General features: G+C 60.9%; 49 protein-coding genes and 1 tRNA gene. 30 read left to right on the plus strand and 20 right to left on the minus strand.

Annotation, left to right across the window (positions count from 1 at the left end; all coding sequences use genetic code 11):
* The first annotated feature begins 809 nt into the window (after positions 1-809).
* On the plus strand, positions 810-1,142 hold the full coding sequence (locus PMI11_RS38165) for a hypothetical protein (RefSeq protein WP_007821637.1): 333 nt from the start codon (positions 810-812) through the stop codon (positions 1,140-1,142).
* A 151-nt stretch (positions 1,143-1,293) separates the two neighbouring features.
* Here PMI11_RS38165 and PMI11_RS22525 read toward each other — a convergent pair.
* The 3 genes from PMI11_RS22525 to PMI11_RS22535 form a co-directional block, all read right to left on the minus strand.
* Positions 1,294-1,383: transfer RNA gene (locus tag PMI11_RS22525), tRNA-Ser, on the minus strand.
* A 140-nt stretch (positions 1,384-1,523) separates the two neighbouring features.
* Complete coding sequence (locus PMI11_RS22530; RefSeq protein WP_007821641.1) at positions 1,524-2,741, minus strand: NAD(P)/FAD-dependent oxidoreductase; 1,218 nt, start codon at positions 2,739-2,741, stop codon at positions 1,524-1,526.
* Between the two features lie 86 nt (positions 2,742-2,827).
* Positions 2,828-3,943, minus strand: a complete 1,116-nt coding sequence (locus PMI11_RS22535) for a Gfo/Idh/MocA family protein (protein ID WP_007821643.1) — start codon at positions 3,941-3,943, stop codon at positions 2,828-2,830.
* A 208-nt stretch (positions 3,944-4,151) separates the two neighbouring features.
* On the opposite strand from PMI11_RS22535, the gene PMI11_RS22540 reads away from it, so the two are divergent.
* From PMI11_RS22540 to PMI11_RS37745, 8 genes are all read left to right on the plus strand, one after another.
* Positions 4,152-5,024: a MurR/RpiR family transcriptional regulator gene (locus PMI11_RS22540; RefSeq protein ID WP_007821645.1), complete on the plus strand. Its 873-nt coding sequence runs from the start codon at positions 4,152-4,154 to the stop codon at positions 5,022-5,024.
* A gap of 93 nt (positions 5,025-5,117) precedes the next feature.
* Positions 5,118-7,052 carry a bifunctional 5-dehydro-2-deoxygluconokinase/5-dehydro-2-deoxyphosphogluconate aldolase gene (gene iolC / locus PMI11_RS22545; protein WP_007821647.1) on the plus strand — a complete coding sequence of 645 codons (1,935 nt, stop codon included), beginning with the start codon at positions 5,118-5,120 and terminating at the stop codon, positions 7,050-7,052.
* A gap of 24 nt (positions 7,053-7,076) precedes the next feature.
* Entirely contained in the window at positions 7,077-8,927 is a 1,851-nt protein-coding gene (iolD, locus tag PMI11_RS22550; RefSeq protein WP_007821649.1) for a 3D-(3,5/4)-trihydroxycyclohexane-1,2-dione acylhydrolase (decyclizing), read from the plus strand.
* 66 nt (positions 8,928-8,993) lie between these two features.
* Positions 8,994-9,911 (plus strand): myo-inosose-2 dehydratase, encoded by a 918-nt coding sequence (gene iolE / locus PMI11_RS22555; protein ID WP_007821652.1) that lies wholly within the window; start codon positions 8,994-8,996, stop codon positions 9,909-9,911.
* Positions 9,912-9,927: 16 nt separating this feature from the next.
* Positions 9,928-10,725, plus strand: a complete 798-nt coding sequence (gene iolB, locus PMI11_RS22560; RefSeq protein ID WP_007821653.1) for a 5-deoxy-glucuronate isomerase — start codon at positions 9,928-9,930, stop codon at positions 10,723-10,725.
* Between the two features lie 91 nt (positions 10,726-10,816).
* The gene (locus PMI11_RS22565) at positions 10,817-11,062 is read left to right on the plus strand and encodes a DUF1127 domain-containing protein (protein WP_007821658.1); all 246 of its coding nucleotides are present in this window, start codon (positions 10,817-10,819) and stop codon (positions 11,060-11,062) included.
* Positions 11,063-11,108: 46 nt separating this feature from the next.
* Entirely contained in the window at positions 11,109-11,942 is an 834-nt protein-coding gene (locus PMI11_RS22570) for a helix-turn-helix transcriptional regulator (protein ID WP_007821660.1), read from the plus strand.
* Between the two features lie 87 nt (positions 11,943-12,029).
* Positions 12,030-12,194 carry a hypothetical protein gene (locus PMI11_RS37745; protein WP_007821662.1) on the plus strand — a complete coding sequence of 55 codons (165 nt, stop codon included), beginning with the start codon at positions 12,030-12,032 and terminating at the stop codon, positions 12,192-12,194.
* Between the two features lie 93 nt (positions 12,195-12,287).
* On the opposite strand, the gene PMI11_RS22575 is transcribed toward PMI11_RS37745, so the two are convergent.
* Positions 12,288-13,655, minus strand: coding sequence for an MATE family efflux transporter (locus PMI11_RS22575; RefSeq protein WP_007821664.1), 1,368 nt, complete (start codon positions 13,653-13,655; stop codon positions 12,288-12,290).
* Between the two features lie 35 nt (positions 13,656-13,690).
* Positions 13,691-14,131, minus strand: a complete 441-nt coding sequence (locus PMI11_RS22580) for a glyoxalase superfamily protein (RefSeq protein WP_037071909.1) — start codon at positions 14,129-14,131, stop codon at positions 13,691-13,693.
* Between the two features lie 369 nt (positions 14,132-14,500).
* Here PMI11_RS22580 and PMI11_RS22585 point away from each other — a divergent pair, with 369 nt between their 5' ends.
* Positions 14,501-14,839, plus strand: coding sequence for a hypothetical protein (locus PMI11_RS22585; RefSeq protein ID WP_037071913.1), 339 nt, complete (start codon positions 14,501-14,503; stop codon positions 14,837-14,839).
* A gap of 71 nt (positions 14,840-14,910) precedes the next feature.
* Here PMI11_RS22585 and PMI11_RS22590 read toward each other — a convergent pair whose 3' ends face one another.
* A complete protein-coding gene (locus tag PMI11_RS22590; RefSeq protein ID WP_007821673.1) occupies positions 14,911-15,357 on the minus strand; it encodes a baeRF12 domain-containing protein in 447 nt (148 codons plus the stop codon).
* A 155-nt stretch (positions 15,358-15,512) separates the two neighbouring features.
* On the opposite strand from PMI11_RS22590, the gene PMI11_RS22595 reads away from it, so the two are divergent.
* The 3 genes from PMI11_RS22595 (at position 15,513) to PMI11_RS22605 (ending at position 17,701) form a co-directional block, all read left to right on the plus strand.
* On the plus strand, positions 15,513-15,914 hold the full coding sequence (locus PMI11_RS22595) for a DUF2177 family protein (protein WP_007821675.1): 402 nt from the start codon (positions 15,513-15,515) through the stop codon (positions 15,912-15,914).
* 181 nt (positions 15,915-16,095) lie between these two features.
* Positions 16,096-16,494 (plus strand): hypothetical protein, encoded by a 399-nt coding sequence (locus PMI11_RS22600; protein ID WP_007821677.1) that lies wholly within the window; start codon positions 16,096-16,098, stop codon positions 16,492-16,494.
* Between the two features lie 94 nt (positions 16,495-16,588).
* Complete coding sequence (locus PMI11_RS22605) at positions 16,589-17,701, plus strand: pyridoxal phosphate-dependent aminotransferase (protein ID WP_007821679.1); 1,113 nt, start codon at positions 16,589-16,591, stop codon at positions 17,699-17,701.
* A gap of 156 nt (positions 17,702-17,857) precedes the next feature.
* Here the strand turns inward: PMI11_RS22605 and PMI11_RS22610 are convergent, their stop codons facing one another.
* Positions 17,858-18,127 carry an SEL1-like repeat protein gene (locus PMI11_RS22610; protein WP_007821684.1) on the minus strand — a complete coding sequence of 90 codons (270 nt, stop codon included), beginning with the start codon at positions 18,125-18,127 and terminating at the stop codon, positions 17,858-17,860.
* Between the two features lie 429 nt (positions 18,128-18,556).
* Between PMI11_RS22610 and PMI11_RS22615 the strand changes: the two genes are divergently transcribed.
* From PMI11_RS22615 to amn, 3 genes are all read left to right on the plus strand, one after another.
* A complete protein-coding gene (locus tag PMI11_RS22615) occupies positions 18,557-18,895 on the plus strand; it encodes a DUF2147 domain-containing protein (protein WP_007821685.1) in 339 nt (112 codons plus the stop codon).
* Between the two features lie 144 nt (positions 18,896-19,039).
* Positions 19,040-19,219 (plus strand): hypothetical protein, encoded by a 180-nt coding sequence (locus PMI11_RS22620; RefSeq protein ID WP_037071915.1) that lies wholly within the window; start codon positions 19,040-19,042, stop codon positions 19,217-19,219.
* An 83-nt stretch (positions 19,220-19,302) separates the two neighbouring features.
* Positions 19,303-20,805: an AMP nucleosidase gene (amn, locus tag PMI11_RS22625; protein WP_007821690.1), complete on the plus strand. Its 1,503-nt coding sequence runs from the start codon at positions 19,303-19,305 to the stop codon at positions 20,803-20,805.
* Between the two features lie 46 nt (positions 20,806-20,851).
* Here the strand turns inward: amn and PMI11_RS37750 are convergent, their stop codons facing one another.
* A complete protein-coding gene (locus PMI11_RS37750; protein WP_007821691.1) occupies positions 20,852-21,019 on the minus strand; it encodes a hypothetical protein in 168 nt (55 codons plus the stop codon).
* A gap of 155 nt (positions 21,020-21,174) precedes the next feature.
* Here PMI11_RS37750 and PMI11_RS22630 point away from each other — a divergent pair, with 155 nt between their 5' ends.
* The 4 genes from PMI11_RS22630 to PMI11_RS22645 are packed head-to-tail and all read left to right on the plus strand — an operon-like array spanning position 21,175 to position 23,499.
* Positions 21,175-21,525, plus strand: a complete 351-nt coding sequence (locus tag PMI11_RS22630) for a YciI family protein (RefSeq protein WP_007821693.1) — start codon at positions 21,175-21,177, stop codon at positions 21,523-21,525.
* Between the two features lie 12 nt (positions 21,526-21,537).
* Positions 21,538-21,897: a YciI family protein gene (locus tag PMI11_RS22635; protein ID WP_007821695.1), complete on the plus strand. Its 360-nt coding sequence runs from the start codon at positions 21,538-21,540 to the stop codon at positions 21,895-21,897.
* A gap of 2 nt (positions 21,898-21,899) precedes the next feature.
* Positions 21,900-22,259: a YciI family protein gene (locus PMI11_RS22640; RefSeq protein ID WP_007821697.1), complete on the plus strand. Its 360-nt coding sequence runs from the start codon at positions 21,900-21,902 to the stop codon at positions 22,257-22,259.
* Between the two features lie 10 nt (positions 22,260-22,269).
* Entirely contained in the window at positions 22,270-23,499 is a 1,230-nt protein-coding gene (locus tag PMI11_RS22645) for an RNA polymerase sigma factor (RefSeq protein ID WP_007821700.1), read from the plus strand.
* Between the two features lie 4 nt (positions 23,500-23,503).
* Here PMI11_RS22645 and PMI11_RS22650 read toward each other — a convergent pair whose 3' ends face one another.
* Positions 23,504-24,472: a lysylphosphatidylglycerol synthase domain-containing protein gene (locus PMI11_RS22650; protein ID WP_007821701.1), complete on the minus strand. Its 969-nt coding sequence runs from the start codon at positions 24,470-24,472 to the stop codon at positions 23,504-23,506.
* A gap of 80 nt (positions 24,473-24,552) precedes the next feature.
* Between PMI11_RS22650 and PMI11_RS22655 the strand changes: the two genes are divergently transcribed.
* Both PMI11_RS22655 and PMI11_RS22660 read left to right on the plus strand, forming a co-directional pair.
* The gene (locus tag PMI11_RS22655; RefSeq protein WP_007821703.1) at positions 24,553-25,563 is read left to right on the plus strand and encodes a glycosyltransferase family 2 protein; all 1,011 of its coding nucleotides are present in this window, start codon (positions 24,553-24,555) and stop codon (positions 25,561-25,563) included.
* Between the two features lies 1 nt (position 25,564).
* Positions 25,565-27,055 (plus strand): ArnT family glycosyltransferase, encoded by a 1,491-nt coding sequence (locus PMI11_RS22660; RefSeq protein ID WP_007821705.1) that lies wholly within the window; start codon positions 25,565-25,567, stop codon positions 27,053-27,055.
* A 99-nt stretch (positions 27,056-27,154) separates the two neighbouring features.
* On the opposite strand, the gene PMI11_RS22665 is transcribed toward PMI11_RS22660, so the two are convergent.
* Positions 27,155-28,522, minus strand: a complete 1,368-nt coding sequence (locus PMI11_RS22665; protein WP_007821707.1) for an aspartate aminotransferase family protein — start codon at positions 28,520-28,522, stop codon at positions 27,155-27,157.
* 75 nt (positions 28,523-28,597) lie between these two features.
* Between PMI11_RS22665 and PMI11_RS22670 the strand changes: the two genes are divergently transcribed.
* Together PMI11_RS22670 and PMI11_RS22675 are read left to right on the plus strand one after the other, a co-directional pair.
* Positions 28,598-29,944, plus strand: a complete 1,347-nt coding sequence (locus PMI11_RS22670; RefSeq protein WP_007821709.1) for a glutamine synthetase family protein — start codon at positions 28,598-28,600, stop codon at positions 29,942-29,944.
* A 164-nt stretch (positions 29,945-30,108) separates the two neighbouring features.
* Positions 30,109-31,884, plus strand: coding sequence for a GGDEF domain-containing protein (locus tag PMI11_RS22675; protein WP_007821712.1), 1,776 nt, complete (start codon positions 30,109-30,111; stop codon positions 31,882-31,884).
* A gap of 3 nt (positions 31,885-31,887) precedes the next feature.
* Here PMI11_RS22675 and PMI11_RS22680 read toward each other — a convergent pair whose 3' ends face one another.
* Positions 31,888-32,832, minus strand: coding sequence for a diacylglycerol/lipid kinase family protein (locus tag PMI11_RS22680; protein ID WP_007821713.1), 945 nt, complete (start codon positions 32,830-32,832; stop codon positions 31,888-31,890).
* 35 nt (positions 32,833-32,867) lie between these two features.
* Positions 32,868-33,116, minus strand: coding sequence for a hypothetical protein (locus PMI11_RS37420; protein ID WP_157179669.1), 249 nt, complete (start codon positions 33,114-33,116; stop codon positions 32,868-32,870).
* A 20-nt stretch (positions 33,117-33,136) separates the two neighbouring features.
* On the opposite strand from PMI11_RS37420, the gene PMI11_RS22685 reads away from it, so the two are divergent.
* Positions 33,137-34,357: an MFS transporter gene (locus tag PMI11_RS22685; protein ID WP_007821715.1), complete on the plus strand. Its 1,221-nt coding sequence runs from the start codon at positions 33,137-33,139 to the stop codon at positions 34,355-34,357.
* Here the strand turns inward: PMI11_RS22685 and PMI11_RS22690 are convergent.
* Positions 34,325-34,726, minus strand: a complete 402-nt coding sequence (locus PMI11_RS22690; protein WP_007821717.1) for a winged helix-turn-helix transcriptional regulator — start codon at positions 34,724-34,726, stop codon at positions 34,325-34,327. The two genes, PMI11_RS22685 and PMI11_RS22690, sit on opposite strands and share 33 nt — an antisense overlap.
* A gap of 105 nt (positions 34,727-34,831) precedes the next feature.
* Between PMI11_RS22690 and PMI11_RS22695 the strand changes: the two genes are divergently transcribed.
* Both PMI11_RS22695 and mgtE read left to right on the plus strand, forming a co-directional pair.
* Complete coding sequence (locus PMI11_RS22695; RefSeq protein WP_007821719.1) at positions 34,832-35,845, plus strand: zinc-binding alcohol dehydrogenase family protein; 1,014 nt, start codon at positions 34,832-34,834, stop codon at positions 35,843-35,845.
* 316 nt (positions 35,846-36,161) lie between these two features.
* Entirely contained in the window at positions 36,162-37,535 is a 1,374-nt protein-coding gene (gene mgtE, locus PMI11_RS22700) for a magnesium transporter (RefSeq protein ID WP_007821721.1), read from the plus strand.
* Between the two features lie 307 nt (positions 37,536-37,842).
* Here the strand turns inward: mgtE and PMI11_RS22705 are convergent, their stop codons facing one another.
* From PMI11_RS22705 to PMI11_RS22725, 5 genes are all read right to left on the minus strand, one after another.
* Complete coding sequence (locus tag PMI11_RS22705) at positions 37,843-38,655, minus strand: ABC transporter ATP-binding protein (RefSeq protein WP_007821723.1); 813 nt, start codon at positions 38,653-38,655, stop codon at positions 37,843-37,845.
* Complete coding sequence (locus PMI11_RS22710) at positions 38,652-39,656, minus strand: FecCD family ABC transporter permease (protein WP_007821728.1); 1,005 nt, start codon at positions 39,654-39,656, stop codon at positions 38,652-38,654. Before PMI11_RS22710 ends, PMI11_RS22705 begins: the two co-directional genes overlap by 4 nt.
* The gene (locus PMI11_RS22715) at positions 39,653-40,666 is read right to left on the minus strand and encodes a FecCD family ABC transporter permease (protein WP_007821729.1); all 1,014 of its coding nucleotides are present in this window, start codon (positions 40,664-40,666) and stop codon (positions 39,653-39,655) included. Before PMI11_RS22715 ends, PMI11_RS22710 begins: the two co-directional genes overlap by 4 nt.
* Before the next feature lie 6 nt (positions 40,667-40,672).
* Positions 40,673-41,605 (minus strand): ABC transporter substrate-binding protein, encoded by a 933-nt coding sequence (locus PMI11_RS22720; RefSeq protein ID WP_007821730.1) that lies wholly within the window; start codon positions 41,603-41,605, stop codon positions 40,673-40,675.
* A gap of 134 nt (positions 41,606-41,739) precedes the next feature.
* The gene (locus PMI11_RS22725; protein WP_037071926.1) at positions 41,740-42,213 is read right to left on the minus strand and encodes an Lrp/AsnC family transcriptional regulator; all 474 of its coding nucleotides are present in this window, start codon (positions 42,211-42,213) and stop codon (positions 41,740-41,742) included.
* A 143-nt stretch (positions 42,214-42,356) separates the two neighbouring features.
* On the opposite strand from PMI11_RS22725, the gene PMI11_RS22730 reads away from it, so the two are divergent.
* On the plus strand, positions 42,357-43,262 hold the full coding sequence (locus PMI11_RS22730) for a DMT family transporter (RefSeq protein ID WP_007821732.1): 906 nt from the start codon (positions 42,357-42,359) through the stop codon (positions 43,260-43,262).
* A 77-nt stretch (positions 43,263-43,339) separates the two neighbouring features.
* On the opposite strand, the gene PMI11_RS22735 is transcribed toward PMI11_RS22730, so the two are convergent.
* Entirely contained in the window at positions 43,340-43,960 is a 621-nt protein-coding gene (locus PMI11_RS22735) for a L,D-transpeptidase (RefSeq protein ID WP_007821733.1), read from the minus strand.
* 163 nt (positions 43,961-44,123) lie between these two features.
* Here PMI11_RS22735 and PMI11_RS22740 point away from each other — a divergent pair, with 163 nt between their 5' ends.
* The gene (locus tag PMI11_RS22740) at positions 44,124-44,357 is read left to right on the plus strand and encodes a type II toxin-antitoxin system VapB family antitoxin (protein ID WP_007821734.1); all 234 of its coding nucleotides are present in this window, start codon (positions 44,124-44,126) and stop codon (positions 44,355-44,357) included.
* Entirely contained in the window at positions 44,354-44,710 is a 357-nt protein-coding gene (locus PMI11_RS22745; RefSeq protein ID WP_007821736.1) for a type II toxin-antitoxin system VapC family toxin, read from the plus strand. Before PMI11_RS22740 ends, PMI11_RS22745 begins: the two co-directional genes overlap by 4 nt.
* A 6-nt stretch (positions 44,711-44,716) precedes the next feature.
* Here the strand turns inward: PMI11_RS22745 and PMI11_RS22750 are convergent.
* A partial coding sequence (locus tag PMI11_RS22750; protein ID WP_007821738.1) for an electron transfer flavoprotein-ubiquinone oxidoreductase occupies positions 44,717-45,442 on the minus strand: 726 nt, incomplete at its 5' end.

The following is a 45,442-nucleotide window of genomic DNA, read 5'->3' on the forward strand; positions in this document are numbered from 1 at the left end:
GCTCGGCAGCAACGATTGCGTCAGCTGCCTGAGCGCCGGATACTACTGCCATAGCAGCAGCGGAGCCGAGAAGAAGGCTCTTGATGTTCATAATGACCTCCAATTCAAGTTTCGATCGGAGATAGGATCACGCCTGGACAGCGTTTCCCTGCCCCATCTCCGGTGTTTGAAGAAGTCGGGCGGTCAAGCCCTTGCTTCCGAGGCTGAAAATACAAGACGGCGGCTGTCACGCAATCACCAACTTGTGTTCAGGAGGGGTTTACGAAAGCCTTACCGAAACCCTGTTGCTGAAAGGCCACAAGTTAGGCAAAGGGGCCGCCGCTTGTTTAGGCTTTATTAAGAAATCGCTTATTTTCCCGATGTTTATTGGGGTTTCATAAGGCGCGGAGGCGCCCATTCGTGCCAAATTGGCACCATTTTCCCGCCAGATTCGGCTTTTTGAGATGACCGGCTGGCGACTTGTGCGCAGCTCGCCAATGCGAGAATCGAAACCGATTTCAGCTTTAGCCGACGAGAAGCGATTGATTCCCGTGTGCGATTCGCCCGGCGACCATCGCGATTCTGGAACGAGGCATGTGACAGGGAGAATTTCGAACGGCGAAAATTGACGACAGACATGAGAAGGCGCGCGCAAAAGAAGGTGACACTATCAACGAAGGAAGATGGTGGAGAAGATGATGGCCAGCCGGATCACCACCCGCTTCAACACTATGGCTGGCTGACGGCGATTCCAGGCCGCTCGATCGATGAAGCCGTTCATCGGAGGTTCACGCCTGGGGCTCAAGCTGAAAACCTGAGAGGATACGTCGATGAGAAAGCTATTATCAGCACTCGCAGCCGTCGTCCTGGCTGCATCTTTCGCCCCACCGCTAAACGCGGCTCCGATCTTCGTGCCGAGAGCAGAGCAAGTGCAGATCGGCAATGTCGAGCAGGTCAGACATCGGAGCCATCGGCATTGGCGTGCGGATCGCTACCGGAACCACCGGTACGCCTACCGTTCCTGCGGATATTATGGCAGATGCTACGGATATCCGCGCTACGGTTATAGATACCCGCGGTATTACGATCGCGATTATTACGGCTACCGCGATTATTACGGCTACCGTCCGCGGTCAGGAGTGACTTTGTATTTTCGTTTCTAGCCGGCGACACTTGTCCGCCATATCGCTGGGCGCGGCATTCAACGGCCGTTGCTTTGCCCGATTGAGGCAAACAAAAATCGTGTCGTGGTAAATGTTATGGCTGGATTGATACCGGCGGCCATCCATCTGACTTCATTAATAAAAAGATAGATGGCGGAGAAGATGGGATTCGAACCCACGATACCCTCTCGGGTATACTCCCTTAGCAGGGGAGCGCCTTCGACCACTCGGCCACCTCTCCGGTGGGAGCCCTGATATGGGTATTCACCGGTGCGATCAAGCTTTTTTTGAAGTTTTCACACGTCCTTTATTTAGGCGGCACACGCGATGGCGACAGTTCAAAACTGAAACTGCCTGCAGAGCCGGGTGCGCAGCTTCACCTCAGCCTAGCAATTGCTTCAGGTCGGCCGCAGGATCAGCCAGGATTGCGCGGTCAGGGTTGATGCCTGATTCCAGCATCTTCTTGCCCGTCACATAGGCCTTTGCATCGTTGATGGCGTCGACGGCAATCAGCCTGCCCTCGCGGAAATACCAGACGGAGCTCGCTCCCTCGCGGGCGCCGGGGCGCAGCAGCGTGTCGTCATAGCCCATATTGAAGCCGGCAATCTGCAGCTTCACATCATACTGATCCGACCAGAACCAGGGCTTCGGGTCATAGGGTTCGTTGCCGCCGGCGATGACGGCGCCGGCGGCGTCCGCCTGATCGACGGCGTTCTGCACGGATTCGAGCCGGATGCGGCCGCCCTGCCAGGGCAGGCTCGCGCAATCGCCGGCCGCAAAGATCGACGGATCGGATGTGCGGGCGAATTCGTCGACAATGATTCCATTGCCGACTTCGAGCCCGGCGTCCTTCGCCAGGAGATCGTTCGGCACCACGCCGATGCCGACGATGACGAAATCCACCTCGATGGTGCTGCCGTCGGAAAGCTCGGCGCCGGTCACGCGGCCATCCTTGCCGATCAGATGCTTCAGGCCGGTCTTTTCGCGAATCGTCACATCATGGCTCATATGGATCGCGCGAATGATGTCGGCGGTTTCCCTGGCGGCGACGCGCTGCAGGATCCGGTCGGCCATTTCAATGACGGTCACTTCGAGGCCGAGATGGCGAGCGACGGCCGCAGCCTCGAGGCCGATATAACCGCCGCCGATGATGAGCACACGGCGGCCGGGCCGCATTTCCCCGGCCAGCAGATCGGCGTCACGCTTGTCGCGGGCGACATAGACGCCTTCCAGATCGCCGCCGATCGCCGCCGGCAGGCGGCGGGGCGTGGAGCCCGTCACAAGCGCCAACGTGCCATAGTCGAGGACGGAACCATCCTGCAGCAGAACCTGTTTGGTGTCGCGCTTGATCTGCTCGGCCCAGGTCGAGAGACGGATCTCGACATTATTATCGGGATACCAATGCTCGGGACGGAACAGCAGGCGGTCGAATGCCATCTCTCCGAGCAGGTACTTCTTCGACAGCGGCGGGCGCTGGTAGGGAAGCACGTCTTCGGCGCCAATCAGCGTGATCGGACGCGCATCCTTCAGCGCACGCAGCTTGGCTGCCAATGCGAAGCCTGCCTGGCCCGCGCCGATGATCACCAGTCTATCCGTCACGATGTCACTCCCGAATATCAGCTCTTCCACAGGGACAAGGCCTATCCCCTGCCCCAAACGCCGTCAACGGAAGCGAGGCCATTGCCTCAGCCGATCTCGATCCAGCGGCGCTCATGGAAGGACTGTGCCATGGCATGAACCGACTTCTCTATCCTGAGACCGTCTTCGAATGTCACGATAGACGCCGGCTCTCCGGAAATCGCCCGGATCAGCTCGCGGCATTCGATGATCTTGAGATCGTTGAAGCCGAGACCGTGGCCGGGGGCCGGAATGAAGCGATCATAGGGCTGGTGGGCGGGAGCCGCCAGTATCTTGCGGAAGCCCTGTTCGGAGCCTCGTCCTTCGGCCTGATAGAGCTCGAATTCGTTCATGCGCTCCTGATCATAGAGAATAGAGCCTTTCGAGCCGTAGATCTGCAGCGCGATGCGGCCCTTGCGGCCCCAGGCGGCGCGGTTGGCCATCAGCACGGCCGAGATGCCGCCGCCGAGGCGCATCAAGACATTGGCCGCATCGTGATTCTCGACCGCGCGTCTGCCGCCTTCCTTCAGAGGACGGTCGGCATAGGGTTTGACCATATCCGTGGTGACGGCCTCGACATGGCCGAAGAGATACCAGAGCAGCGACAGCGGATGGACGGCGAAATCGTCGAGTGCGCCGTAGCCGGCCGAGAGCTCACTCTTCCAATAGAAGAGGACATCGGGATCGGCCATGAAATCCTCGTCCATTTCGACGCGGATGTGATTCACTGAGCCGATTGCACCTTCCCCGATCAGCGTCTTGATATGCCGCATGATCGGGTTCTGGATATAATTGTAGCCGAGCACGGCGATCTTGCTGGATTGCCGTGCGACCTGAAGCATGCGCTCGGCATCGGCATAAGCGGGCGCCATCGGCTTTTCACACCAGACGTGCTTGCCGGCCTGCAGCGCAGCGATCGCCATTTCGGCATGGAACTGGTTGGGTGTGGTGACGGAGACGACATCGACATCGGGATCGGCAATCAACGCCCGCCAGTCGGCCGTTGCCTTCTCGAAGCCGAATTCGCCGGCGCGGGCGCCTGCGAGTTCCGCATTTGCCTCGGCAAGATGCACGAGGCGCGGGCGCTCGACATCACCAAAGACCGTTTTCACCGCATTCCATGCCAACGCGTGGCACTTGCCCATATAACCGGTGCCGATCAAACCGATGCCGAGTGGCTTCATGTCAGGGTCTCCTCCTTAAATCCGAGGGGATTTTTGGAATATTTGGACCGTTTTGACAAGCAGGTCGTGATGCATCATTTCGTCCCGACTCTCTCGAAATTGTCCAAAACCCTTGATTTTCAGACTATTAAAAACAATTAGGCGGCTTCGCGGAAATCGTTTATGCTCCGAAATATGGAATATTTGTTTCATCTTCTGAGCTGTCAGCATGGATAGTGACCCCCAAAGAGCGCGTGTGCCGCGCGATTTCGAAAGCCTTCGCAGTACGATCATCGAGCGCAAGGCGAGCATGCCGAAGCGGCTGGCGCAGGTCGCCGCCTTTGCTCTCGGCAACCCTGATGAAATCGCCTTCGGCACGACAGCGAGCATTGCCGCGGCCTCCGATGTGCAGCCGTCCACGCTGGTGCGCCTCGCCCATCACCTCGGCTATGAGGGCTTCTCCGATCTCCAGAGCATTTTTCGCGAGCGGTTGCGCGACCGGACGCTGAGCTATGAGGAACGCCTCGTCACGCTGGAACGGTCCGGCGGGGACGACGAGGATGCAACGCTGCTTTCCGGCTTCATTTCGGCCGCCAGCCAGTCCGTCAACCGGCTTGCGGCGACGGTGCAGACCGATACTTTTGCCAAGGCGGTCGATATTCTGGCGGCTGCCGAGACCATCTATCTCATCGCCAAGCGGCGCTCCTATCCGCTGACGGCGCACATGACCTATGCCTTTTCCAAGCTGAACATCCGCCATCAGATCGTTGCCTCACCGAACGGCGTCGATCCGGAGATGGTGCAATTCGCCACGCCGCGCGATGCGGCGATTGCCGCAAGCTTTTCGCCTTATGCAGCCGACAGCCTCAATCAGAGCCAGGAGCTTGCCGATCGCGGCGTGCCGGTCATTGCGATCACCGATTCGGCCTTTTCGCCGCTGGCGGCCTGCGCGACACATTGGTTCGAGGTGGCGGAGGCTGATTTCGGCGGTTTTCGCTCGCTCTCGGCTTCGATGGCACTCACCATGGCGCTGCCGGTCGCCATTGCCGAGCGGCGACGCAAGTTGCAGCATGCAAAACCCGTAAAGACCAAAATGGAATAAACATTCCGAATTGACAAAGAGACGGAACCGATGTTTCATTATTCAAAATTCGCGGGCGTTCCAGGCCGCGTAAAAATCTAGCGGGAGGACATCATGGTACAATCGAATCCGGGCTCACAGCCGGAGCCGACACTCGACGTGATCACCATCGGCCGTTCTTCCGTCGATCTCTACGGCCAGCAGATCGGTTCGCGGCTGGAAGATATCGGCTCGTTTGCCAAGTCCGTCGGCGGCTGCCCGGCCAATATTGCCATTGGAACGGCCCGGCTCGGGCTGAAGTCGGCGCTCATTACGCGTGTCGGCGACGAGCAGATGGGACGCTTCATCATCGAACAGTCGGCGCGTGAAGGTGTCGAGACCCAGGGCATCAGGACGGACAAGGATCGGCTGACGGCGCTGGTGCTGCTGGCGGTAGAGGCCGAAGGCGTCTCGCCGATGATCTTCTATCGTTCCGACTGCGCCGACATGGCGCTCGACGAAGGCGATATCGATGAGGATTTCGTCAAGTCCTCGCGCGCCGTGCTCGTTTCGGGCACACATTTCTCGCGGCCGAATACGGAGGCGGCGCAGCGCAAGGCGATCCGGATTGCCAAGGCCAATGGCCGCAAGGTGATCTTCGACATCGACTACCGGCCGAATCTCTGGGGCCTAGCCGGCCATGCCGAAGGTTTCGAGCGCTATGTGAAGTCAGACCGGGTCTCCTCGAAGATGAAGGAGACATTGCCGGATTGCGACCTGATCGTCGGCACGGAAGAGGAAATTCTGATTGCATCGGGTGCCGATGACGTTCTCGGTGCATTGAAAGAAATTCGACTTCTTTCGCCTGCGACGATCGTGCTGAAGCGTGGTGCCATGGGCTGCATCGTTTATGACGGCCCAATCAGCGACAATCTGGAAGACGGCATTGTCGGCCAGGGTTTCCCGATCGAGGTGTTCAACGTGCTCGGCGCGGGCGATGCCTTCATGTCCGGCCTGCTGCGCGGCTGGCTCAAGGATGAGCCGCTGAAGACCTGCGCTACATGGGCGAACGCCTGCGGCGCCTTTGCCGTTTCCCGCCTGCTGTGCTCGCCGGAATATCCGACCTGGGCGGAGCTCGACTTCTTCCTGAAGAACGGCAGCAAACATCGTGCGCTGCGCAAGGACGAAGCGATCAACCACATCCATTGGGCCTCGACCCGCAAGGGCGATATCCCGCTTCTAATGGCGCTCGCCATCGACCATCGTTCGCAGCTGACCGCTGTCTGCGATGAACTCAGCGTCGACTACAAGCAGATCGTCGCCTTCAAGCGGCTTGCGGTGGAAGCGGCCGCCCGCGTCGCCGATGGACGTCAAGGCTACGGCATGCTGATCGACGAGCGCTTCGGGCGCGATGCTTTTTTCGATGCCGCCACAAAGGATTTCACCTGGATTGGCCGGCCGGTGGAGCTTCCGGGCTCCAAGCCGCTGCGCTTCGAGTTCAGCCAGGATATCGGCTCGCAGCTGGTGGAATGGCCGCTCGACCATTGCATCAAGTGCCTATGCTTCTACCATCCCGACGATCCGGCAGCGCTGAAGACCGAGCAGCAGGAGAAGCTGCGCACGCTCTTTGAAGCCGCGCGCAAGGTTGGACGCGAACTGCTGGTGGAGATTATCTCCAGCAAGAACGGGCCGCTGACCGACGATACGGTTTCAACGGCACTGGAAGAGCTCTATGCGCTCGGCATCAAGCCCGACTGGTGGAAGCTGGAGCCGCAGGCCTCAACCGGCGCCTGGAAGAAGATCGATGCCGTCATTGCCAAAAATGATCCATGGTGCCGCGGTATCGTGCTTTTGGGGCTCGAGGCCCCTGCCGACGAACTGGTGAAGGGTTTCGAGGCGACGCTGGCGGCTCCCTCGGTCAAGGGCTTTGCAGTTGGCCGGACGATCTTTGCCGATGCGGCCCGGGGCTGGCTTTCGGGCAAGATCAACGACGAGGAAGCGATCGCCGATATGGCAGGCCGCTTCAAACAATTGACAGAGGCCTGGCTGAAAACGCGCGGCCTCAATTAAGAGAGTGAATTTGGGAGGCGCCTGATGGGCAAGACGGTAAGATTGACGATGGCGCAGGCCGTCGCGCATTTCCTTAAAGTACAGATGACCATCGTCGACGGCAAGAAAGTGCCGATCTTCGGCGGCGTCTGGGCGATCTTCGGCCACGGCAATGTCGCCGGCATGGGTGAGGCACTCTACCAGGTGCGCCAGGAACTGCCGACCTATCGCGCGCACAACGAACAGGGCATGGCACATGCGGCAATCGCCTATGCCAAGGCGAGCTTCCGCCAGCGCTTCATGGCCTGCACGACCTCGATCGGCCCCGGCGCGCTGAATATGGTGACGGCGGCCGGTGTGGCGCATGTCAACCGCATTCCAGTACTCTTCCTGCCAGGCGATATCTTCGCCAACCGCGCGCCTGATCCGGTGCTGCAGCAGATCGAGGATTTCGGTGACGGTACGGTGTCAGCCAATGATGCCTTCCGCCCGGTTTCTCGCTATTTCGACCGCATCACCCGGCCGGAGCAGATCATCACGGCACTGAAGCGTGCCATGCAGGTGCTGACCGATCCGCTCGATTGCGGGCCGGTGACGCTGTCGCTCTGCCAGGACGTTCAGGCGGAAGCCTTCGATTATCCGGAGAGCCTGTTTGAGGAAAAGGTCTGGACGGTGCGACGTCCGCAGCCGGATGCCGACGAGCTTGCCAATGCGATTGCGCTGATCAAGGCCTCGCAGAAGCCCGTCATCGTTGCCGGCGGCGGCGTACTCTATTCGCAGGCGACGAAGGAGCTTGCGGCTTTCGCGGAAGCGCATGGCGTTCCCGTCGTGGTCACACAGGCCGGCAAGTCGGCGATCGACGAGCGTCATCCTCTGGCGCTCGGTTCCGTCGGCGTGACAGGCACATCGGCTGCCAACGCCATTGCCGAGGAAACCGATCTGGTGATTGCCGTCGGCACGCGCTGCCAGGATTTCACGACCGGTTCCTGGGCGCTCTTCAAGAATGAAGGTTTCAAGCTGCTCAGCCTGAACATCGCAGCCTATGACGCGCTGAAGCATGACAGCCACCCGCTCGTTGCAGATGCGCGCGAGGGGCTGAAGGCGCTGTCATCGGGCCTTTCCGGCTGGAAGGCGCCGGCAGCGCTTGCCGAAAAGGCCGCGAAGGAAAAGAAGGTCTGGATGGAGGCGGCTGCACAGGCGATGGGCTCCACCAACGCCGCCCTGCCCTCCGACGCGCAGGTCATCGGTGCCGTTGTCCGCTCGATCGGCGGCGAGAAGACCACCCTGCTTTGCGCGGCCGGCGGCCTGCCGGGCGAGTTGCACAAGCTGTGGCCGGCCACCGTTCCCGGCAGCTACCATATGGAATACGGCTTCTCCTGCATGGGCTACGAGATTGCCGGCGGCCTCGGCGCCAAGATGGCGCATCCGGAAAAGGACGTCGTCGTCATGGTCGGCGACGGGTCCTACATGATGCTGAATTCCGAGCTTGCCACTTCGGTCATGCTCGGCCTGAAGCTGAACATCGTGCTGCTCGACAATAGAGGTTATGGCTGCATCAACCGCCTGCAGATGGCAACCGGCGGCGCCAACTTCAACAATCTCCTGAAGGACTCCTATCACGAGGTGATGCCCGAGATCGACTTCCGCGCGCATGCCGAGGCGATGGGCGCCATTGCGGTCAAGGTTTCCTCCATCGCCGAGCTGGAACAGGCGATCGCCGATTCGAAGAAGAACGACCGTACCTCGGTCTTCGTCATCGATACCGACCCGTTGATTACCACTGACACCGGTGGCCACTGGTGGGACGTCGCGGTGCCGGAAGTCAGCCCGCGCGGCGAGGTCAACAAGGCGCATGAAGCCTATGTCAAGGCACGCGCTGCCCAGCGCGTCGGTTGATCTGATTGCTGTCATTTTCTGGAGGAGCGGAAGCGCTCCTCCGCGCTATTTTTAAGGAGACTATCGATGAAGGCCAAACTCGGCATGTCGCCCATCGCATGGTGGAACGACGACCTTCCTGAACTCAGCGACGACGTATCCCTCGAAGAATGCCTGCGGCAATCCCGCACCGCCGGCTTTACCGGCATGGAGCAGGGTCGCCGGTTCCCGAGCAACCCTGAGGAGATGCTGCCGATCCTGCGTGCCGCCGACGTAACGCTCTGCGGCGGCTGGTTCTCCGGCACACTGGTCAATGAGGAACTTGCGGCCAACAAGGACCGCATTGCGCCGATGATCGAACTGTTCAAGGCCGTCAATGCGCCCTGCATCGTCTATGGCGAAGTCGGTCGCTCGATCCAGGGCGATCGTTCCAAGCCGCTTGCGACCAAGCCGCGCCTTGGCGATGACGAGATGAAGGCCTATGCGCGCCGTGTGACCGAATTCGGCGAATGGTGCGCCGATCAGGGCATGCCGCTTTCCTATCACCACCACATGGCGGCCGTCGTCGAGACCGAGCCGGAACTCGACGCCTTCATGAAGAATTCGGGCGCCGGCATTCCGTTGCTGCTCGATGCCGGGCATCTCGCCTTTGCCGGCGGCGACGTGCTGCGCGCCATCGACAATCACCACGCTCGTATCAACCACGTGCACGTGAAGGACATCCGGAAGTCCGTCGTCGATGGGCTCGACCGCAGCAAGCAATCCTTCCTCGACGCGGTGGCGCTCGGTGCCTTTACCGTGCCGGGCGATGGCTCGCTCGATTTCGGTGCTATCGTCAAGCGGTTCGCCGATTATGGTTATGAGGGCTGGTTTGTCGTCGAAGCCGAGCAGGATCCGCGCAAGGCGCCGCCGCAGAAGATGGCGAAGATCGGCCATGCGGAATTGATGCGGGTTATGACGGCGGCTGGTTATACGGTGGAGACGGAAGGTTTCCCGAAGGGATAACGGAGGAGAAACACCAATGCCAAACCTCAAGGTAAAACCGTCAGGCAAGACCGGCCGCGTCACGCATGTGACGCCCGAAAGCGCCGGCTGGACCTATGTCGGCTTCGACATGTACCGTCTGAAGCCGGGCGAGACGGCCTCTGGAGAGACCGGCGAGCGCGAAGTCTGCCTCGTCTGGGTGAGCGGCAAGGGCAAGGCTTCGGCCGGCACCAGGGATTTCGGCACGCTCGGCGAGCGCATGAGCCCTTTCGACGGCGCGCCGCACGCTCTTTATATCCCGATGGAATCGACGTGGTCGGTGACGGCCGAGACCGATCTCGAACTGGCCGTCTGCTCCGCACCCGGCGGCGGCACCTACGAGGCGAAGGCCATTCCGCCCGGCACGCACCCGCCGGTGACGCGCGGCAAAGGCACGAATGTGCGCCACGTCAACAATATCATGCCTGAGGATGACAGCTCAGCGCATTCGCTGCTCGTCGTCGAGGTCATCACGCCTGGCGGCCACACCTCCTCCTATCCGCCGCACAAGCATGATCAGGACAATCTTCCGCATGAGAGCATGCTGGAAGAGACCTATTATCACCGCCTCAACCCGCCGCAGGGGTTCGGCTTCCAGCGCGTCTACACGGACGACCGCTCGCTCGATGAGGCGATGGCCATCGAAGACGGCGACGTGACGCTGGTACCGAAGGGCTACCATCCGTGTGCGGCAACGCATGGCTATGATCTCTATTATCTCAATGTCATGGCCGGGCCGAAGCGTGTCTGGAAATTCTACAATGCGCCGGAACATGAGTGGCTGCTGAAGGCCTGAACCGGCCGCAGATCGCTAAATAATCTGACAGCGGGCGAGCCGCGCAAATGGTTCAATCCTCCCATTCAAACGCAATGGATGGAGGAACACCATGCGCGGCTCAAGTTTTACAGTCCATGCCCAAACCACCCGCCGGACGGAGTCCGGACAATCCCGGTTTCTTGCAAGTCTCATTGCGGGTTTTCGCTGGGTGGCACGCAAGCTCGCCGAACGGCACAGTCGCAGTGCCGTCATGGAGCTGTCCGATGATCAGCTCAAAGATATCGGTCTTTCCCGCGGCCAGATCGAAAGCGACGTGCATATCTCAAGCCACTACTGGAGCAACAAGGGATTGTGATAGGGTGCGGCAGGCGATGCTCGCCGCCCGAATTCCGGAAAGACCGATGTCGCAATTTTCGACCGCATTGCTCTTGAAGACGAAGACCGTCGCGATCCGTGACATCGTCTGCAATGGCGAATGCCGTCACAAGAGCGATGAGGAATGCGCCCATAAGACGAGCCTCGTCTATCCCTATCGCGGCGTCTTCATGCGCCATGTCGGGCGCAACGACACCGTGGCGGAAGCCAATCAGGTGCTGTTCTTCAATGTGGGTCAAGGTTACCGCATCAGCCATCCGGTCGATGGCGGCGACGCCTGCATCGATCTGTCTATCGACGAATCCCTGCTTGCCGAGCTTGCGCCTAGGGATCAGGTGCAGGCCGGCGATCTTTTCGGCTTCAAACGCCAGCGCAGGCGTATCGATCCGCGCGCGCAGGCGCTTGTTGCGCTGCTGCGTCACGGTCTGCGGCAGCAGGCGGCCGAGACGCTGGAGGCGGAAACGCTGGCGCTGACCCTCGTTCGTCGTTCGCTTGGCGAGCGCACCTCGCATGCAGCGGGCGCGAGTGCCGGACGGCAGAAGCTTGTCGACCGGGCAAAGCTCGTGCTCTCCTCCGATCTTGCGCGGCGCTGGACACTTGCCGAGATCGCAACGGAAGTCGGCGTTTCGCCTGTCTATCTCACGCAGGTTTTCCAGCAGGTGGAGGCGACACCGCTCTATCGCTACCAGCTTCGGCTTCGCCTTGCCCGCGCGCTCGATCTGCTCGGCGAGTATGAGGATCTGACGGCGCTCGGCCTCGATCTCGGCTTTTCCAGCCACAGCCATTTCACCTCATCCTTCCGCCAGGCTTATGGCCAGACGCCGGCGGAGTTCCAGCGCGCGACACGGCTGCGCGCTTAAAATCGCTAAAGAATTCGACAGCGATGAAAGGGTCAAAGGTGGTCTTATGATTCCACCCCAGACGGGGCCTATTCGGAGGATCATCAGATGAAGAAGACCACATGCGCTGCCTGCGACTGCGAACTCGGGCCTGATGCCATCAGCGTCAAACTCGGCGGCAAGACCGTCGAGGTTTGCTGCGAGGAATGCGCGCAGGCGCTGGGGGAAGCAGAGGCTGCTACGGCATCCGCAGCCCCAGCCGCCAAGGATTGAAAACAGGGCCGCGCCCAAGAGGCGCGGCCTCCTTTGTTTTACACAATTCCGGATACAAGACCGCTGCACAGTTTTGCCGGAATTGCTTTGCCTTCAGGCAGGCAACAGCCCGTAGCGCCAGCCAAGCCGCTTCGCATTGCGCGCAAGTACGGCAAAGGCCAGAAGGAACATGCAGGCTTCGGCAAAGACCGGCACCATCCAGATACCCATCTCCCCGAAAGCATGCGGCAGCAGGAAAGTCAGCGGCAGGGTGAAGAGATAGGCGCGCGACAGGCCGAAGATCGCCGCACGTTTGGCATCGCCGATCGCCTGGAAATAGCCCGACAGCACAATCATCTGGCCGAACAGGAAATAGGCGCCGACGGTCCATGGCAGGATGCGCGAGACCTCGGCGATGACGACGGGGTCGGCAACGAAGATATGGCCGAGGCGGGTCGCCAATAGTTCCACCGTGATCTCGACGCCGGTGCAATAGACGAGGGCTGCGATCAGGGCAATCTGCAGGCTGCGGCCGACACGCTCGGAAAGGCCAGCTCCGTAATTATTGCCGCAAATCGTCTGGGAGGCGATGTTGAGGCCGAGCAGCGGCAGATAGGCGAGCGTCATGACACGGGTGATGATGCCATAGGCGCCGACGGTCGCGACATAATCGCCCTCGCCCCAGATCGACAGGTTGAAGATCACGGCTGCCGAGCAGAGCGAGATGCCGATGAAGCCGAGGCTCATCGGCGCGCCGAGCGCCAGCATCGGTCGCCACTCCGAGAGCGGAAAGCGGGATGCCGGACGCAGTGCGCGCTCATTGCGCCAGCGGTAGATCAGCACGGCAACGAGGCAGATCGCTTGTGCCAGCACGGAGCCCAGCGCTGAGCCTGCCACACCCCATTGCAGGATCGCCATGAAGAACCAGTTGGCGGCGATGTTGAGTGCCGTGGCGGCGAGCATCACCATGGTCATAAAGCCGATCCGGCCTTCGCTGCGCAGGGCGTCGATATTGAGCGACAGGAAGAAGGCGATGGGCGCGGCCCCGACCATGATACCCATAAAGGTGCGGGCATTTTCGGCAACTGCGAGGTCACCACCTGCCGCATTTGCGACGATGTTCCAGCCGACCGTCCAGTAGATCACGTTGATAACAAACACCACCACGATTGCCAGCACATGGGCAGCCGCGAAGGTGCGCCGGGCGGCATCGCGATTGCCGCCGCCAAGCTCGCGGGCAAGGATGCTTGCCATGCCGTTCGAGACGAGCGACTGCAGGGCGATGAGCATCATCAGGCCAGGGAAGATGAGGGTAACGGCGGAGAGTGCGCCAGCCCCGACATAGGCGCCGAGGAAATAAGCGTCCACCACGGCGAAGAGGCCATTGATGGTGGTGATCAGGATGATCGGCAGCGCCGTGCGGGCAAAAACGGCAAGCAGCGGGCCGGTCAGAAAGGTATTGGTTTCAGAACCTGAAGTCATGGACGGAATCCGGGTGCTACGGGCAGCGATGGCGATCAGATATCGAGAACGAGATGCGGCAGACCGTTCGAGGTCTTGCGCGGTGAAACGCCATTCTCGTCGATCTGGGCGTGGATGCGCTGGCGGAAGGCCGAGAAGCTCTCGAAGGTCACGACATCGACAGGCTCATCGAAATGGATGGTAACCCTGTAGAACTCGCTGCCGGGTACTGCCGAAAGTGCCAGAACCTTGCCGGTGAAGGGCTGGTTCAGGTAGCGTCCGCGGATATGGGCGCCGACGAAGATCGGCGAAGCGGGCTTGTCATTGGGTTTCGCAGCAAGGGCCGACAGCGTGTTCCAGTCGCGGGCGCCATATTGGCGAGCGATCAGTTCGAGGGCGGCGGCATGGGTGATCTCGCTGCCGCGTTCAGTCATGGCCTGACGCAGGCGCTTTGCCTGGGCCTTCAATTCGTCGACCGGTGGATAGGTCCCAGTCATGGGTATACGAGTCATGGGTTCAGCCTTTCAAAGGCATGCCATTCGACTGTCAGGGGGGCTCGCATTGCCGTCAGTCAGCATGCACAGGGGCTGTGACCATGATCGCGAGGGCTTCACCATGGATCTTCATCCGCGAGCGGCCGGTGCCTCGAACCGGATTCTCTATGCGCGACGAGAGACGCCAAGTCAAGATCGGCACACATCCGGTGAAAAAATGGGCAGATTCTGGACAATATCGCCGACAATAAAAGCGTTATGCCGTTAGATTTTGCACAAGCTTTCAATTTTAAAGATATTGTTCAGCAGATGTGAGCAATCCTGCGTTAAAGTCTGATCATACAACAAGCGGAGGCTGACATGGCCTTTCAGATGCACCTCGACACAGAACATCCCAAGCCCGAACAGGCTTACAGAGAATTCAACCTCGATCGGCCCGGCAACATCATCTTCGTCGGCCATCACCTCAGCACCGGCACACAAGTCCGCTGCCTGATCCGCACCATCACGCTCGCCGGCGCGCTGCTGGAAGTCAGCCCCAGCCTGGAAATGCCGCAGAATTTCTTCCTGGAAATCCTCGGCATCCATGACGAGATTGGCGCGACCGTAGTCAAGCGCGAAGACGAGTTCGTGACCATCAGCTTCAACATGCTGCTGAATCCCGAATTCCTGCATCACGTGCTGCGCCTGAGCTTCGAAGCCAGCCTCTGATTTCAGCCTTCTCCGCATAAGAAAACGCGGGCCATGTGACCCGCGTTTCGAACAGCGATGACTTATCGCGATCAAGCGGCGAGGTGCCGCTCGATCTGGTCGATCGGCAGATTGGTGTAATCCTTCGCCACTTCGGCCGAGATCGCTGCCTGCGCATCGGCGCTGAGATTGGGCCGCAGCGTGCCGAGCGCGCGCGGAGGCGCCACCAGAACGATGCGGCTTGCCTCCTTCTCATGCACGAGCTCGTCGAGCTTTACGGCAACTTCCTTCAGGAAGTCGGCTTCAGCCTGGTCCTGCCAGTTGGTCTCCTCCATGGCGCTGCCGCTCAATCCGTCAGGCGCGTAAGAGCGCCCTGGCTTGTCGGTGCCGAGTTCGCGGTCAGGCTGGTTGGGTTGCGTGAGCGTTTCGCGAACCTGGAGATTCATCAGTTCCGCGTCGCCGGCATTCTGCAGGATCAGGGCCTTCGCCCCATCGCAGACAACGACCCAGGATTCCCAGGGGACTTTGACGTCAGTCATTTGATTTCCTCGCTTTCATGGTTGGAAGCAGCGTAGCGCTTGAGGAAAAACGCCCGGCAATTGAAAGAGTTCGGGAAAAATCTGCGCAAAGAGAATCATCGACGATCCGGAGGGCCGGCCATGGCGTAGAAGGTGCAAAGCGGAGATCAAAGACGATGAAGACAGCGCTTGTCGCCTATGCCGGTTGCCTTCTCACCCTTGCCGTCATCGACGCAATATGGCTCGGCATCGTCGCCCGCACCTTCTACCGCGATCAATTGGGCGAGCTGATGCTGCCCTCGCCGAACCTTGTCATCGCGGTGCTTTTCTATCTGCTCTTCACGGTTGCAATTGTCATACTTGCGGTTTTGCCCGGGCTTTCCAGCGGCTCGATCAGCACGACGCTTCTCTATGGTGCCATTTTGGGACTGGCGGCTTACGGCACCTACGACATCACTAATTTGTCGACACTGAAGAACTGGCCGCTCGCCATGAGCCTTGTAGATATGGCCTGGGGAACCTTTCTGACGGCACTTAGCGCTGCCGGCGGCTATTGCGCAGCAAGATTGCTGGCCTGAGCGCCGACGGTTTATTCCCAAGAGGGTACAATAGATGTGCCGCTAACGCACAAATTTCAAACTCGTTAAAATTGTAGTTTTATATTTGACGAATGTGAAAAACATTCGTGTGAGCCTCTCCGTCGAACAGCCTGAAATTTGAACTGCCCCAAATTTTGAACTGCCTGACGGAGAATGCGAAATGGAAATGCTCCGCGCAACGCACCTCGCCACGGTGAAGTCGGCTGTCTACGATATTCGCTGGGAGGAGTTCAACGTCAAACGACCGGCCCGTATCGTCGCCGTTCGCCCCTGTCTGACCGGGATTTCGATGCGCAGCGCCGAAATCCTCGATATTTCCCAGGGCGGCGCGACCTTCGTCGTGTCGACTACGGCAGGCCTGCCCAAACATTATTATCTCAACATCCTGGGGCTTGCCTACCGCATCGGCTGTGCCGAGGTCTACCGCCATCATGAGCGTATCGGCGTTCGTTTCATCAACCTGATAGAGCCGGACGTTCTACGCAAGGTAGTGCGCGCCGACTTCATGATCGGCAACACGGAAGCGATCGACGCGCGCCGCAACGGCAGCCGCGTCTGAGCCGTCGCGAACGTGAAATAATCTTGCTTGCCTTGGCAAAGCGAGAGCCTATTGTTGCGCGGCTTTTTCAATAATTCCGGGAAATTGCCGTCGCATGTCTGCCTTCTCGCGCTTCACGCCGCTTGCCAGCACCCTGCCCTCCACCGTTCCTTTCGTCGGCCCCGAGGCTATCGAGCGCCAGCGCGGTCTGAAGGTCGAAGCGCGCATCGGCGCCAATGAAAACGGCTTCGGTCCGGCTCCCTCGGTCATTGCCGCCATGCGGGAGCAGGCCGGCGACATCTGGAAGTACAACGATCCGGAAAATTATGCGCTGCGCGAGGCGCTCGCCACCCATCTCGGCGTGACACCGGCCAATATCGCGGTCGGCGGCGGCATCGACGAACTGCTTGGCCAGATCGTGCGGCTGGTAATCGAGCCCGGCGGCACCGTCGTGACCTCGCTCGGCGCCTATCCGACCTTCAATTTCCATGTGAACGGTTTCGGCGGCCGGCTGGTCACCGTTCCCTATGCCGGCGACCGTGAAGATCTCGACGCGCTGCTCGATGCGGTCAAGCGCGAGAACGCGCCGCTCGTCTATTTCGCCAACCCTGACAATCCGATGGGAAGCTGGTGGGGTTCCCAAGAGATCGTCGCCTTCGCGCGCGCCCTGCCGGAAACCTGCCTGATGATCCTCGACGAAGCCTATAGCGAGACCGGCCCAGCCTCCGCCTTGCCGTCGATCGCCTCGCTCATCGACCTGCCGAACATCGTGCGTACCCGCACCTTCTCCAAGGCCTATGGTCTCGCCGGCGCCCGCGTCGGCTATGCCATCTCGACACCGGGCACGGCGCAGGCCTTCGACAAGATCCGCAATCATTTCGGCATGAACCGGCTTGCGACGGTCGCCGCACTCGCAGCCCTCAAGGATCAGGCCTATCTTTCCGAAGTGATCGGGAAAATCCATGCCGCGCGCGACAGGATCGCTGATATTGCCAGGGCGAATGGCCTGCAGCCGCTCTCGTCTGCCACCAATTTCGTGGCTATTGATGCCGGGCGCGACGGCGCTCACGCACGTGCCATCGTCGACGGGCTGATGGAACATGGCGTCTTCATCCGCATGCCGGGTGTTGCGCCGCTCAACCGCTGCATTCGTGTGAGCGTCGGGCCGGAAGCCGATATGGCGCTGCTCGAAGACGCGCTGCCGCTGGTCCTGAAAAAACTCGCCTGACAATGGGAAACCAAAACGGGTAAACCGCGGCCGGCGGGAGGGCGCCGGCCGCGGTTTCCTTCTCCCGGCGTCGGCCCCGTCCAAAGCGCCCCGCCAGCTCCCCTCTTTTGAGGTTGTTATTTCTGCTTTTGTCGAATTCTAAGCGGTGAGACGGTCTTAGTGGATCGTCATCCATTCGCGAGCGGCGCGGAGCGCTTCGGCGAGCTGCATCTTGCTCATCGAAGCGGCCACATCGGCGCGCAGCTCGGCGGCGCGATCGTTGCCCTTGATTGCGGCGATGTTCAGCCACTTGTGAGCGGAGACGAGATCGATCTCGCAACCACGGCCGGTCGCATACATCAGACCCATTTCGCAGAAGACATCGGCGCTGTTGTTTTCGCCACCCATGGTGGCCATTTCAGCATTGTGCATTTCAAAGCGTGCCATCGGTTCTATCCCTGTTTAGCCTGTTAAGACGTACCCTGTTTTACCTTTGGGCCTTGCCATCTTCTGTGGCTTCCTGCCTCTCCGGTCCGGCGGGTTTGCCCCGCTCGTTTGATGGGTTCACTATGCCAAACGGCTTTCAAAAAACGCCTAAAATGCATGATTAATTTGACGCAAACAAAGTGCAAATGCTTGGTAAACTTGGGTTTTTGTTAAACATCGGAATCCCTGCGAATTAAGGATTTTTGTGCGCCTTTTACGAAAAATTCAGATTTGGAAATTGAGGATTTGTTTACCGTGAAATCAGCATCGACCAGGCGATCCGCAGAAAAAACCGTCGTCGAAAGCCGGATTTCGGGCCTCTCCGAGGTGTATTTACCTTTACGTTCGCGTCAGTTATTTTCGCGCCTTTCATATCTCATGGAGGAAGAGATGATCCGTACCCTCGTTCTCGCCGGCGCGCTGGCACTTATTGCAGGTCTTGCGCAGGCCGATGAACCGATCGTCGGCAACTGGAAGACCCGCGCCGGTGACACGGCGGCGATTGCGCCCTGCGGCGGCGCTTACTGCATCACCCTGAAGACCGGCAAATATGCCGGCAAGAAGATCGGCAGACTGTCCGGCACCGGCGGCAGCTATAGCGGTGAGATCACCGATCCTGCCGACGACAAGACCTATAGCGGCTCGGGCAGCATCTCCGGCGGCTCGCTCAAGATGCAGGGCTGCGTGATGCAGGTCTTCTGCAAAACGCAGACATGGACTCGCCTTTGAGACCCGTCTCTGAAACGCTCAGGCAGGCTCTGAGAACCTTAGCCGGCCTCGGAAACTGAACGCAAAATGAACCGCCATCTCAGCACCCGTTCAGCCACGTCATGGCAAAACAGCACCATGAAGGGCGTATATCGGGGTAAGGACGTGGACGTGTTCATTCTGGCGAGACGGTTTACAATCATGACGCTGTTTGCGGCGATCTTCGCGATCTCTTTTTCGGCAGTCGTCGTGCGCACCGGCGGCGGCGGCGCACAGCAGTCGCATTTCGGCGCGAACTATACGTGCCTGGAAAGCAACGGCGGCTACTGCACCGCCATCCGCTGAGACCCGGAAAGATATCGGAAAATATCTGGGTCTCAGCCTTCGCGCGTCGTTTGCTTGTTAAAAACGACTCTCTATAATGCGTCATGAGCAAACGAATCTATCCCCTGTCCGCTTTCGACATTTCGTCGCCTCCCCCTTTCGAGCCGCAAACCTTCGATGATCCGGCAAAAGCCGTCGAAGCTTTGACCGAGCTTTACGAGCGCAACACCTCCTTCCTGATCGAAAGCTTCACGGAGCTCGCGCAAGGGGCGCCGGTCACCTCCCGCTACCGCGCTTTCTATCCGCAGGTCAGCATCGAGACGACGAGCTTCGGCCATGTCGACTCCCGCCTTTCCTATGGTCATGTGACGGCACCGGGCGTCTATACGACGACGGTCACGCGGCCGAAGCTCTTCAAACATTATCTGAAGGAGCAGTTGCTGCTCCTGATAAAGAGCCACAATGTGCCTGTCGTCGTCTCGGAATCCCCCACGCCGATCCCGCTGCACTTCGCTTTCGGCGAAGGCGCGCATGTGGAAGCGTCTGCGGCGGCTTTCGTCGATATTCCGCTGCGCGATCTCTTCGATACGCCTGACCTCAACACGACGGATGACGAGATCGCCAACGGCGAGTATCTGCCGCCGCCGGGCGAGCCCTCACCGCTGGCACCCTTTACCGCACAGCGCATCGACTATTCGCTGGCCCGCCTGTCGCACTATACTGCGACGGGTGCGGAGCACTTCCAGAACTTCGTGCTGTTTACGAACTACCAGTTCTATATCGACGAGTTCTGCTCCTGGGCGCGCAAGCTGATGGCGGAAGGCGGCGATGGTTATACGGCCTTTGTGGAGCCCGGCAACATCGTGACGCTCGCAGGATCGAGCGTTCCGGAAACGGATGCCACACTTTCCCGCCTTCCGCAGATGCCGGCCTATCATCTCAAGAAGAAGGGCCATGCCGGGATCACCATGATCAATATCGGCGTCGGTCCCTCCAACGCCAAGACCATCACCGACCATGTGGCCGTGCTTCGCCCGCACGCCTGGCTGATGCTCGGCCATTGCGCCGGCCTGCGTAACAGCCAGCGCCTCGGCGACTATGTTCTGGCGCACGCCTATATGCGCGAAGACCATGTGCTCGACGACGATCTTCCGGTCTGGGTGCCGATCCCGGCGCTCGCCGAAGTGCAGGTGGCGCTCGAGGCTGCCGTTGCCGAGATCACCGGCTACGAAGGCTTCGAGCTGAAGCGCATCATGCGCACCGGCACGGTCGGCACGATCGACAACCGCAACTGGGAACTGCGCGACCAGGCAGGCCCGGTGAAGCGCCTGTCGCAGGCTCGCGCCATCGCGCTCGACATGGAATCGGCAACGATCGCCGCCAACGGCTTCCGCTTCCGCGTACCCTATGGGACGCTCCTCTGCGTTTCCGACAAGCCGCTGCATGGCGAGTTGAAGCTGCCGGGCATGGCGACCGCCTTCTACCGCACGCAGGTGAACCAGCATCTGCAGATCGGTATCCGGGCGATCCAGAAGCTCGCCGCCATGCCGCCGGAAGCCCTGCATTCGCGCAAGCTGCGCAGCTTCTTCGAAACGGCGTTTCAATAAGATATCAGGCGCAGCCCGGCCTTTTCCGCCGGGCCGCGCACTGTTCTCAAGCGCTTGCGGCAAGCTGCAGCGCTTCGATCAGGCCGGCAAACGCCGCCAGCGCAATCACGGTCCTCGCCAGCACCTTTATCATCTCGGCATTCTCAAGCGGCGGCATCTTGCGTGCGCCGCGTGTGACGATCAGATGTGCTATTCCGATTTCAAGCATGCTCATTGCTCCATCTCCTCGATGTTGTCAGATGAAGCTTTGTCGAGCGCTTCCTCGGCCTTTCGACATTGCGGCCGTTTAAAAGATATTTTTCTTCCCTGTCGAAAAGCGCCTAGGCTGTTCGTCCAAGGGCTGTGAAAGCACAGCATGGAGGACAAGGAATGAAATATCTTTGCCAGGTCTGGTTCGACGGCACGGTGCTGTCAGCCATGTCGCAGGAAGAGAAGAACAAGCTCGACCGGGATTCGCTCGCCTATGACCGCGATCTTGCCGACAGCGGTCATATGATCGTTGCCCAGGCGCTGCAGTCGCCACAATCGGCGGTCACGGTCCGGGTGCGCGGCGGCGAGATGTCAGTCACCGACGGCCCCTTCATCGAGACGAAGGAAGCGCTCGGCGGCTTCATTCTGATCGACGCCAAGGACCTCAATGACGCGATCCGTGTTGCCGCCGGCATTCCGCTGGCAAAGCTCGGCGCGATCGAGGTTCGCCCCATCCATGAATTCGGTTGAGGAGGTGACGCCATGAAGTTTCTGGGCCAGATCTGGTTCGATACCGAAAAGAGCAAGCGGGTTACGCCAGAGGAATGGGAGGCCGTCACCCAAGAATGCATCGTCAGCGACGACAGCTGGCGCGAAAGCGGCCATATGTTGAGCGCGCTGGCGCTCTATGAGCCTGAGCAGGCCGTGACGCTCAGGGTTCGCAACGGCGCCGTCGCCGCAACGGACGGTCCCTTTGCCGAAATCAAGGAGCATCTCGGCGGCTTCGTGGTGATCGAGGCCGGGGATATGGAGGAAGCGAAGGCGATCATTTCCACCTTCCCGATCCTCAAATATGCATCGATTGAAATCCGGCCCGCCTATTCGATCAAGGATGGGAGATAGCCATGCGCTTCGTCTGCCTCATCTATAATCCCGCCGATACCGACAGCACACTCAGCCAGGCCGAGGACGACGAGCTCGTGAGGGCGCATTTCCAGTATGACGAGGAGCTTGAGCACAAAGGCATCATGATCCATTCCGATGCATTGGAGGGTCCCGACAGCGCCTCGGTCCTGAGAGTGCGCAATGGCATCCTGTCTTCGACCGACGGCCCTTATGTCGAGACCAAGGAACATCTGGCCGGCATCTACATCATCGAGGCGGCCGATCTGGAAGATGCACGCAAGGTCGTTGCGGGTATTCCGAGCGTCCGGGTCGGGTCGATCGAATTGCGGCCGGTGAGACTGCTCACCCTGCCACAGTGAGGGTCGGCCCTTGAGACAGGTGATCGAGGATATCTACCGGCAGCATTCGCGACGGGTTCTGGCGACGCTGATCCGCCTGCTCGGCGATTTCGACCGGGCGGAGGAGGCGCTGCACGACGCTTTTGCGGCAGCGGCGCGAACATGGCCGGTTGACGGCATGCCCAACAATCCCGTCGCCTGGCTGGTTTCGACCGGCCGCTTCAAGGCGATCGATCACCTCAGGCGGCGAGCGCGCTTCAACGCCTCGCTGCAGCATATTGAGGATGGCCTTTACCCTGATGGCACGGAAACGGAGATCGGCGACATGGAACCGATCGAGGACGACATGCTGCGGCTGATCTTCATCTGCTGCCATCCGGCTCTTGCCGCCGATGCACAGACCGCGATGGCGCTGCGCGAGGTCTGCGGATTGACGACGGAAGAGATTGCCCATGCCTTCCTCGTGCCGGCGCCGACCGTCGCACAGCGTATCGTGCGCGCCAAGAACCGGATCAGGACGGAGAATATCCCTTATGAAGTGCCTGTCGGGGCGGAGCTGCCGGAGCGGCTCGACAGGGTGCTGCACGTCATCTACCTCGTCTTCAACGAGGGCTATTCGGCATCCTCAGGCAACACGATCGTCCGCGCCGACCTGACGGCCGAGGCGATCAGGCTAGCGCGGTTGCTGGCAACTCTGCTGCCGCATCCGGATGTCGCGGGCCTGCTGTCGCTGCTGCTCCTGCAGGAGTCGCGCCGTGCTGCACGGCAGGATGTCGATGGCGCGCTGGTGCTGCTTGCCGATCAGGATCGCTCGCGCTGGGACCGAAGCAAGATTTCAGAGGGGCTTTCGCTACTCGCAGGCGCCATGCGCACGCCTGATATCGGCATCTATACGGTTCAGGCGGCCATTGCGGCAGAGCACGCGAAGATCGGCAGCGTTGAGGAGACGGACTGGCGGCGTATCGCCTTCTATTACGACTTGCTGATAGCCGCCCATCCCTCAGCAATTGCCGAGCTCAACCGCGCCGTGGCAATCGCCATGTCTGAGGGGCCTGAAAAAGGACTGGCGCTTGTCGATGCCGTCATCGGCAGGGGGGAACTGACGACCTATCACCTCGCCCATTCAGCGCGGGCGGATTTCCTGCGCCGGCTCGGACGCCGGGCCGAAGCGATCCAGGCTTACGAGACGGCGCTGATATTCTGCCAGCAAGAGCCGGAACAGGCCTTTCTGCGCAAGCGCATTCTGGAGCTTACGACCTAGCAGCTTACGATCTAGCTTGGCCGCGGCGGCCGAGGGGAAGCGAGATGGCGGTGCCGGTCAGGGCCGAGACGATGATGAGCAGGTGGGCGTTGACGCTTGCCTGGGCCAGCGCACCCAGCGCAGCGCGTTCGCTTGAAGCGCCGAAGGCGATCGCGCCGGCAGTGATGCCGGCCGGATAGGTGCCGACTCCACCGGGCGCATGGACTGGAAGGACGGAGGAAAGCTCACCGCCGAGCGCGCCACCGAAGCTCGCGGCCATCGGCATCACGCCCATCAGGCCGAGCGCCCAGGCGAGCACCAGCACCTTCACCAGCCAGTTGACGATGGTCATCGCCCATGCGCGGCTAAAAGCGACGGCATCGAATGGCAGTCCATTCTCGATTTCATGAAGCAGAGCCTGCGCCTTGCGCGGCAGAAGTTTTGCACCGAGGCGCAGCAGCGGCTTGCGGGCAGCGAAGGCAAAGACCGGCAGGAACAGGAAGATAACCCAGACAAGCCACGCAAGGGCCGCGTTCGGGGCGGCCACAGCAAAACCGAGGCCGGCGGCGGCCAGCAGCGCATGCAGGTCCAGCAGCCGCATGACCAGCAGGGCGGAGGTGCCGCGTGTCAGGGGAATGCCGAATTCCGTGCGCATCAGCACCGGAAAGCTGGTTTCGCCGGCGCGGAAGGGCAGCATGATGTTCAGAAGGTTATGGATCTGGGTGACGCGGAAGAGCGTTGCGAAACGGCCTGCCGTCTCCCGTGGAAAATAATCGTAGATGCGCCATGTACGCAGGAAATAGGTGCTGGTCAGGAGTATCAGCGCGCCGATGACCGGACGTGGACCGACGGCTGCCCATTGTTCCAGTATGACCGACCAGCCCCAGAACCATTCGATGAAAAGTGCATAGGCTGCGACGATTGCGACGGTCAGGAGGCTCATGCGATTGCGCAGAAACCAGGATTGCCCGCTTTCAACACTCGGGGTCTTCATGTATCAGGCTTCCTAAGTTTGGCTGCGGCGGCTGGTTTTCATTGGCCTTCCATTGCCGCGCCTTTTAGGAGAAATGAAAGTTGCAGACAACGGTAGAGTCCATTCGCGATGCGAATGATCAGGTGCAACCGCTCGAACTGTCGCTGGTCGTTCCTGTTTTCAACGAGGAAGAAAGCATCGGCCCGCTCGTCGAGCGCATTGCTGCGGCGATGGTAGACTATCCACATCGCTGGGAACTGATCCTCGTCGACGACGGCAGCACGGACGCAACGCTCGTCAATGCCCGCAAGTTCGTCAACCGCGAAGAGCTGGCGCTGCGCATCGTCGAGCTGCAGCGCAATTTCGGCCAGACCGCCGCCATGCAGGCCGGCATCGATACGGCGCAAGGCCGGCTGATCGCCACCATGGACGGCGACCTGCAGAACGACCCGAAGGATATCCCTTCGATGGTCTCGGAGCTGGAACGGCGCGAACTCGACCTGCTCGTCGGCTGGCGCAAGAACCGCCAGGACGGGCTGCTGCTGCGCAAAATCCCCTCCTGGTGCGCGAATTACCTCATCGGCCGCATCACCGGCGTGAAGCTGCACGACTATGGCTGCAGCCTGAAGATCTACCGCGCCTCGATCATCAAGCAGGTAAAGCTGATGGGCGAGATGCACCGCTTCATCCCGGCCTGGGTTGCCGGCGTCGTGCCGAGCTCGCGCATCGGCGAAATGGCTGTCACCCATCACGCACGCCAGCACGGCACCTCGAAATACGGCATCTCACGCACCTTCCGCGTGATCCTCGACCTGCTGTCGGTGATGTTCTTCATGCGCTACAAGGCGCGTCCGGGCCATTTCTTCGGCTCGCTCGGCCTCGGCCTCGGCGGCCTCGCAGCGCTGATCCTCATCTATCTCGGCTTCGACAAGTTCATCATGGGCAACGATATCGGCACGCGACCGATGCTGATGGTCGGCGTCGTGCTGCTGCTCTCGTCGGTGCAGATGATCACGACCGGCATCCTGGCGGAGATGATCGCCCGGACCTACTACCGCGACGACGCCTCACCGAACTATATCGTGCGCCAGATCTTCTCCCGAGAAAGCTGACGTGCAGAGCCTTTTCAGCCGCCGGCCACATCTGATCCTGGCGGTGCTCGGAACCTATTTTCTGCTCCACCTGATCGTGCGGCTCAGCATTCCCAATGCGCTGGAGCTGGACGAGGCGGAGCAGATGCTGCTCTCGCAGTGGTTCGCCTTCGGTTATAACTCGCAGCCGCCCTTCTACAACTGGGTGCAGTATGGCGTTACATCGCTCATCGGCGTGTCGCTGTTTTCGCTGTCGTTCCTCAAATGCAGCATGCTGTTCCTCTCCTACACCTTCTACTGGATGACGGCACGGCTGACATTGAAGAACAGCAGCCTGGCGGTGGTGGCGACGCTCGGCCTACTCACCGTGCCGCAGATCGTCTTCGAGGCGCAGCGGGATCTGACACATTCGGTGGCGACGATCTTTGCCGGTTCGCTGTTTCTCTACGGCTTCTTCCGGACGCTGAAGACGCCGTCGGCAATCTCCTATGCCATCGTCGGCATCGCGACCGGCATCGGGATGATATCGAAGTATAATTTCGCGCTTCTTCCTGCCGCTGCTCTGGTCGCCGCCCTCATCGACGCCGATTTCCGCAAGCGGATTTTCGACTGGCGGCTCGCACTGACGATCGTCCTGTCGATCGCTATCGTGCTGCCGCACGCGCTGTGGTTCCTGCAGCATCTCGACCTTGCCGTCGATCGCACACTGCATAAGATGACCGGTGCGGGCGAAGGCTTTCTGTCGCAGGTATCGACCGGCTTTCTCCGCTTCATCTCCGCGATGGTTGGTATCGCCGGCGTCTCCGTCGTCATCTTTCTGGCGCTCTTTGCCAAATCGCTGCCAGCTATGTGGCGCGCTTCCAGCCGCTGGACACGAATTGCCGGGCGCATCCTGCTGATCGAGATCGGCGCCATTGCGCTGATGATCCTGCTTGCCGGCGTCGACAACGTCGCCGATCGATGGCTGACGCCACTCTTCCTCATCCTGCCGCTCTATATCTGCATGAAGGCCGATAGTGCCGAAGTCGATGCCGGAGCGCCCTTGCGGAAATCGCTCGCTGTCAGTGGTGTCATCATGGGTGTGGTGCTGGCCGTGCTTGCCATGCGGGCCTATTGGGGGCCACTCCTCGGCAAATATCAGCGGCTGAACATTCCCTATGCCAGCTTCGCCGAAACCATCCGCAAGGATATCGGCGGCGAGCCGGGGCTGATCGTCGGTTATGATCCGCATCTCGACGGCAATATGCGGCTGCTGATGCCCGACACCCCGGTGCAGTCCTATTTCTATCCGGATTTCAAGCCGACGTTCCAGCTGGACGCGAAACATCCCGTCGTCTTCGTCTGGCGCGATGACAAGGGCGGGACCCCGCCGGCCTGGCCGAATGAATATTTTGGGGATGTGCTGGCGCAGACCGGCTTGAAACAGCCGGAGACGCATATCGTCGCCTTGCCCTATATCTACGGCCGGCCGGGTGACACCTATCAATTCGCTTATGCCGTCGCCTACCCCTAAAGCGTGTCGCAATCCTTCGGATTTGCTTGCCACGCTTTAAGTCTTTGTTTTACGCATGTCGTTCTCGCAAAACCGCTGCACACTTTTGCGCGACATGCTTCAAGCCCGCAATTCGTTCCAGGCAGCATCCAACGCAATCTTGGCGATGCGCGCCATCTCGTCGACCTCCGCATGGCTGATGACGAGCGGCGGAGAGGCCAGCATGCGGTCACCGGTGGCGCGCAGCACGAGGCCGTTTGCCAGCGCATGATTGCGTACCAGCGAGCCGACCGGATCGGGCTTTTCGAAGCGGGTGCGGGTCTTCTTGTCGGCGGCAAGCTGCAGGCCACCCATCAGGCCGACGCTTTCAGCCTCGCCCACGAAATCATGCTCGGCAAGGGCGCCCCATTTCTTGGCGAAATAGGGGCCGATGTCGTCGCGCACGCGTTCGACCAGCTTCTCCTCCTCGATGATGCGCAGGTTTTCGAGGGCTGCGGCAGCGCAGACCGGATGGCCGGAATAGGTGAAGCCGTGATTGAAATCGCCGACGTTGTTGATCAGCACATCGGCGATGCGATCGCTGACGAGCACGCCGCCGATCGGCAGATAGCCTGACGACAGCCCCTTGGCGATCGGGGCAAAATCCGGCTCGACGCCGAAATACTGATGGCCGAACCATTCACCGAGGCGACCGAAGCCGCAAATGACCTCGTCGGTGACGAGCAGGATGTTGCGCGCCTTGCAGATGCGGTCGATCTCCGGCCAGTAGGTCTCCGGCGGGATGATGACGCCGGCAGCACCCTGGATCGGTTCGGCCACGAAGGCGGCGACATTCTCCTCGCCCAGTTCGTCGATCTTGGCTTCCAGTTCGCGGGCGACCTTCAGACCGAATTCGGCTGGCGAGAGATCGCCGCCCTCGCCATACCAGTAGGGCTGGCTGATATGGACGATGCCTGGGATCGGCAGGTCGCCCTGCTCATGCATGTATTTCATGCCGCCGAGGCTGGCGCCGGCGACCGTCGAGCCGTGATAGCCGTTGCGGCGGGCGATGACCGTCTTCTTCGAGGGTTTGCCGACCGTCGCCCAATAGACGCGGGCCATACGGAACCAGGTGTCGTTCGCCTCCGAGCCTGAGCCGGTGAAGAAGATGTGGTTGAATCGCGGCCCGGCCTTGGACGTCACCTTCTGTGCCAGCAGGGTCGCCGGCGGCGAGGTCGTGCCGAAGAAGGTGTTGTAATAGGGAAGCTCGTTCATCTGCCTGACGACGGCATCGGCGATTTCCTTGCGGCCATAGCCGATATTGACGCACCAGAGGCCGGCGAAACCATCGAGATATTTTTTGCCGTTGGTATCGAAGATATGCACGCCCTCGCCGCGCTGGATAATGCGCGTACCGTCGGCATTCAGTTTCTTCATGTCGGAGAAGGGATGCAGATGATGGGCGGCATCGATCGCGGCAAGGTTCGACAGCGGATAAGTATCGGACATGATTAGACCTTCGGATTGAAAGGCTTTCGGTGATGGTTTACGACCTTGGCCTTCTGCGGGAGGATTTTCAAGGTCATGGCGAGCAACGGCAAACAGGCTGGAGAGGGCGATCCGCGTTTCGAGATCCTGATCGTCGGCATGAATGGCGATCTGCGCGGCAAGCAACTGCCGCTTTCGGCCGAAAAGAAAGTCTGGGCCGGCGATATCCGCCTGCCGACCTCCACGCAGTCGCTCGATATCTGGGGCGATGACAATGACGACATTACCGGCCTGTCGCTGACGATCGGCGACCCCGACGGCAATGTCATTCCCGATAGGCGCAGCCTGGCGCCGATGCCCTGGGCGCCCGCGGGATCGATGCAGGTGCTCGCCACGATGCACGAGTTCGACGGCAGCCGCAGCTTCATGGATCCGCGCGGCATTCTCGCTTCCGTGCTTGAACGCTATGCCGAACGCGGGCTGACGCCTGTGGTGGCAACGGAACTGGAATTTTATGTGGTCGAGGAGAACTGGCGCGAGACGGGTATTCCCTCCCCGCCTGCAAGCCTCACCTATCGCGGCGATCCGAACGGTTTCCAGCTCTATGACATGAGCGCCGTCGATGCGCTCGACGGCTATCTGCAGACGCTGCGAGCTTACGCCAAGGCGATGAACCTGCCGGCGGAGGCGACGACGGCGGAATTCGGCCCCGGCCAGTTCGAGGTCAATCTGCTGCACCGGCCCGATGCGCTGGCTGCAGCCGATGATTGCCTTTACCTGAAACGCGTTGCCGAACAGGCGGCGCGAAAGCACGGGCTGAAATCGACCTGCATGGCCAAGCCCTATTCGGACCATGCCGGTTCGGGTTTGCATGTGCATGCCAGCATCATCGACAGGGATGGCAACAATATCCTCGATGCCAAGGGCGGCGAGCCGACACTTCTGAAATCGGTGACGGCGGGCATGCTGCAGACCATGCAGGAGGCGCAGCTCGTCTTCGCCCCTTTCGCCAATTCCTATCGCCGCTTCCAGCCGGGTTCGTTTGCGCCGACCGACCTCACCTGGGGCAGCGGGCATCGCGGCACTGCAATCCGCATTCCTGATAGCAACGGGCCGGCGGCGCGCATCGAGCACCGCGTGGCGGGTGCGGATGCCAATCCCTATCTGCTGCTGGCGGCCATTCTCGGCGGCATGCTGCTCGGAATCGATGGAGATCTCGATCCCGGCGAAGAAACGACGCCCGCCTCTACATCACCGGGAGCCAAGCGTCTGACGCATGATTTCCTGACGGCGGTCGAGGCCTTCCGGCAGTCGGCCTTCATCGCCAATATCTTTGGCGACAAGTATCGAAAGTTGTATGGCGATACGAAGTACAAGGAAGCAATAGCGTACCTGCGCACCGTGTCGGATTTCGACTATCGCACCTATCTTGCACGCCTGTAGTTAATAGAGGCCGTCACATAAGTTTCGCTTAGGCGCTTTTCTTAACCCTGTTGGCATTATCGATGACCTATACTCGAAATCGGTAATATATGCCCGGTATCAGCATATTCATTAAACCGGCAACGGGGCCGGATTGGATGACGAGTTGAAAGGGATCCGGTTTGATGAACCGCATCACTCTTGAGGGAAAGCTGCTCTTTGCGACCGTCATCGTGGCGTTTCTCACCCTCATTCTGACAGCCAGCGCTCTCATTCCGACTTACGAAAGCTACCGCTCCACCAATAACAATCTGCTGGCTGTAGAGCGCTTCCGCCAGGTTCTGGAAGCGGCGAGCCGCATGTCGGCGGAGCGCGGACCGGCCAACGACATCATGGCGATCGAGCCGAATAGCAGCGCGCAGGCAACAGAGCGCTTGAAGGTCTTCCGGCGTATCAGCGATCTCTCGCTCGAGGCGCTCGATGAGCCGCCCGAAGTTGACGTCTCCTCCCTTTCCGATCTCCAGGCGGCACTCGCTGAGACAAGGGCGCAGCTTCGCGCGGCTCGCCAAGCCGTCGACCGCGTTGCCGCAACACCGCTCGCCGACCGCGAGCCCAGCGATGTGCAGAACGCGATCGGCGAAATGATCGAGGTGATCGAGACATTCCAGCATGTCGTCGACTGGCACATCGCCGCCTTCACCACCCGCCGGTCGGAACTGACCGCACCATTCCTGACGGGGCGGATGATCAGCGACATGCGCGAATATGGGGGTCGGGCCGCCTCCCAGATCATGGGTCCGATTGCCACACGCCAGCCGCTACGCGACAGCCATATCACCGATGCGAGCCGCACCATTGGCAGGCTTCTGGAGCTGCGCACGCTGATGCAGGGCCAGAAAATCGTCAGCGATCACGATGGGCTGTCTGCGCAACTCCTGAAGGATATCGATACGATCTTTTTCGGATCCGGTCTCGAACTCGTCAAGATATTGATCGAGCAAGGCAAGATCTCGGGAGATTATTCGGTTTCTGCGGTTGACCTGACGCGCGACTATGTTCCGACACTGCAGCCGCTCGAACGGCTGCGCACGGTCTTTCTCGACGATGTCGTGAAGCGCTACCGGACCCAGCACTACGCCGCTTCCTATCGCCTGGCAGTCATCGCCGTGATCACGGCCTCCGCTCTTGCGGTGCTGTTTACGCTCTTCCGCTCCATCCGCCTGCACATGCTCGGTCCACTGCTGATGGCACGACGCCAGATCATCGCGCTCGCAGACGGCAATCCCGTGACCGACCTGGAGACGATCTCCAAGGCGCCGGAGATGCGCAGCCTGTTCGAGGCGCTGGAATTGCTGCGCGGCAAGCTGGACGAACGGGCCGAGTACGAAGCCCGCCTGAAGATGCAGGCCGAAAAGGACGGGCTGACCGGTGTCTGGAACCGCCGGGCGCTGGAAGGCTTCGGCAATGCCCCTTCGGAGCGCGAGGAAGATGTCTGCCTGATGCTCATCGATATCGATCACTTCAAGACGGTGAACGACACCTATGGCCACCTGACCGGCGATGCCGTGCTCATCGAAATCGCCACCTTGCTGCAGGGTGCAATGCGTCCGACGGACATCGTCGCGCGCTACGGCGGCGAGGAATTCGCCGTTCTCGTTTCCACATCCGATCTTTCGAACGCCCTGGATTTTGCCGAAGAACTTCGCAGCCGCATTCAGGCGCATGTCATCCGCGATACGGAAACCGGCGTCGATCTCTCGATCACAGTCAGCATCGGCGTCGCCTCCGGCGCCTGTGGTGCCGAAGGCTGGCGACAGCTCATCGCATCGGCCGACGAGGCGCTGTACTGCGCCAAGAAGAAGGGGCGCAATCGCAGCTGTGTTTTCGGCGACGCGGCGGACCGGGATATCGTCGAAAACGCTCTCATTCCTTTCAGGGCCAGGCGCTCCGCTTCGTTCTGAAAATCACGCGGCCGGTTCTCGCCGTTCCCGTTCGCCTTCCTGTGCGGCCAATCCCTGCTTGACCAGCACCTTCAATTCGCCCGGATGCAGCTTGACGGTGACATCACGCTCCAGCGGCAGAAGCTCGCCATCCATCACGCAGTTCGCCTTGGCGCGCAGCTTCGGGAAGTGCAAATGCACCTCGGCCGGATGCAGGACCATGACCGCATCGTTTTCGCGGAATTTGCCGCGCAGCATGTCGATCGCCAATCGTGCAACGCCGAGCGGTTTCAGCGGTTTTGCCGTGTAGAAACCAAGTTCGCCGCTGCGCAGGTTGTCGGCATAGAGCAGCGCGTTTTCGCCGAAAGGGTTGTTGGAGACCGATATCGCCGAGACACGTCGGGTCTCCTTCATACCCGCCGCCTCGAACTCGACCTCGAATTCCGGCGGGTTGAAGACGACGCCGAAGGCGGCACGCGTGCTGGCGCGCATCTTTCCGAGGCGGGAGCGGTAGCTGTAGGAATTGCGGTAGCGCACCATGCGTGCATGCAGGCCAGCGGAAAACTGATGAATGAACGGCCTTCCGTTGGCGCTGGCGATATCGATATTGTCGAGTTCGCCGAACGCAAGAACTTCGAGCGCCTGCCAGATATCGAGCGGCACTTTCAGCGACCGCGCAAAGAGGTTCATGGTGCCGGCCGGCACGACGCCGAGCGCCACGCCATTCTTCCATGCGATAGATGCGGCGGCTGAAATCGTGCCATCCCCACCGCCGGCGACGATGCCATCGATATCGTCGCGCCGTGCGGCACGCTCCATGGCGGGAACGATCTCGCTGCCGGAGAAGACGATCGCTTCGAAATCATGGCCGGCTTCGCGGAAGACTTCTTCCGCGCGCCTTTCATATGCCTGCATGTCTGTCGTTCTGAAGGTACCGCCGTCGCGATTGAAAAAGCCGACAAGCTTCATGAGGTGCCTGTTTCCTATCCTCGCTATCCCTGCCCTCAAGAAATGGTTGATGCACCTGCGATTTCAAGCCGGATGGTTTGCCCCGCCACATCGCCGAAACGCAAATATTGCAATGGACGTATGCAGATAGCAGGACGCTGCACTGCAAAAAAAACACTCGACGCTTCCAGCTTGCCGTTCAATAGATGGGATGATGGAGATGATATCTCCGCCCCCCGCCATTTCTGCCCACCAATTGCAAATGACCGGCCCTGCGCGTCCCGCCAGCGGCCGTCGCCAAGCACAGATCCTCCGAGGACCGCCCGTGAGCCAGGTTGCCGTCAACGATTCCATCGATTCTGGACCGGAGGCAGCGCTTCCCTCGGCCATGACCGTTGCCCTGGTCCAACTCGCACTTGCCGCCGGCGGCTTCGGCATCGGTACGGGCGAATTCGCGATCATGGGTCTGCTGCCAAATGTGGCGGATACTTTCTCGGTCACGACCCCGCAGGCAGGTTATGTCATCAGCGCCTATGCGCTCGGCGTCGTCATCGGGGCGCCCGTCATTGCCGTGCTTGCCGCCAAGATGGCGCGGCGCACGCTGCTGCTCTGCCTCATGCTGCTCTTTGCCGTCGGCAATATCCTGAGCGCCGTCGCACCGACATTCGAGAGCTTCGCGGTGCTGCGCTTCATCACCGGCCTGCCGCATGGCGCCTATTTCGGCGTGGCAGCGCTCGTCGCCGCTTCCATGGTGCCGGTGCATCGCCGCGCGCGGGCCGTCGGCCGCGTCATGCTCGGCCTGACGGTCGCAACCCTGCTCGGCACGCCGCTGACGACCTTCTTCGGTCAGGCACTCGACTGGCAGGTGGCCTTCCTGACCGTCGGCATCATCGGCCTCGTGACAGTCGCCCTCATCTGGTTCTACGTGCCGCATGACAAGGTCGCCGAAGGGGCAAGTGCGCTGCGCGAACTCAGCGCCTTCCGCCGTCCGCAGATCCTGCTGACGCTCGCTATCGCCGCTGTCGGTTATGGCGGCATGTTCGCGATGTTCAGCTATATCGCCTCGACGACGACGCAGGTGGCGATGCTGCCGGAGACAGCCGTTGCGCTCATGCTCGTGCTCTTCGGCGTCGGCATGAACGCCGGCAATGTCATCGGCTCGTGGCTAGCCGACAAGTCGCTGCTCGGCACGATCGGCGGTTCGCTGGTCTATAATATCTTTGTGCTGACGATGTTCTCGCTGACGGCCTCGAACCCTTACATGCTCGGGCTCTGCGTCTTCCTCGTCGGCTGCGGCTTTGCGGCAGGCCCGGCGCTGCAGACGCGCCTGATGGATGTTGCGGCCGATGCGCAGACGCTGGCGGCCGCCTCCAACCATTCGGCCTTCAATATCGCCAACGCACTTGGCGCATGGCTCGGCGGCCTCGTCATTGCGGCTGGCTATGGCTTTGCAGCGACCGGCTATGTGGGTGCTGTCCTGTCCTTCCTCGGCCTCTTCGTCTTTGCCGCGTCGCTACGCCTGGAGCTCCGCAGCCGAACTGCCTAAGGCATTTGCAATACGCAGCTCCCGACCTTCGGGGCTGCAGAAGACGAATTCATCACCCCAGGCGGCGAGCGCCCGGATGACCGGCTTCAGCGTGGAGCCGAGCGGCGTCAGCGCATATTCGACGCGCGGCGGCACGACCGGGTAAACTGTTCGTGAGATCAGGCCGGAACCTTCCAGCTCGCGCAGCTGCTTGGTCAGCATGCGCTGGGTGATGGCAGGCAGATGGCGCCTCAGCTCGTTGAAGCGCAAAGTCTTGTCCATCAGGTGGAAAAGGATCACGCCCTTCCACTTTCCATCGAGATAACTCAGCGTCGCCTCCACCGGGCAACCGGGAAAATTCGTGACCAGTTTGGCGCGCGGCAGCGACATTTACAGTATCCTTTTTGGTACTACGTACAGAATTTGTGCATTCTTGCGTTGCCGGAACATAGGTCGCATCTAGCTCTCGTGCAATGAACACAGGAGTTTCCCGAGATGCGCGCCATCGCTTACAAGACCCCACAGCCAATCGCCGCCGAAACCTCGCTGATCGATGTCGAACTGCCCACACCCGAGGCTAGGGGTCACGATCTGTTCGTCGAGATCAGGGCGGTCTCCGTCAACCCTGTCGACGTGAAGGTCCGCGCCAGCATGGCGCCGCCCGCCGATGAGCTGAAAGTGCTGGGCTTCGATGCTGCCGGCATCGTCAAGGCGGTCGGTTCAGACGTCACGCTGTTCAAGCCGGGCGACGAGGTCTTCTATTCCGGCGTCATCAATCGCCCCGGCTCGAATGCCGAATTCCAGCTCGTTGACGAGCGCATCGTCGGCAGGAAACCGAAGAGCCTGGATTTCGCTGCTGCGGCCGCCCTGCCGCTAACCTCGATTACGGCCTATGAAGCCCTGTTCGACCGCTTGCGCGTCACCGATCCCGTGCCGGGTGCGGCCCCTGCCGTGCTCATCATCGGTGGTGCGGGCGGCGTCGGCTCGATCGCTATCCAGATCGCCCGCGCGCTGACGGACCTCACCGTTATCGCCACGGCCTCGCGTCCGGAAACGCAGAACTGGGTGAAGGAGCTTGGCGCGCATCACGTCGTCGATCATTCGCAGCCGATCGCACCGCAGGTCGCAGCGCTTGGCATCGGAGCGCCGGGCTTCATCTTCTCGACGACGAATACGGACAAGCATGTCGCCGATATTGTCGAAGTGCTCGCGCCGCAGGGCCGCTTCGCACTGATCGACGATCCCAAGACTTTCGATATCGTTCCCTTCAAGCGCAAGGCGGCCTCCGTTCACTGGGAGCTGATGTTCACCCGCCCACTCTTCGGCACGCCCGACATGATCGAGCAGCACAAGATCCTCAACAGGATTTCAGACCTCGTCGATGCCGGCAAGATCCGGACGACGCTGTCGGAAACCGTGGGTGCGATCAACGCCGCGAACCTGAAAAAGGCGCATGCGATGGTCGAAAGCGGCAGGATGAAGGGCAAGGTCGTTCTCGCCGGCTTCTGAGGCTTTCGAGGTCGAAAATCCGCCTTTTCCGACGCTCGAAATATTGCGTAAAGGATGTTGACCTATAATGCCGCGCCGAGGGTGCGGCATTCTGGCGTTAAACATCTAAGCAGCTTGACTTTTTCCGCATTCGAGACCACCTAGTGCGACACGTGCATGACACAAGTTTTGCACGGATATCAACGGAGCCATCATCACGATGCCAAGCGACAGTAGCAGTCGATTGCCTTTGCCGTACGCGGCCGTCGTGCGCTGACCTGGATGCTCCAGGCTCGCCCGTTCGGACGCTACGGCGGATCGACGGAAAGGCGAGCCAATGAATATCAATCGCTTCCCCCTGCGGGCCGGCTATGCCGCCCGTGCCTTCATGAACAACAGCCGTGTTGCGTCCATCGCCGAGCGCGTGGAATCGCTGAACGGGCTTGCCCCGGCTGAAGCCGGCCGCATCCTCTCGCGGATGCCGCAGGACTATGCCGTCAACATTCTCGACCGTCCGGAGCTGCGCAATGCTCCAACCATTCTGGCGCTGATGGACAGTGCGGATTCGGCCCGGCTGCTGCACGGCATGTCCAACGACCGCGTCGCCGACGTTCTCTTGGAACTCGACGTCGATAATCGCGTGCGCCTCTTCTCCAGCCTGGAAGAACCCGTCCGCATCGCCATCCAGCATCTGATGGGTTATCCGCCGCGCACGGCCGGCAGCATCATGACGACGGAATTCGTCAGCGTGCCCGACGACTGGACTGTTGCCCAGACGCTGGACCATGTCCGGCAGGTCGAACGCTCGCGCGAAACCGTCTATGCAATCTATGTGCTGGATCATAATTCCGGCGCGCTGATGCATGTCGTCACACTGCGCCGCCTCATTACCGGCGAGCCCGATGCCTCGATCCTGTCCGTTGCTCAGAAGGGCACGCCGGTTTCGGCCAATGCGCTGATGAAACAGGAAGACGTCGCACGGCTGATCCGCAAGCACGATCTCCTGGCGCTGCCCGTCGTCGACGATCACGGCATGGTGCTCGGCATCGTCACGGTCGATGACGTCATCGACACGATGATATCAGACACCACCGAGGCCGCCCAGAAATTCGGCGGTATGGAAGCGCTCGGCAAGCCCTATATGAAGATCAGCTTCGGCGGCATGATCCGCAAGCGGGCCGGCTGGCTCTGCGCTCTCTTCCTCGGCGAAATGCTGACGGCAAGCGCCATGCAGCATTTCGAAGGCGAGCTGGAAAAGGCCGTCGTGCTGACGCTCTTCATTCCGCTGATCATGAGCTCCGGCGGCAATTCCGGTTCGCAGGCAACCTCGCTCATCATCCGGGCGCTTGCTGTCGGCGAGTTGAAGCTGACCGACTGGTGGCGGGTGCTGCTGCGCGAACTGCCGACCGGCATCGTGCTCGGCGCCATTCTCGGGCTTGTCGGCCTGCTGCGCGTGATCTTCTGGCAGACGGCCGGGCTCTATGACTACGGCCCGCACTGGCAGCTTGTCGGCCTGACGGTCTTTGCCGCATTGGTCGGCATCGTCACCTTCGGCTCCATCTCGGGTTCGATGCTGCCCTTCCTGCTGCAGAAACTGCGGCTCGATCCGGCAACGGCATCGGCTCCCTTCGTTGCCACGCTGGTCGACGTGACCGGGCTCGTCATCTACTTCTCGGTGGCGCTGCTGATCCTCAGCGGGACGCTGCTGTAGATCCTGCTCCAGATTTCAGGCCAATCGGCCTGAAATCATCCGCATCCAGAGTATTGTTCTGATGCAATTCCAGACGGGGCCTGCATAGGATGCATAAGATGCATAGGCAGTTTTCAACGCTCCCTAGGAAATGTCAGATTCAATACCTGCCATGTCACCGTCTGACATTTCCCACACGGCGTATGGAAAATCCTATGCAAGTTATGCATCCTATGCACCGTGCCAATGATCTGGTTGGTTCTGCGCAAGAACAGCTCCATCTCATCGCTTCAACGCAGAACCGTTGCACGTTTTTGCTGGAATGGCTCTAACGTTCGACGAAGGGCAGGCAGAGTGGTGTCCCATCAACGGGATGGGATATCACGACCGCGTCGATGCCGAAGACGGCGCGGATGAGCTCCGGCTTCAGAAGATCGGCGGGGCTGCCTGCCGCGTGAATGCCGCCATCGGCGACCGCGATGATGTGGTCGGCATATTGGGCGGCGTGATTGAGATCGTGGACCACCATGACGATGGTGCGTCCACGTTTCTCGTTCAGCTCCTTCAACAGTTCCAGAACTTCCAGCTGATGGGCGATGTCGAGATAGGTGGTCGGCTCGTCGAGCAGCAGGATCGGCGTTTCCTGCGCCAGCGCCATGGCGATCCAGGCGCGCTGACGCTGGCCGCCGGAGAGACGGTCGAGCGGGCGTTCGGCGAGATCGGTCAGGCCGGTTGCGGCCAGCGATGCCTCGACGATCTCTTCGTCGTGCCGTGTCGTGCGCGACAGCATGCCCTTATGCGGGTGGCGGCCGAAACGGCAGAGCTGGCGCACTGTGAGACCATCGGGTGAAACGGGGCTTTGCGGTAAGAGCGCCAGCGTCTGGGCAATGGCCTTGCCGGGCATGGTGGCGATCGCTTTGCCGTCCAGCGTCACGGTGCCGCCGAGCGGCTGGATGATGCGGCCGAGGGCGCGCAGCAGCGTCGATTTGCCGGAGCCATTGGCGCCGATCAGGGCGGTGATCTTGCCATCGGGGATCGTGACATCGACATGGTCGAGGACCTTGATCGCGGCATAACCGAGCGTCAGATCCTGCGCGGACAGGCGCGAATGGGCGGCATCAGTCATACCTGCATCAGTCATGGGCGGCCTGCCTCCTTGATCAGCAGGAAAATGAGATAGGGACCGCCGATCACGGCAGCGACGATGCCGGCCGGGATCTCGTTCGGCAGGGCAACCAGCCGGCCGATCAGGTCGGCAGCGGAAAGCGTCAGGGCGCCGATCAGGGCGCTTGCCGGAACCATGTGACGGGCACGCGAACCGACGAGCAGGCGCGCGGCATGAGGCGACAGCAGGCCGAGGAAGCCCATGGAGCCGACGGCGGCGACACTGCCGGCGCAGAGCAGCACCGAGACGACGATGAGGCCGCCGCGCAAGAGACCGGGCGAAATGCCGAGACTGACAAGCGTATCGTCGCCGAAGCCGCCGGCATCGAGCCGGATGGTGGCGATCAGCACGAAAGGCAGACAGGCGATGAGCCAGAGCGAGAGAGCGACCACATCGGTCATCGTCGAGCCATAGACGCTGCCTGCAAGCCAGACCATCGACTGGTCGGCGCGGGTCGGGACGAGCACCATGACATATTGCATCAACGCCTGGGCCAGCATGCCGAGCGCGACGCCCACGAGCGCCAATGCCGCTATGCCGCCGCCGAAGCTGCGACCGATCGCGAGCAGCACACATGCGCCGGCAACCGCACCAGCGATGACACCAGCGGGAATGGCCCAGGCGGCCCAGGCAGGCGGGGTGAAGAGGCCCGCGAGGAAGGCACCGAGGCCGGCCCATTTGGTGATGCCGACCACGTCGGGCGAGGCCAGCGGATTGCGCAGCGCGCCTTGCAGGAAGGTGCCGGCGACGCCGAGCGAGGCGCCGGCGAGGATGGAAACGATGACGCGCGGCGCGCGGTACTGCATGACGATGAAGGCGCTCTTGCCGCCGGCGATACCATCCAGCACCTGACCGACCGAGAGCGTGACCGCGCCGATCGTCATGCCGAGCACGGCAATGATGAGGATGAGAACAGCAACGACGAGGCAGACGCTTGCCGCACGCAGGCTCTTCGATGGCAGGACAGCGCTCGTCATTTCGCCCTCTGCCGCCAGAGGATAGCGACGAAAGCCGGTGCGCCGATCAGCGCCGTCACGATACCGACAGGGGTTTCGGCCGGAAACGCGGCGACGCGGCCCAAGAGATCGGCGGCAGTCAGCAGCAACGGGCCGGTGATGGCGCTTAGCACGATCACTGTCAGCTGGTCGTTGCCGGCGAGACGCCGCACGATATGCGGCACCAGCAAGCCGATGAAGCCGATCGGGCCGCTGACGGCGACGGCGGAACCGGCGAGAATGACGATGAGTGTGGCGGCAAGGCCGCCGACACGCCGGGCATTCTGGCCAAGCGAAACCCCGGTGGTCTCGTCGAGCGCCAGCACTCCGAAATGACGACCGGCGATCAAGGCAATCCCCCCGCCGAGAAGCGTGAAGGGCAGGATGATCCAGACCTTGCTCCATTGCGCGCCATTGATGGAGCCGGCGAGCCAATAGACGATATCCTGCCCGGCATTGTTGGCAATGAGGATGGCTTGCACGAGCGCGGCAAGCACGAGCTGGATGGAGATGCCTGCAAGGGCCAGCTTCATCTCATTCATCGCACCGGAGACCGACAGCGCCCACATGGCGAGGCCTACGGCGGCGGCACCGATGAAGGCCGGCCAGACCGTGCCGCCGGCACTCAGGCCGGGCATCGCGATAAGTGAGATGACGATGACCAGCGAAGCCCCGGCATTGATGCCGAAGGTCTGCGGCGAAGCGAGCGAATTGCGGGTCAGCGTCTGGATCAGTACCCCGGCAATGGCGAGATTGGCGCCGACCAGCATGGCAAGCATTGCCCGCGGCAGGCGCACATCCCAGACCAGCGCACCATCCGGCGAGCCGTCGGGTGCAAAGAGCAGATGAAGTGCGCGGGCGACCGGCAATCCGGAGACGCCGAAGGAAATGCCGGCCAGAATAACTACGGCGAGCGCCAGCAACAGGCAGAATGCCAACCGCACGGGGCTGCCGGTTTCATGCCGCATGGCTGCGCCGCCTTTTGTCGTCATTGGCGCTTATCCGGCCTGATAGACCTTGGCGAGGATTTCGCGAGCGATCATCTCTGCCGTCGTCAACCCGCGAAAACGGGAAAACTGGTTGCGGTCGACCTGAAAGACCATGCCGGTCTTCACCGCCGCAATGTTGTTGAAGGCAGCGTTGCTCTCCCACTGGTCGAACACGGTGGCGCCGGCATCGGTCGCAACCAAAAATACGTCCGGATTGATGGCGACAAGGCGCTCGATCCCTGCCCCGCTTTCCACGGCATCGCTGGAATCGATCGCCGGCGTCAGGCCCATGGCTTTGAAGACGGAACCGGTGAAGGAGGAGGAGCTATGCAGGCTCATGGAATCCGGATTGGCGACGGCGAGCAGGAAGCGGCGCTTTTCGCCGGCCGGGATCTTTGCGACCAGTCCGGCAATGACGGCCTCATGGGCGGCAAGCGCCTGTTCACCCTTCGCCTTTTCGCCCAGGGCATCGGCGATGGTCACGAGCGAAGATTTGATCGTCTCGTAGCTGCCTTCCCAGCTGTTCAGCACGATGGTCGGCGCAATGGCACTCAATTGTTCGTAGATCGCCGAATGGCGGAGTTCATCGGCAATGATGAGATCGGGCGTCAGCGCTGCAACGAGCTCGAGATTGGGCTCCAGCCGCGTGCCGACCGAGCTGTAGTCGATCTTCTTGCCGAGAAGCTGCTCGATGCGCTTCGGCTGGTTGTCGTCGGTAATGCCAACCGGCACGACATCGACCGCATTCAGCGCCTGCACGAAGGAGAATTCCAGGGCGACGACGCGCTGCGGCTTGCCGGAGATTTCGGTGGTGCCGAGCTCGTGTTTGATCGTGCGCTTGTCATCATCGGCAAAGGCAAGGCTCGGTACGGCAGCAACCGCACCAGCCGAGAGCAACAGGCCGAACTGGCGGCGCGACAGCGGAATATCAAAAACGCTCACGGCAAATGTCCTCATACTGAAATGATCACCGGCCCTCACACCGGATGAGACACCCGCTACAGAAGTGAAGTGAATTTTTCAAGTAAAGTTTACAAAAACAATCACCTTATTGGGATGTCTTGTTGAGAGGTGCGTCAGTTGCGCTCGGGCAGCTTCAGCGGTCCATGCGTCTTGATGCTGCGGATGGCGAAATTCGAGCGGATATCGGTGACATTCGGCAGGGTCAGCAGTGTCTCCGTCAGCAGCCGCTCATAGGCCGAGAGGTCTTCGACCACGACTTCCGCCAGGAAATCGGCCGTGCCCGAGATCAGGAAACAGGAGACGATTTCGGGGATGGCGAGCAGTGCCGCCTGCTGGGCCTCGGAATTCTCCTTGCTGTGACGGGCAACCTTGAATTCGACGAAGACGGTGAGGCCGAGCCCGACCTCCTTGCGGTCGATATCGGCAGTGTAGCGGCGGATGACGCCGAGCTTCTCGAGGTTGCGGATGCGGCGCAGGCAGGGTGATGGCGAGAGGTTCACCTTCTCGGCGATCTCGACATTGGTGGCGCGCGCATCCTCCTGCAGGCATTTCAGGATGGCGATATCGAATTTATCAAGATTTGGCATATTTGCGAAATCCATCAGCGTGAATTGGCAGATCATTGCGCCTAGCATGTTTTTTGAGCCACAGATAGCAAGGACATGCCTCGGCCTCTGGCGCTAATGTTCTTTCAACCGGATGACATCCGGACGGAGGAAAGGACAGGGCAATGAGCACGATCGCATTTTCAAACGAGAAATCGCCTTCGCAAGGCTTGGGTTATGCCGCCGGCACCGTGACCGTGCTGATCTGGTCGACATGGTTTCTGGCAACCCGCCACAGCGCTGCAACGCCGCTCGGCTCGATCGATATCGGCCTCATCCGCTTCGGCATTCCGGCGCTCGTTCTCTCACCGGTCTGGCTGCGCACCGGGCTCTTGCCAAAGGGCCTTCCGCTTCATCTGCTGGCAATCATGGTCGCCGGCTGCGGTGCGATCTTCTTCCTGGTGACGACGCTTGCCATTCATTCCACACCGGCGGCCTCGTCCGGCATCCTGCTCGGCGGCTCCATGCCGCTTGCCACCGCCTTGATCGGCATTCTGCTGTTCCGCGAACGGCCGGATGCCACGCGGATTGCCGGGCTGCTGGCGATCGTCGCCGGTGTGCTGATCCTGCTCGTGCGCAGCCTTGCCGATGCCTCCCTGCCCTGGACGAGCTTCGTGCTGCTGCCGGCTGGCGCCGTTCTCTGGGCAAGCTATACGCATGCCTTCCGCCGCTCGGGTCTTTCGGCCATCCAGGCCAGCGCGCTGATCGCCATCTGGTCCTTCCTGATCATGGCCGCCCTTGCGCTGGTCTTCGGCATTTCGCTGCCGCAGGCTCCGCTTCCGGAAATCGGCCTGCAGGTGCTGAGCCAGGGCATTCTGTCCGGCCTTGTCGCCATGGTGGCCTATGGTACGGCAGTGCGCACCCTTGGCGGAACGCAGGCCGCCGCCTTTACGGCGCTGACGCCGGTGCTTGCGACGCTCGGCGGCGGCGTCCTGCTCGGCGAGCAAATGGGTCTTGCCGAGATCAGTGCGGCCGTGATCACCGGCATCGGCGTGGCGCTCTCGACCGGCATCGCTGCCAAGCGCCGCTGAACATTCGCCAAAACAAAGGCCGCCGACAGCGATCCGCTGCGGCGGCTTTTGCATGACTATAGTCCCGGCTTGGGGATTCAGGCCGTTGCCTGGATGACGACGACCCTGGCGCCGACTTCGACGCGGCTGTAGAGGTCGATCACATCGTGGTTCATCATGCGGATGCAGCCGCTCGACATGGCAAGGCCGATCGATTGCGGCTGGTTGGTGCCGTGGATGCGGAAATGCGTATCGCCACCGCCGCGATAGAGATACATGGCACGCGCGCCGAGCGGATTGTTCGGGCCGCCCGGCATGCCGCCGGCGAGCTTGCGGTAACGCTCCTCGCGGCGCTGCATGTTCTCGGTCGGTGTCCAGCTCGGCCATTCCGCCTTGCGGCCGACATAGGCATTGCCCGCAAAGGCCAGGCCTTCGCGGCCAACACCGACGCCGTAACGCATCGCGCGGCCGTCACCGAGGATATAGTAAGCGCGCCGCGCCGGCGTATCGACCACGATCGTGCCCGGCGCATAGCCGCCTTCATAGGCGACTTCGGTGCGGCGAAGCTCCGGCTTGATCTGATCGATCGGCACCTGCCTGAGCGGAAATTTCTCATCCGGAAGTGCGGCATAGTTGGTCTGGCTGTTCAGAGTGGTCGAAGAGCAGCCGGCAACAAAGAGGGGCAGAGCGATCAGGAAGCCCCGGCGCGAGATCGTCATAAACGTGTCCTTAGTGCGTCAAGATGATGTCGCAGGCTAAGGAGATTATGGTTAATGAAACGCTAAACGGACGGTCCGGGATTAACGGACGCCGGGCATTCTTTGCAGCCGCATTGAGAATGCGCATCATTTGATGCTATTTTTGATACAGCAGGAGGCCGAAATGAGAACCACGGTGACTTTGGACGACGAGTTGATTGCCAGGGCGCAGGAAGTCACTGGCATCAAGGAGCGGTCTGCCCTTTTGAAAGAAGCCCTCACGCGCTTGATACAGGAAGAAGCAGCGCGTCGTCTCATTATGCTGGGCGGCAGCGCACCTGACCTGCAAGCTCCCCCAAGACGCCGCTGGAATCGCGATGGAACATGGGGCGGATCGGATTGGGACAAGTCCGAGTGATCATACTCGATACCTCGATCTGGATCGACCATCTGCGAAAGCGCGAAGAAGAGGTCGAATTTCTGCTCAAGAGACAGCAGATTTTAGTTCATCCCTTCGTTCTCGGAGAGATAGCGCTCGGCTCGATGCCGCAATACGATCTCATCCTTCAATCGCTCTCCGAGTTGCCGCAGGCGACCGTCGCCAGCAATCTCGAAGCCCTCTTCCTGATCAAGCAGCATTCGCTCATGGGAAGCGGCATCGGCTATATCGATGCTCATCTGCTTGCCTCGGCCAAATTGGCCGAAGGCACCCGGCTTCTGACCCGCGACAAGCGCCTGGCAAAAATCGCCGAGGCGCTCGGCGTCGGATAAAACAGATCACATATTCGGATAGACCGGCCCCTCACCGCCCTGCGGCGGCACCCAGTTGATGTTCTGATTGGGGTCCTTGATGTCGCAGGTCTTGCAGTGGACGCAGTTCTGCGCGTTGATGACGAAGGTCTCTTCGCCGTCCTTCTCCACCCATTCATAGACGCCGGCCGGACAGTAGCGCGTCGACGGGCCGGCATAGACGCCGAACTCGGACGATTTCTGCAGGGCCATGTCCTTGACCTGAAGGTGGACCGGCTGATCCTCTTCGTGGTTGGTGTTCGACAGGAAGACGGAGGACAGGCGGTCGAAGGTGAGCACACCGTCGGGCTTCGGATAGTCGATCTTCTTGTGCTTGGAGGCCGGTTCCAGCGAGGCGGCATCGGTCTTGCCGTGACCAAGCGTGCCGAAGAAGGAGAAGCCGAAAAGCTGGTTGGTCCACATATCGAGACCGCCGAGCGCCACGCCCAAGGCCGTGCCGAATTTCGACCAGAGCGGCTTGACGTTCCTGACCCGCTTCAGGTCCTTGCCGATATCGCTCTTGCGCCAGTCGGTTTCGATCTCGGCTACCTCGTCATTGGCACGGCCGGCAGCAATCGCCTCGGCGATGCGGTCGGCGGCCATCAGGCCCGAGAGCACGGCATTGTGGCTGCCCTTGATGCGCGGCACGTTGACGAAGCCCGCCGAACAGCCGATCAGCGCGCCGCCCGGGAAGGAGAGCTTCGGCACCGACTG

It is taken from the genome of Rhizobium sp. CF142 (genome assembly GCF_000281145.1).
Classification (GTDB): domain Bacteria; phylum Pseudomonadota; class Alphaproteobacteria; order Rhizobiales; family Rhizobiaceae; genus Rhizobium.

Bases quoted from the DNA above. Each gene is read 5' to 3' on its own strand.
- PMI11_RS22695 (WP_007821719.1), top strand. From the start codon at position 34,832: ATGCGCGCCATCGCTTACAAGACCCCACAGCCAATCGCCGCCGAAACC.
- PMI11_RS22650 (WP_007821701.1), bottom strand. From the start codon at position 24,472: ATGAAGACCCCGAGTGTTGAAAGCGGGCAATCCTGGTTTCTGCGCAAT.
- PMI11_RS22715 (WP_007821729.1), bottom strand. From the start codon at position 40,666: ATGACGACAAAAGGCGGCGCAGCCATGCGGCATGAAACCGGCAGCCCC.
- PMI11_RS22710 (WP_007821728.1), bottom strand. From the start codon at position 39,656: ATGACGAGCGCTGTCCTGCCATCGAAGAGCCTGCGTGCGGCAAGCGTC.
- PMI11_RS22680 (WP_007821713.1), bottom strand. From the start codon at position 32,832: ATGAAGCTTGTCGGCTTTTTCAATCGCGACGGCGGTACCTTCAGAACG.
- PMI11_RS22630 (WP_007821693.1), top strand. From the start codon at position 21,175: ATGAAATATCTTTGCCAGGTCTGGTTCGACGGCACGGTGCTGTCAGCC.
- amn (WP_007821690.1), top strand. From the start codon at position 19,303: ATGAGCAAACGAATCTATCCCCTGTCCGCTTTCGACATTTCGTCGCCT.
- PMI11_RS22610 (WP_007821684.1), bottom strand. From the start codon at position 18,127: ATGGCACGCTTTGAAATGCACAATGCTGAAATGGCCACCATGGGTGGC.
- mgtE (WP_007821721.1), top strand. From the start codon at position 36,162: ATGAATATCAATCGCTTCCCCCTGCGGGCCGGCTATGCCGCCCGTGCC.
- PMI11_RS37750 (WP_007821691.1), bottom strand. From the start codon at position 21,019: ATGAGCATGCTTGAAATCGGAATAGCACATCTGATCGTCACACGCGGC.
- iolB (WP_007821653.1), top strand. From the start codon at position 9,928: ATGCCAAACCTCAAGGTAAAACCGTCAGGCAAGACCGGCCGCGTCACG.
- PMI11_RS22590 (WP_007821673.1), bottom strand. From the start codon at position 15,357: ATGACTGACGTCAAAGTCCCCTGGGAATCCTGGGTCGTTGTCTGCGAT.
- PMI11_RS22670 (WP_007821709.1), top strand. From the start codon at position 28,598: ATGGCGAGCAACGGCAAACAGGCTGGAGAGGGCGATCCGCGTTTCGAG.
- PMI11_RS22565 (WP_007821658.1), top strand. From the start codon at position 10,817: ATGCGCGGCTCAAGTTTTACAGTCCATGCCCAAACCACCCGCCGGACG.
- PMI11_RS22580 (WP_037071909.1), bottom strand. From the start codon at position 14,131: ATGACTGGGACCTATCCACCGGTCGACGAATTGAAGGCCCAGGCAAAG.
- PMI11_RS22690 (WP_007821717.1), bottom strand. From the start codon at position 34,726: ATGTCGCTGCCGCGCGCCAAACTGGTCACGAATTTTCCCGGTTGCCCG.
- iolE (WP_007821652.1), top strand. From the start codon at position 8,994: ATGAAGGCCAAACTCGGCATGTCGCCCATCGCATGGTGGAACGACGAC.
- PMI11_RS22615 (WP_007821685.1), top strand. From the start codon at position 18,557: ATGATCCGTACCCTCGTTCTCGCCGGCGCGCTGGCACTTATTGCAGGT.
- PMI11_RS22640 (WP_007821697.1), top strand. From the start codon at position 21,900: ATGCGCTTCGTCTGCCTCATCTATAATCCCGCCGATACCGACAGCACA.
- PMI11_RS22595 (WP_007821675.1), top strand. From the start codon at position 15,513: ATGAAGACAGCGCTTGTCGCCTATGCCGGTTGCCTTCTCACCCTTGCC.
- PMI11_RS22740 (WP_007821734.1), top strand. From the start codon at position 44,124: ATGAGAACCACGGTGACTTTGGACGACGAGTTGATTGCCAGGGCGCAG.
- PMI11_RS22635 (WP_007821695.1), top strand. From the start codon at position 21,538: ATGAAGTTTCTGGGCCAGATCTGGTTCGATACCGAAAAGAGCAAGCGG.
- iolD (WP_007821649.1), top strand. From the start codon at position 7,077: ATGGGCAAGACGGTAAGATTGACGATGGCGCAGGCCGTCGCGCATTTC.
- PMI11_RS22705 (WP_007821723.1), bottom strand. From the start codon at position 38,655: ATGACTGATGCAGGTATGACTGATGCCGCCCATTCGCGCCTGTCCGCG.
- PMI11_RS22665 (WP_007821707.1), bottom strand. From the start codon at position 28,522: ATGTCCGATACTTATCCGCTGTCGAACCTTGCCGCGATCGATGCCGCC.
- iolC (WP_007821647.1), top strand. From the start codon at position 5,118: ATGGTACAATCGAATCCGGGCTCACAGCCGGAGCCGACACTCGACGTG.
- PMI11_RS22570 (WP_007821660.1), top strand. From the start codon at position 11,109: ATGTCGCAATTTTCGACCGCATTGCTCTTGAAGACGAAGACCGTCGCG.
- PMI11_RS22585 (WP_037071913.1), top strand. From the start codon at position 14,501: ATGCACCTCGACACAGAACATCCCAAGCCCGAACAGGCTTACAGAGAA.
- PMI11_RS22535 (WP_007821643.1), bottom strand. From the start codon at position 3,943: ATGAAGCCACTCGGCATCGGTTTGATCGGCACCGGTTATATGGGCAAG.
- PMI11_RS22735 (WP_007821733.1), bottom strand. From the start codon at position 43,960: ATGACGATCTCGCGCCGGGGCTTCCTGATCGCTCTGCCCCTCTTTGTT.
- PMI11_RS37745 (WP_007821662.1), top strand. From the start codon at position 12,030: ATGAAGAAGACCACATGCGCTGCCTGCGACTGCGAACTCGGGCCTGAT.
- PMI11_RS22730 (WP_007821732.1), top strand. From the start codon at position 42,357: ATGAGCACGATCGCATTTTCAAACGAGAAATCGCCTTCGCAAGGCTTG.
- PMI11_RS22540 (WP_007821645.1), top strand. From the start codon at position 4,152: ATGGATAGTGACCCCCAAAGAGCGCGTGTGCCGCGCGATTTCGAAAGC.
- PMI11_RS22725 (WP_037071926.1), bottom strand. From the start codon at position 42,213: ATGCCAAATCTTGATAAATTCGATATCGCCATCCTGAAATGCCTGCAG.
- PMI11_RS22600 (WP_007821677.1), top strand. From the start codon at position 16,096: ATGGAAATGCTCCGCGCAACGCACCTCGCCACGGTGAAGTCGGCTGTC.
- PMI11_RS38165 (WP_007821637.1), top strand. From the start codon at position 810: ATGAGAAAGCTATTATCAGCACTCGCAGCCGTCGTCCTGGCTGCATCT.
- PMI11_RS22575 (WP_007821664.1), bottom strand. From the start codon at position 13,655: ATGACTTCAGGTTCTGAAACCAATACCTTTCTGACCGGCCCGCTGCTT.
- PMI11_RS22605 (WP_007821679.1), top strand. From the start codon at position 16,589: ATGTCTGCCTTCTCGCGCTTCACGCCGCTTGCCAGCACCCTGCCCTCC.
- PMI11_RS22675 (WP_007821712.1), top strand. From the start codon at position 30,109: ATGAACCGCATCACTCTTGAGGGAAAGCTGCTCTTTGCGACCGTCATC.